We start from the raw sequence: 55,908 nt of genomic DNA on the forward strand, positions 1-55,908 counted from the left end.
TCAGATCCAGGGCGGCGGCGCGGCTGAGGGAGCGCCTTGGCACTTTGTCAGCCTGTACGTCACCGCGGATCAACTGGCGGCTGACCTGGGGCTGTCGCACCTGGAGTTTGATCGCTCGCTCTGCTTTCAACCTGACCTCGCGCAACGCGTGGCCGCGGCCGTGAAAGGCGCCTTGAGCAACGATACGTGGGTCCGCGAATTCAATGAGGAAGCCCTGGTGTTACGGTTGGGAGAAGTGGTCGGCGTCAGCGGTGTACGCTTGCCTGGCAGCACCAATACCGGCAACCGCATGATCGGTCGCGCCCAGGAATTGCTCGCCTCGCACCTGCATCAGTCACTGCCCCTGGACGAGCTGGGCAATGAATTGGGACTGTCCAAATTCCATCTGTTGCGTGTCTTTCAAAAAGAAACCGGTATGAGCCCCAGACAATGGGCCATGCAACTGCGTACCTGCCGCGCCAAAGGACTGTTGCGCAACGGCGTCTCGGCCAGTGAAGTCGCCCATGGCCTGGGCTTTGCCGACCAAAGCCACCTCAATCGACACTTCCGCGCCGCCTATGGCATCACCCCTGGCCGCTATCAAAGCGTGTTGAAACGCTGAACAGCGCAATCTGGTTCAAGACGCCTGCCTCGACAGACACCACACTGCCCGCCTCTTTTGAAGGAAAGCGGGCATGTTGACGATCTTTTTTTACGCGCTGGTATTCGGGTTTGTGTTTTGCCTTTCTCCCGGCGCGGTGCTGGCAGAGACATTGCGCCGTGGCTTGCTCCACGGCTTTACGCCGGCCCTGCTGGTGCAGATCGGCTCACTGGTGGGCGATGCGGTGTGGGCGGTCATCGGCCTCACCGGCATCGCCCTGCTGATTCAACATGATGCAGTACGCGTGCCGCTGACCATCGTGTGCGCGCTGTACCTGGCCTGGCTGGGCGTGCGCAGCCTGATCGATGCCTGGCATTTGCCCGAACCCAGTCACGCACCGGCCAGTTCCGGGCGCAATGCGCTGGCGGTGGGGGCGGCCATTTCCCTGGCTAACCCGAAGAACATTATTTACTGGGGTGCGCTGGGCAGCGCTTTGTCCGGCATCGTCGGCGCCACGCCCAGCCACGGGCAAACCCTGATGTTTTTTGCAGGGTTCATGCTCGCGTCGGTGCTGTCATGCTTTCTGATTGCCGCGCTGGTCAACCTGCTGCGCAAGAACGCATCAGCGTTGTGGCAGCGCATCAGTTATGGCACGTGTGGTGGGGTATTGATCTATCTGGCCGTTCTGGCGGCACATGGCATATGAAGTTATATAGTGCGTAACTTCCGCCTCGGCTAATCTGAATGAACTCTGAACACAGGGTATTTTAATTAATCATGCGTTGACATTTTGTAACCGTCTGAGTAGATTGCCCCTGCCCACAACTGGGGCCTTTTTTAAACCTCACAAAAGAAGCCAATGGACACAGTATCTAGTCGCTGTCCGAGCACCGCTATTGCGGGCATCGGGCGCCAAACCCAGAATATGACAGGACTCGCCTTCCAGGTCCGGTAAGCTGCGCTAGAGCTTGATGCTCCACCGTAACTGCCTCACCGGTCGCTCGTCCGGTCCCGAGGTGTGTTATGACCTTCCAACTCATTGCTTTACCTGATGTTCGTACACTGGCCGCAGCCTTGCGCGCCAAGTTGTGCCGCGAGCCCGTAGGTTTTTCGCCTACTCGCGCAGCCTTTGCTGCACCCTTCCCCCAAGCAAATAAAGACCAAGCGCGCCCGGCTCCCCCGCTGGCGCACTGGCGTGTCTGCCCTGCCAGCGGCCAATTGCTGCAGCAATGGGATCACGCCGACCCTCAAGACCCGCAGAGACCGAAGGTTTCCAGACTGGCACACGCTGGCCTGATGCTCGGACTTTACGTGAGCACTCGCGCCGCTTAACCCGGCTGGAAACAGCAACTTTCTAATTGATGTTCTGGAGTTCTTTATGAACACGTCCAGTAGTAGCCCGCTGCGCGTTAGTTAATTAACGCGCGTTTGGCGGGCACACTAGAAGTTATGTAGATACTTTATTTAAACCGATCGCGAAGTCCGCGGCTCGGCATGCTTTCGCTCGCCTGTATTCAGGTAAGTACCGGGTATGTTTTGTCGAGAATTGGCGACAGGAGTACAGACAATGAGCGCCGTAAAAAACACGCCTCTGCACAAGAAAAATGGCACCGCTACCGACACCAAACTGTCGATGCGTGCCGCCCGTGAAGCCCAGAACGGCCTGTCGGCCACCCTTGCCAATGTGCGAGCCACCCAGGATGGTTTAACCGAACTGGACGCCTCGGCGCGTCTGCAACGTGAAGGCTACAACGAAGTGGCCCATGACAAGCCGCCTCACGCCATCGTCCAGTTCCTGCAGGCACTGAACAACCCGTTCATCTACGTACTGCTGACATTGGCCGGCATCAGCTTTGTCACCGACTACTGGTTGCCGCTGCAGGCCGGTGAAGAAGTCGACCTGACCAAAGTCATCATCATCATGCTCATGGTCTTGCTCAGCAGCCTGCTGCGTTTCTGGCAGGAGCACCGCTCGGCCAAATCCGCCGAGGCCCTGAAAGCCATGGTGCGCACCACGGCCACGGTGCTGCGTCGTGAGCAAGTCGGAGCCCAACCGACCCTGCGTGAAGTACCGATGCGCGACCTGGTGGCCGGCGACATCGTGCAGCTTTCCGCCGGCGACATGATCCCGGCCGACATCCGCTTGATAGAGTCCCGCGACCTGTTTATCAGCCAGGCCGTGCTGACCGGCGAAGCGTTGCCGGTCGAGAAGTACGACACCCTCGGCGACGTCACGCAAAAGTCCGCGATACCGGCAGCGGCCGACCAAGGCAACCTGCTGGACCTGCCGAACATCTGCTTCATGGGCACCAACGTCGTCAGTGGTCGCGCCAAAGCCGTGGTGGTCGCCACCGGCCCACGCACCTACTTTGGCTCCCTGGCCAAAGCGATTGTCGGCTCGCGGGTGCAAACCGCTTTCGATCGTGGGGTGAACAGCGTCAGCTGGCTGCTGATCCGTTTCATGCTGGTGATGGTGCCGATCGTGTTCTTCCTCAATGGCTTCTCCAAAGGTGACTGGGGCGATGCGTTCCTGTTTGCACTGGCGGTCGCCGTTGGCCTGACCCCTGAAATGCTGCCGATGATCGTCAGCGCCAACCTGGCCAAAGGCGCCAACGCCATGGCCAAGCGCAAAGTCGTGGTCAAGCGCCTCAACGCGATTCAGAACTTCGGCTCAATGGACGTGCTGTGCACCGACAAGACCGGCACCCTGACCCAGGACAAGATCATCCTCGAGCATCACGTCAACGCCTTTGGCCAACGTGATGATGCAGTGCTGTCCCTGGCCTGGCTCAACAGCTTTCACCAGAGCGGCATGAAAAACCTGATGGACCAGGCCGTGGTGCAGTTCTCGGAACAGAACCCGAAATTCCAGGTGCCGTTTGCCTACAGCAAAGTCGATGAACTGCCGTTCGACTTTGTACGCCGTCGCCTGTCGATCGTGGTCAAGGATGCCGCCGGCGACCAGTTGCTGGTGTGCAAGGGCGCGGTGGAAGAGATGCTGAGCATTTCCACGCACGTCATGGAAGGTGGCGATGCCGTCCCGCTGGATGAGCGCCGCCGTGAAGAGTTGCTGACGCTGGCGAACGACTACAACGAAGATGGTTTCCGTGTACTGGTCGTCGCCACCCGCAACATCCCGAAAGCACTGGCACGCCAGCAGTACACCACGGCCGATGAACGCAATCTGGTGATCCAGGGCTTCCTGACGTTCCTTGATCCACCGAAGGAAACCGCAGGCCCGGCGATTGCCGCACTGCAACAAATCGGCGTCGCGGTGAAAGTGCTGACCGGCGACAACGCGGTGGTCACCAGCAAGATCTGCCGTCAGGTCGGCCTCGAGCCTGGCCAGCCGCTGCTGGGTGTGGAAATCGAAGCGATGGATGACGCAACCCTGCTGCGCCGCGTGGAAGAGCGCACAGTGTTTGCCAAGCTCACGCCACTGCAGAAATCCCGGGTACTCAAAGCGTTGCAAGCCAACGGCCACACCGTGGGCTTCCTCGGCGACGGCATCAACGATGCACCGGCGCTGCGTGATGCCGATGTGGGCATTTCGGTGGACAGCGGCACTGATATCGCCAAGGAATCCGCCGACATCATCCTGTTGGAAAAGAGCCTGATGGTGCTGGAAGAAGGCGTGCTCAAGGGCCGCGAAACCTTCGGCAACATCATGAAGTACCTGAACATGACGGCCAGCTCGAACTTCGGCAATGTGTTCTCGGTGTTGGTCGCCAGTGCGTTTATCCCGTTCATGCCGATGCTGGCGATCCATCTGCTGCTGCAAAACCTGATGTATGACATCTCCCAGCTGGCCTTGCCATGGGACAAGATGGACAAGGAATACCTGGCAAAACCACGCAAGTGGGATGCGAAAAACATCGGCCGCTTCATGATCTGGATCGGGCCGACCTCGTCGATCTTCGACATCACCACCTTTGCATTGATGTGGTACGTGTTCTCCGCCAACAGCGTGGAAATGCAGACCCTGTTCCAGTCCGGCTGGTTTATCGAGGGGCTGCTCTCGCAAACCCTGGTCGTGCACATGTTGCGTACCCGCAAGATCCCGTTCTTCCAGAGCACGGCCGCCTGGCCGGTGTTGATGATGACCGCCATCGTCATCGGGCTGGGCATCTACGTGCCGTTCTCGCCGCTGGGCACCCTGGTGGGCCTGGAGCCGTTGCCGCTGGCGTACTTCCCATGGTTGGTCGGCACCCTGCTCGCCTACTGCTGCGTCGCCCAACTGATGAAGACGATCTACATCCGCCGCTTCAAGCAGTGGTACTGATCACCCCCGCCGTTTAAACGGTGGCGGTCGCCCGGCCGCCACCGTGCAACACAAGGACACTCCCTATGCGCGTCTTGATCTGTGCAGGTCGTCATTACGCCGACACCAAAAAGTCCCGCCAAGTGCTGGACGCTTACCACCGCCTGCGCCCCGTGCAGGTATTGATTCACGGCGGCAACCAATTCCTGGGCAGCGACATCGAGGAATGGGCGCGAGAAATCGGCATCGACGTGGTGCGCTACCCGCCCAATTGGCAACGCCATGGCAAGCAGGCGGAACGCCAGCGCAACCATTTCATGCTGACCGACAGCCGGCCCGACGTGATCATCGCCCTACCGGGTGGTGACGACACATCGGAGTTGGTCTGCCAAGCCAAAACCAGCGGCATTTCGGTGCTGACCGTAGAAAGCTGAATTCAAGCGAGGTGCATCATGCACAAAAAACACACCCCTCAACACGCGGACGGGTTTGCCAAATATCGCGCGCGTCATTACCGCGGAGCCCGCCAGACCCTGTTGCTGTTGCCACCGGCCAAGCGCCGCGCGCTGCAACGTAACCTGATCTTTATTGGCACAACCCTGGGCCTTATTTTGCTGACCGCCCTGTTCTCGAAAGCCCAGGCGGCCGGCGGCGCCTATGTAGTCGACGACGGTGCGGTTAACGAGCCGGGCGAATGCAATGTTGACGCCTGGTACACAGCCGATCGCCACCAGGGCAACATCCATAGCCAAACCCTGAACCCGGCCTGCACGTTCAGCTCACTGCCCTATGTGCAATGGAGCGCCGCACTGTCGCGCGCCAGCAATGCAGGCGATGCCGAGACCCAGGTCAGCCCGCAAGTAAAGGCGCAGGTGTGGTCACAAGAAGACTTGGGGCTGCAGATAGCAGTGTCTGCCACCAGCCATTTTGCGCTGGACCGCCAACATGCGTTCGACGGTGCGGACTTGAATGTGCCGTTGACCTGGCAACCCATTCAAGCACTGCGCCTGAACCTCAACGGTGGCTGGACACATGCCTATAACGGCGGCGAGCAAAACCATCGCCTGACCTGGGGCACCGGCTTCGAGTATCAGGTGGCGGATGCACTGACGCTGATCGGTGAGCGCTATGGCCAGGAAGGCGGCGACCAGGCCTGGCAGGCCGGGCCGCGGTTCCATGTTGGCAAGCTGGTCGACGTGGACGTGGTCGTCGGGCAAAGCCTGACCGGGGACCGCAACCAGTGGTTGACCACCGGCGCGACCGTGCGCTTCTAAGGTTTGGCCTGCTGCTCCAGGTGCAGTTGCAACTGTGGGTCAAGTTGCAACTGCCCCGCCAGTTCGTCCAGGTAGGTGCGCTCCGCGGCCTGCTGATCATTGACCAGCATTACGCTGGCCAGGTAGATCTCCGACGCCAGCGCGGGGTCATGGGCATACTCGGCAAAATCGGCTGCACTCAGTGGCTTGGCGACTTCGGCGTCGAGCCACTGTTGCAACTGTGGGTCATCGGTATGGCGGCCGATCTCGGCAGAAATCATCTGTTGTTCCTGATCGTCGATCTTGCCATCCGCCTTGGCTGCGGCGATCAGGGCTCGTAATAGCGCATGGCTGTGGGCCTCGGCTTCCGGGCCTTGAAGTTGGTCGACCGTCTGGAAGGCTTGCTGCGGGGCGGTTGCCTGTTGGCGCTGCCAAGCCTGGTATGCCTGAAAAGCCGCCATCCCCAGGGATGCCAGCGCTGCGTAGTTCATCCCACCGGCACGTGCTTGCGTCGTACCGCTGGCGGGCGCACCGCCCAACAAACCGCCAAGCCCTCCGAGCAACCCACCCAGACCACCGCTGGCGGGGGCATTGCCGGTGTTGTTACCTTTCAATAAGCCACCCAACAGCCCACCCAGGCCGCCGCCTGAGGAGGTGCCGCCTGACTGCCCGGCGCGTAGCAGTTGTTCGAGTAGATCGCTGGTGTTCATCGTGTTGCTCTCCCGGAGCGTAGTAGTGGCGTTCATCAACCATAGACCGCTCCGGCGGGAACACCATGACCGCCGGGCGGGCACGCTTTATGATGGGGTCATCCCGCCAAGAGAGCACACCTGTGAACCGCATCGAGCACATTGCGTTGATGGCCAACTACAACCAGTGGATGAACCGCAAGCTGTATGACGCCGCGAGCACGCTGACAGAAACGCAGTTGGCGGCGGACCGACACGCATTTTTCGGCTCGATCCTTGGCACGCTGAATCACCTGACATTAGGCGATACGGTCTGGCTCAAGCGGTTTGCCCAGCACCCGGCAGGCTTTGCGGCCCTGGCGCCGCTAAGTAGCCTGGCCATGCCTGTGGATTTGAAGCAGGTGGCCTTCGGCACGCTTCGCGAACTGTCGGACCGTCGCGCCTGGCTGGATCAACTGATCATTGATTGGGCACACAGCCTTCGCGAGCCCGACCTGGATCATCGCCTGCACTACCACAACATGCGCGGTATGGCGGCGAACAAACCGTTCTTCAGCTTGCTCGTGCATTTTTTCAATCACCAGACCCACCACCGGGGCCAGGCAACGACGCTGCTGACCCAGGCGGGTGTGGATGTCGGCGATACGGACCTGCTGGCACTGATTGACTGATTTCAGCCGGCGCTGAACGCGGCGTAGGCCTGCATCAAGCGTGGAAAGTCTTGCGGCTCGGGCAATCGCGCAAAGCTTTCGACGGCAGGCGTGGTGGCCCAAGGCAGTTTTTCACAGGTCCAGGTTTCCATGAACGGCACGTAGTCGCGGGCGTTATCCAGCAAGGTCGCACGCACGTTGACAAACTCGTCGATGCCATGGGGGCGTGTAAACAGCCAACTCATGCAATGCGGGCAGCAATAGTGACGGTCCACACCGTGCAAGCCGCCGATAACCGGGCAGCCCTGGGTGACGGTGAAGCCGGCCGCGGGAATCAGGGCGCTGAGGGAGAACGCGCTGGAGGTCATTTTCTGGCAACCGCTGCAGTGGCACGCCATGGTGATAACGGTTGGCAGGCTGATGCTGAAACGCACCCGGTTACAGCGGCAACTGCCTTCCAGCGGCAGGTTTTCGACGCTCATCATTCATTCCTTTTTTATGTTTTTTGGTCTGACAGGCTAACGTAAACCCGCGTAAGGGCAAAACCGAACGCTGCGCCGCACATGGGGTCGTAACTATAAGGCGACGGGGTTACTGCCCCGCCCCGCTTGCGCGCAACCGCTGCTTTTGGGATGCGCGCTCCCCCATAAGAAGGAGATGCTTACATGGTCACTCACTTCAAGGTCGCCGGGCATTTGGCCTGCGGCCACCACAGCACCGACCTCCCTTCCAGCACCGAGCTGAACCGAGTCAAATGCCGTACCTGCCGTAATACCGACGCCTACAAAGAAGCGCGTCGTACCCAACGCAATGCCGCCCGCCGCACCGCGCGCAAAGCCAAGCCCCATACCGCCAGTGACTGGCGCAGTGCATGGACACAACGCCTGACCGACCTGCCCGGATTGCAGCGTTTGCCACGCGGGTTCAGCGGGCAGCCATTTGTTTGATTGCTAGACTCACTCAGGTGCTGAAAAGATAATCACCAGGTTCCCATCAGGATCCTGAAGCAACGCGGAAGTATTGCCCCATGGCATTTTCGTCACGGGCATCATCACTCCCGCGTTGCTGACCTGAAGCAGAAGCGCCTCCACATCATCCAACTTGAGACTCCAGGATCGCTGAACGGTTGCTGGCTGCGACGGCCAGCCCGTTGTGATGCCGGCGGATCAAGCGCGCGTCACTTATCGCCAACACGTGAGGTGCGAAACACCTCGCCATAAAGCCGGGCTACCCGTGTAGATCACTGATCTGACAAGCTTTTTCAGCTTTGCATCAGTGCAAGAAACGAGCTTTCAACCTTGCATCCAAACGCTTGGGTCTATATATTCCCAACCCTGCTGCAACGCGCTGCCGCCCGAATGGCGAAACTGGTAGACGCATGGGACTTAAAATCCCCCGCTCGTAAGGGCGTCCCGGTTCGATTCCGGGTTCGGGCACCATAGATATCAAGGGCTTGCATGATGAACTTCATGCAGGCCCTTATCTTTTCCGCTCCGCAATTCCACAGCCCGCTTCGCAGCGGTTTCTCCACGGCGTCCTGCCGAACAAACACCAAATCCTCATGGTGCTGGAATATCTTAAATAACGGGCCACGGTCCAGCTTACTGGTCCAGCTCTGGCCAATCATTTCGCGGCGCATGCCCATTAAGGTTTGGTGGGCATGCTGGCCGGCCGTAAATCCCCCTTTCATAATTTCTTTTCAAAACGCTTACAAAATCTGTAACGCAGCGCTTTTAGCGAACTCTAGGTCTACAACGCTCACTGACCTAAAGGAAATCCCATGCCTTCTTCAATGTATTCCCGTTTTCTCCGCCAGCCGTTTGAAGTCGAGTTCATGCGCTGGGTGCTGGTCTTGATATTCCTTATGTTTGGCTACACGAAATGGTTTGATTACGAAGCCCAGGCATTGATCCCGCTGATCAGTCACAGCCCCCTCCTTTCCTGGATGTACGGTGTATTTGGCACTCAGGGCGCAAGTTATGCGCTAGGCGCAGCTGAATGGACTATCGGCCTGGGCCTGGCCATCGGTGCATGGTCGCCAAGGATCGCGCTGATTGCCGCCGCCGCCTCCTCCGTGACCTACCTGACAACCGCCAGTCTGCTCCTGACTACTCCGGGCGGCTGGGAGGCTTCGGCGGGTGGTTTCCCGGCCATGGGCGGCGCCAGCTCTTTTCTGATCAAGGATCTGGTGTTGATGGCCGGTTCGTTGGTGCTGCTCAAGAACGCGGCGCAACAACTGACGACATGCGCCAAATAGCTTGTTGCCACACTGGCCATCGTGAGTAAGTACCACGCTAAGAAATTGCGGCAGTCGTAAATGAAATGAGGCCCCGTCCGACCACGATTGTCTAAGCTCAAAGCGACTGAGGGCTGGGCCATGTGCGGAAGACTTTCACAGTACCGGGGCATTCACGACTTCGTTGCCGCGCTTGGCATGCCCAATGCTTTGGCGAGCAGCGTGGGTGACCAGCCGATCGAGCACTACAACGTGGCGCCGACAACCCAGGTAGCCCTGCTGCACGTCCAGGGCGAGTTGCTGCTGGCCGATCCGGTGCGATGGGGATGGCGGCCGCATTGGGCCAAGGACCGCGCCACGCCAATCAACGCGCGCGTCGAGAAGGTCGCACTCAGCCCGTTCTTCCGGGCGATCTGGCCACACCGGGCAATTACGCCTATCGACAATTGGTTTGAGTGGGTAGATGAAGGTGGGCCGAAGAAACAGCCTTACCTGATCCGTAGACGGGATGGCTGCCCGGTCCTGTGTGCGTCCATTGGCCAACTGCCGGATGCCGATGAAGGTCCGAGCGAACATGACGGCTTTGTGATTATCACCGCCGACAGTGCTGGCGGTATGGTCGACATTCACGACCGCCGGCCGGTGGTGCTGACACCGGAACTCGCGCGCGAATGGCTGGACCCGGCCACGCCAAAGGCGCGCGCCGAGCAGATGGTGCTGCACCAGGGCGAACCCTCAGAGGCCTTCGAATGGTTCAAGGTGGACAAGGCAGTAGGGAATGTCAGGAACCAGGGGCCGCAGCGGATCAAGCCATTGCTTTAGTGTTCACCCGACTAATGCAGCAATACCGTTAGGACGATGCATCGCCCATGTACTGAGGGGTTGCGGCTAATCACTGTCTAAGACTCAACGTTCACCACCCCATGAAGACGTGCTAGGTTGAGGCGGCTTCAGATCGCTCGCGAATGGAAATTTTCCAACTGACAAGGATTGGTTATGACCCGAATTTTTAAGCAAGACGAAAATATTTTTAACGCAGCAGACTCCGTCAGACGCTTTGGATATGCCGCGATAGAAGGCACCAAGTCGTCCGCTGAACCGTACTGCAATCGTGTTATTGAGGCGTTGTCTGCGTACGACGACATTGACGCGATAAAAAGCTATCTCAATGTAAAAAAGCAGGGCTATCTGTATTTTGTATATGACGCTCGAAAACTCACATTAGACGAAGTGCGTCCCCGGATTGAGCTGGTGGATTTTAGAAGCGCGCCCTAAGGCATTCGGCGCGAAGTGAAAAACCGCCACTGCGTGCTAATTTTTCCGCCCTAAAATGCAGGTCAGCGAGCCACAGCCCTGACATACGCCTGGCATGCCCGCAGCGGGGGGCATAGAAGCAGGTTCGATAAGCCTAGCCCTGAAACTCTTTTTGATTGTAGTCAATACCCCTCATGATCGCCTAAGCATCAATCTACCATCACCCATAGGGAGCACTAAAATTCGACTTTTTCAGTGATGTTCAGGGCATTACAGGCTGTACGACTGCTGGTTGTGACACGTTATTTGTTGAAGCCGGCTTGTGCATATACCGATGCTCGATAAACACGTAAGACGCGGTAGCAATGATTGATGACAGGCTCAGTGTTGCGCCCGCAAGGAGCGCAAAGCTTACGATCGATAGGGAACCAACATCGATAAAATAATGCTGGGTGATACCGAAGACAAGGGACAGGATCATGCAGTGGAGCAAGTAAAAGCTGTAGCTCACGCTCCCCATGGCAACCAACGTACGTGCCGTCAATATCGCTGGGCGTGAAATGGTTAGCCCCACAAATAGCACCGACACGCAGATCCACTGCTCCAGGCCGTAAACCGCCTTTTCTCCTGCGCGATAGAAGATAAAAGCGACGGCAGCCAGTGCTATCAGTCCCGCAGCCACACGCAAATTAATACTAAATTTCTTAGTTGCTATTAACGAGCAAAAAGCGCCAGGAATAAAAAATGACCACGTGCTTGCATTGCTAAAGCATAGATCTGAAACAGCAAACGCTGTAATCAGTGCAAATGTAAGGTTTCTATTTTTCCTGGCGGCAATATAGAGAAGAGGAAGCACAAGATAGAAACGCCACTCTACCGCCAGCGTCCAGGCTACCCCTATCAACTTTACAAGATCAAACCCGTTTACAGTAGGTATCGGCAACAACCCGAAAGCATAGATACCGGGAAGGGATCTAACAATAGCTCCCATGTCCTGAGTAATCGGCCATGAAAACCAAGCAGCAACCATTAACGCAACAGTGACTGCCACAAGATAAGCCGGAACAATCCTGCGAACGCGCTTTGTAAAGAAGTCAGTCCAGTCAATCGGTTTATTGGAAAGAATTTTTCCAGTGAACAGCAATCCTGTTATACAGAAGAAAATCTGTACACCCAAAGCGCCAAAAAGGATTGGGGCCGACGCGCCGTCAGCCGAAATGTAGAAAACCTTTGGCATGATCACCAGGCTGCCCAAGATAAACGGGGCATGGTTCAAAGCCACACAAGCGGCAGCCACACCGCGCAATCCGTCAATCCACTTTGTGTTGGCGTGGCCTTCTGGAACGAGCGATGTCACTCGCCTCGACAGGAAAAACATCGGTAGGAAAACGAAAGGAAAAATAAACAGCATGAGCATCCAGACTTCTGGAGCATGCATTACTAATAATGCGTCCATTGCAATCATCCTTGATTTTGGCGGCACATTAACATGCCCCCAACCAAGCAGATAGTACTTCTTTAAAAGAACACTCGCGCCAGGGGCTTAATTTTGTCAAATTATCCCATTGACAATCATTGAAGCCCCGCATATCCGACATCATCTTTTAAACAGGTGGCTGCCGCACTAATAAACCAAGTTGGTGACGCAAGAACCCTGTCTGTTTTCAAGCATGCCCATTGCGCCGATAGTTGAACGCGCCGATAAGCGGATGAAGCAGGGTGAACGGCTGAAGGCTATGGCGCCGACACACACGCAAAGCGAAGTTCCCTTGGCGCCGGGAAAAACGAGCAAAACGCTCAACTTTGTGGCTGCGCCGTGTTGCTTTACTTTCAAGTGTTTGAATCACGGCGGATACAACGGGATGCAGCGAAAAAAGGAGCTGGAAGTGCGAGACGCGAAATTCGCGGAAGGCATTGAGGCCTTCAAGGAACCGGGTGTCGGCCGCCCAGATGGAACGATTGGATAGCAACGCGAAACGCCAGAAGAGCGCTGGATGAGAATGCGCAAATAGGCTGAACCCCACATCCAGCAGGTGACGCCATGATCTCAGTAGCGCCCTTTTACTCGCAATTAAACAGACCTTTGCCCTGCCATAATGCCGCCGCTTGCACCCTCCTGCAGGCATCTCTATCACGTGCCTGCATATTGTCGATACTTGGATTTCCGGTTTTTTCGGACTCACGCCTGACAGGAGTACCAGGGTGGTTAAGCGCCTCTTGCCCCTCGATGTGTAATTCACGGGGCACCGGCTTCGCCTCTGGGGGCGATGCCGGTTTAGGCAGCTCATTGATGGCCGCACCAAAGCGCTGGAGTAACGGGCCATCTGGCAATTCATCAGCTACAACCATGGTCGATATGACCAACGTCAACAATGCCGTGCTGTATCCCTTAAACGCTTTCAACCTCTGCCCCTTTGAGCGAACTGAACAAGTAGCCCGAGCTCAACATTCGCCGCACTCGACCAAGAAAAAAAGCTGCCCGCCTGGCGGCCTGGCACCGGGTGATCTTTCGTGCGCCCTGCGCGGACGGGCAGCAGATTCTGAGCGAAACGTTTCAGCCCTGCACTTACTGAACTGTTATTGAACTGTAAATCCGCCCTTCCAAGGCCGCCGCTATAGCGGCAAGAGCAGGTATGGCCATACCTCTACATCGCGCTGCTCAAGGCACACGTCGGGTGCTACAAAATTTTCACCCCGACCTCACAACGCCACTCCTACGACGCGCTTATGCAAGCGAGGCTTGTCAGTTGAACATCAGGCCTACCGCAAGCTGAGCCATTGAAGCGCGTCCTCAACCGATTGGCCGGCGCCACCGGGCGACACGTTGTGCCCCAACTCGGGATAGAGCCGATATTCGAATGCCTGGCCCTTGGCGCTCATTGCGTCCAGCCGTTCCATCGCCAGGAACGCCGGGGTTTGCAGGTCCCTGCCCCCCAATAACCAGAGCCCCGGAATCGAAACCCTGGCAAGCGAGTCGCGGGGGTCGGTGTCGGCAAACGGGTAGCGGTCAGGGTCTTGCGCGATATGTTTACGTACGTCGGTTTCGCTGTGGTTATTCCAGAAGTCCGCTTTGCCCTGCGTCAGGAACTGAAACCGCAGTTGCTCACGTGTCGTGAGCAGGGGCCCGCTGAACAACACCATGAAACGCACGCCGGGGTTGTGTTCTGCTGCGATGGGAATGATCCAGCCAGCCTGGCTGAAGCCGACCAGCCCAATCGGTAACCGACTGGCCGCCAGCGTGCTGGATAAGGCCGCAACGGCGGCGTTCGCATCACCCGCCAACACCGTCAGGTTGGACGCATCAAGGTTGTTGGTGCCGACCTCCGGGCCCGCATAAACGCCACCGGATTGCCCGACACCGCGCTTGTCATAGGTCAACACTGCGATCCCCCGCCCGGCCAACAGCGTCGCGAAGTTTGTCATGCGCTTTTCCTGGCCAGAACCGTGCACCAGCACGACGCCAGCCTTAGGATGCTCGGGCAAGAAGGCTGTGCCGGCCAGTGAAATACCCGCACTGGTGAAGGTAATGTCCTGTGTTGCAAAACCTGCAGGCTCAGCCAGCGTCAAACGGGGCAACAGTACACACAGTCCCAACAAAACACCTATGTATCGAAGCATGATTCAATCCTGGAAAGGGTACAGCCGAGTAGCGTTGGCGCCACTTTGCCAGCACCCAATTGCGATCTCGTGACGGAAGCTGTTCGTAAACGCCCCTCCTCCAGGATTAAAAGCCTATAACTGTTGTGCCATCGCACAGCCGTGCAAACACCCACCTATCGGAGAATCACGATGAACCCGACCAAGACCGCGCTGGTTTTAATTGAGTTCCAGAACGATTTCACCACCCCAGGCGGAGTCTTTCACGACGCCGTCAAAGACGTCATGCACCAAACCGACATGCTGGCGAACACCGCGGCCACCCTCCAACAGGCACGCAAGCTGGGCGTGAAGATCATTCACATGCCGATCCAATTTGCCGAGGGCTACCCCGAGCTGACGAACCGCTCCTACGGGATTCTCAGAGGCGTGGCAGACGGCAGCGCCTTTCGCGCGGGCAGCTGGGGCGCCGAGATCAGCGACGCGCTGAAGTGTGAACCTGCCGATATCGTGGTAGAGGGCAAACGCGGGCTGGACGCTTTTGCCACCACCGGCCTGGACCTGGTATTGCGTAACAATGGCATCCAGAACCTGGTTGTCGCGGGCTTTCTGACTAACTGCTGTGTCGAAGGCACGGTTCGATCAGGTTATGAAAAGGGTTACGACGTCGTCACCTTGACCGACTGCACCGCGACCTTCAGTCAGGAGCACCAACACGCCGCCGAGAACTTCACCCTACCGATGTTTTCGCAGACGCTGAAACACACCCAGTTTCTGCAAGCGTTGAACGCTGTGCAGTCCTGAAATAGGTTTACACCTGTTGCGCCCCAACGCCCGATGCAGCGCATCGGGCGTTGGGGCGTTCATCGACGAGTCAATAAGCGCCTTCGGGGCCCCTAAAGCATCGGTGAATGGCTGACCACCCGCAGCGCCAGGCCTTCGTAGGCATCCAGCGTGATGGTGAAATCACCCTCGGCGGTGAGATCGCCTTCAACCCGCTCATTGATGATGTCCACCACGGGCCCCGGCGCGATGTCCGGCAAATGCAGGGTTTCAGTGATCGGTGTGGCGCCGAAGTTAAGCGCAGTGATTTGCGTGCCCTTCCCTGCCGGCAGCTCGTGAACCATGATCAGCAACCCCGGATGCTCGACATCCGGCACCAGAATCTGGCGGCTGGCGGCGATACCGTAGGCATTGCGCACCGCGAGGATCTTCTGCAGCTGTGAGGCAAATGACTCCGGGTCCTGCAATTGGCTGTTGAGGCTGCCATACAAGGTTTTAGAGCGCGGCATTTGCCCTGCGGACAGCTCGGCATCCGGGTTCAAGTCCACCAGGTCATAGGCACCTCGATGGATCCAGCGGGTGTCCCCATCGCCCATCAAGTGCGCAACCTCATCGGCCGCCAACGGCAACGCCCCCACCAAATCCCAGCCGGACAAGGCAAACACCCCGGGCTGCATGGCGTTGTACATCACCAACAGCAAATGGATCTGCCGGATCTGCTGGACATCGGCCGGTGTAATCGCCTCCAGGTCACGAATGCCAAGGGCGGCGGTGATAATGCTCGCGGTGGTGCAAGACACACCATTGGTGACGAACTTGAGGTTATAGGGCGCATGGTCGCCGGCGAGGCGCTCATACATCTGCTCGCGAATATGCTCGCGCAGGATATTGCCGGGGAAGGTCTGGCCTTGATAGAGGTAGCTGTCGTGGGCGTGCAAGGTCCAGAAGTGCACCAGTTCCAGGGTCAACTCATCATGATTCTGCAAGGCATGGATGAGCGAACCGGGGTCGATCCCCTGGCTGTGCATCTCACGCAACATCAGGCGCAGAAACTCGGTGTCGCCCATCAGCAACGCATGCTGATAAGCCGGCCGGGTGATGAAGTCATAGGAAAGATCGGCGCCGCCATGGGACATGGCCGCAATATCGTCCACGGTGAGGTTCAGCTCTTGAAAGCTGAACCCACCCGCCTTCCGGATCGCCCCGCCCAATAGCTGGTTGCCGGTGATGGACAGCGGATGGCTCTCCGACCAGGCGGTGCCATCCAACTTGCGCTCCACGCCGAGGAAACCGTTGGCGTCGAGGCGCAGGATCTTGGCGCCCATCACATCAATCGCATGCAGGGCGTCGCCGATGATCATCTGCTGCGCCGCAAACGACGGGTCCAGCCAGTTCAGCGACGGTTGGCCTTCCTTGAAGTAATGCAGGTAAACCCAGCGACGCGGCTTGCCATCCACGCCCATAACCACTGGTGTTGCGCTCCAGTCGGTTTCCTTTACGCCGGGCTCGAAGAAGATCACCCGCTGCAACTGGCCGACGATGTAATGCTTGTCGCGCAGCGCATCCACTTGCAGCGGGCTGAGGTTCTGCGCATCACGGCCCTCGGCTACTTCGGGTAGCAGCGGCCAGTCCTCTTCGCGGATTTCCACCATGTGGTACAGGCCGGGATAGTCCTCATACGCCATCTCGGCCAGGCGAAAATCGGCGCCCTTGCCGGTATGGGAAGGAATCACGTCGTCAATGATCACCGCATTGTGCGCGGCGGCCATGCGCGTCAACGCCTGCAACTGTGCCTCGGTGCCCAGTTGCGGGTCGATGTCAAAACTGATGCGGTCGAAATTACCGTCGATGGTCGGGGTATGCCGTGTGCCGGAAAGCCCGCCGGATTTTTTCAGCGGGCCATTGTGAATGCCCTGGATGCCGATCTTCGACAACGCATGCCACAGGCTTTCATCCCCAAGCGCCTCAAGCACCGTGCCATGCTCACGGGTCACAATCGACGCCGGGTACGCGGTAAACCACACCGACGACAAGGCGGTGGCATCACGGGGCCGAGTATGCGCATACGGCTGCTGCCACAACCGCCCCTGGCCCGAATAGAGCTTGGCCCGTTGGCGCGCCGCGTTGAGCATCGATTGTTGCACCAGCCAGTTCACATGATCGTTGTCAGCCGCCGTCATAAGCCCAATACCTGTGTTCGTGAAAAGGTTACTCGTAAGCATAGGAGGGGCGACGGGGGCGATTCGTTGCATCGCAATGCGCGCAACTACTCCAGCTGGCGATATTGCCGTGGCGTAAACCCGGTCAACGCCTTGAACTGGCGGGTGAATGCACTGTGGTCGGTGTACCCGCAGTGCAACGCCACGTCGGTGATGGGCATGTCGGTGTGCAGTAACCGATGCGCATGCTCCAGACGCACTTTTTGGATCATCTGCCGTGGCGTCAGGTGGAACACGCGTTTGCAATAGCGTTCCAGCTGCGCCACGGAAATCCCGGCGATTCGCGTCAGTTCGCCAAGGGTGACGCGCCGGTTGAAATGCTGGCGGATGTGCTCATCCACAGCGGCCAGACGCTGGTACGCCGGGTGCGTTTCACTGGCGGACTGGAGGTCAACCGAAATACCGGCCAGGCCGATGATCTGCCCGACATGGTTATACAGCGGCCATTTATGGGTCAGGCACCAGCCCGGTTCACGGCTGCCGTAGAGATGCAGTTCAAGCTGATCTTCAAGCACGAACCCCTGCTCCAGCACGCGCCGGTCCTGCTCGGTGTAACCCGGCCCCAGCTGTGCGGGGAACACCTCGGCGCTGGTCTTGCCGAGCAACGGTTGCAGCTGTTTGAGGCCACAGCGTTGCACCAGGGTACGGTTGGCGAGCAGGTAGCGGGCGTCGATGTCCTTGATGAAAATCGCGGCATTGGGGATCACGTCCAGCAGGGGCAATAGCTGCGCCGCTCCGGCCAATAGCTGTTCGATGCTGTGGGGGCGAGCCCCCTGGAAAAGGGCCGCAAATGCGCTCTGCACCATGGCTTTGATTGCTCATTTATTCGTCGACGCCAGGCAGATTGCGCCATCTGCGAGGCACTGTCGAGCACGGTAAATTGTGCTGAATTCGTCATCCATCACCGTGCAAAACATCAATCGCCGCCACGTTCATGGGTTCACGATAGCGCCACTGCATGCCTATCCAATAACTCACAAGAAGGCGCCGCCATGTCTGCTCAAGGCAAGTTCAAGAAACAACTTTCACTGATGGACCTCACCTTTATCGGGCTGGGCGCCATCTTTGGTTCGGGCTGGTTGTTCGCGGCCAGCCACGTGTCCGCGATCGCCGGGCCTGCCGGGATTATTTCCTGGTTGATCGGCGGTTTCGCCGTGCTGCTGCTAGGCATCGTGTATTGCGAACTCGGCGCCGCCCTGCCCCGTGCCGGTGGCGTAGTGCGTTACCCGGTGTACTCCCATGGCCCGCTGCTGGGCTACTTGATGGGTTTTATCACGCTGATCGCGTTCTCAAGCCTGGTGGCGATTGAAGTGGTCGCCTCGCGCCAATACGCCGCGGCCTGGTTTCCCGAGCTGACCAAGGTCGGCTCCAGCGACCCGACCACCCTGGGCTGGCTGGTGCAGTTCGCCCTGCTGTGCCTGTTCTTTATCCTCAACTACCGCAGCGTGAAGACCTTCGCCATCGCCAATAACCTGGTGAGCGTGTTCAAGTTCATCGTGCCGCTGCTGGTGATCGGCGTGCTGTTCACCTTCTTCAAACCGGCGAACTTTCAGGTACAGGGTTTTGCGCCGTTCGGCTTGTCGGGCATTGAAATGGCGGTGTCGGCCGGCGGGGTGATTTTTGCCTACCTGGGCCTGACGCCGATCATCTCGGTGGCCAGTGAAGTGAAGAACCCGCAACGCACCATTCCGATCGCGCTGATTCTGTCGGTGCTGCTGTCGACGGCCATTTATGTGCTGCTGCAAACCGCGTTCCTTGGGGGCGTGCCCACCGAGATGCTCGCCGACGGCTGGGCCGGCATCAGCAAGGAACTGGCGCTGCCGTATCGCGATATCGCCCTGGCCTTGGGCGTGGGTTGGCTGGCCTATCTGGTGGTGGCCGATGCAGTGATCTCCCCCAGCGGCTGCGGCAATATCTACATGAACGCCACCCCGCGCGTGGTGTATGGCTGGGCGCAGACCGGTACGTTCTTCAAGCTCTTCACGCGTATCGATGAAAAATCCGGCATCCCGCGCCCGGCGTTGTGGCTGACCTTTGGCCTGTCGGTGTTCTGGACCCTGCCGTTCCCGTCCTGGGAAGCACTGATTAATGTGGTGTCCGCAGCGCTGATCCTCAGTTACGCCGTCGCCCCCGTCACCGTGGCTGCGTTGCGCCGCAATGCACCGGGCATGGCGCGGCCGTTCCGGGTCAAGGGCATGGCGGTGCTGGGTCCGCTGTCGTTCATCATTGCGGCACTGATCGTCTACTGGTCGGGCTGGAGCACCGTGTCATGGCTGCTTGGCCTGCAAATCCTCATGTTTGGGGTGTACCTGCTGTGCGCGCGCTGGGTGCCGACTGCGCACCTGAACCTCAAGCAACAAGTGCGCTCGTCGGCATGGCTGATCGGCTTCTACGCGGTGACCATCCTGCTGTCCAAGCTCGGCAGTTTCGGCGGTATCGGGGTGATCAGCCACCCGTTTGACACGCTGGTGGTCGCGGTCTGCGCCTTGGGTATTTATTACTGGGGCGCCGCCACCGGCGTGCCTGCGCACCTCGTGCGCCTGGAACATGAAGACGACGAAAGCGAGGCCGTCAGCGAGCCTCACCACAACGCCTCCCTGTCCCCGGCCACAAACTGAATGGAGCGTCTTATGAAACGGCTGCACGTTATCGACTCCCACACCGGCGGCGAACCCACGCGCCTGGTCATGACCGGTTTTCCTGAGCTTACGGGCAGCACCATCGCCGCCAAGCTCGACAACCTGCGCACCGAGCACGATCAATGGCGGCGCGCCTGCCTGCTGGAACCGCGCGGCAATGACGTACTGGTCGGCGCGCTGTACTGCGAGCCGGTCACGCCGGGGGCTACGTGCGGGGTGATCTTTTTCAATAACGCCGGCTACCTCGGCATGTGCGGCCACGGCACCCTCGGCCTGGTCGCCTCCTTGCACCACCTGGGGCGCATCGAGCCTGGCGTGCACACCATCGACACGCCGGTCGGCCCCGTTGCAGCCACCTTGCACGAAGACGGCGCCGTGACCCTGCGCAATGTGCCCGCCTACCGCTATCGCCAGCAGGTGCCGGTAGACGTGCCTGGCCATGGGACGGTCTATGGCGATATCGCCTGGGGCGGCAACTGGTTTTTCCTGGTGTCGGAGCATGGCCAAACGCTGCAAATGGACAATGTCGACGCCCTCACCGACTACACCTGGGCGATGCTCAAGGCCCTGGAGACTCAAGGCATTCACGGGGCAGAGGGCGCGCTGATCGACCATATCGAGCTGTTCGCCGACGACGCCCATGCCGACAGCCGCAACTTTGTGATGTGCCCCGGCAAGGCCTACGACCGCTCGCCATGCGGCACCGGCACCAGCGCCAAACTCGCGTGCCTGGCCGCCGATGGAAAACTCGCCCCCGGCGCGCCGTGGGTACAAGCCAGCTTCACCGGCAGCCAATTCGAAGCCCGTTATGAATGGGATGGCGAGCGCATTCGCCCCTTCATCACCGGCCGCGCGTACATGACCGCCGACAGCACCCTGCTGATCGACGAGCAAGACCCTTTCGCCTGGGGCATCTGAGCCCCCGATCTATAGTCCAAGGAGTTAGAACAATGAGCGACAACATCTTCACCGGTTGCATCCCCGCGCTGATGACCCCGTGCACCGCCGAGCGCAAGCCGGACTTCGACGCTCTGGTTGCCAAGGGCCGCGAGCTGGTTGATATCGGCATGAGCGCCGTGGTGTATTGCGGTTCCATGGGTGATTGGCCGCTATTGACCGAAGCCGAGCGCCAGGAAGGTGTGGCCCGCCTGGTTGCCGCCGGTGTGCCGACCATCGTCGGCACCGGCGCGGTGAACAGCCGTGAGGCGGTGGCACACGCAGCCCATGCGGCCAACGTCGGTGCCCATGGCTTGATGGTGATCCCGCGTGTGCTGTCCCGTGGTGCGTCTGCAACGGCGCAAAAAGCGCACTTCTCGGCCATCCTCAAGGCCGCGCCCAACCTGCCGGCGGTGATCTACAACAGCCCGTACTACGGCTTCGCCACCCGCGCCGAGCTGTTTTTCGAACTGCGCCGCGAACACCCGAACCTGATCGGCTTCAAGGAATTCGGCGGCGCTGCCGACCTGCGCTACGCGGCGGAAAACATCACCTCCCAGGACGATAACGTGACCCTGATGGTCGGCGTCGACACCCAAGTGGTGCACGGTTTCGTCAACTGCAACGCCACCGGCGCTATCACTGGCATCGGCAACGCCTTGCCACGGGAAGTGCTGCAACTGGTTGCCCTGAGCAAGCAGGCAGCCAAAGGCGACGCCAAGGCCCGACGCCTGGCCCGTGAACTGGAAGCCGCGCTGGCCGTGCTGTCGTCCTTCGATGAAGGCTGCGATCTGGTGCTGTATTACAAGCACTTGATGGTGCTCAACGGTGACCAGGGCTACGCCCTGCACTTCAACCAAACCGACACGCTCAGCGATGCCCAGCGGCACTACGCCGAGAACCAGTACGCGCTGTTCCGCCAGTGGTACAGCAACTGGTCGGCTGAACAGAACATCGACTGATCGCTTCGCGCCGCTGTGGCGCCCACAGCGGCCAACCCCTTTTTACCAGGACGACCCCATGACTTTGACGGGCAAGATGCTGATCGGTCAGCGCGCAATTTCCGGCAATCGCGAAGCGATCCGGGCCATCAACCCCGCGACCGGCACGCCATTGGAACCTGCCTACGCCGGCGGCCATGGCGAGCACGTTGAGCAGGCGTGCGCGCTGGCGTGGGCGGCTTTCGACACTTACCGGGAAACCTCACTGGCGGATCGCGCCGCGTTTCTTGAAGCCATTGCGGACAATATTGAAGCCCTCGGCGATACGTTGATCGAACGCGCCGTGGCCGAAACCGGCCTGCCACGCCCACGCATTCAGGGCGAACGCGGCCGTACGTGCGGGCAGTTGCGAACCTTTTCCCGTACCGTGCGCGCCGGCGAATGGCTGGATGTGCGCGTGGACACCGCGCAGCCTGAACGGCAGCCACTGCCGCGTGCGGACCTTCGTCAACGGCATATACCGCTGGGGCCAGTGGCCGTGTTTGGCGCGAGTAATTTCCCGCTGGCGTTCTCGGTAGCGGGCGGAGATACCGCCTCCGCATTCGCGGCCGGTTGCCCGGTGATCGTCAAGGCCCACGGGGCTCATCCCGGCACCAGTGAGCTGGTCGGGCGCGCAGTGGCCAAGGCGGTCAAAGACTGTGGTCTGCCGGAAGGTGTGTTTTCGCTGCTGTACGGTTCAGGCCGCGAAGTGGGCATTGCGTTGGTCACCGACCCGCGTATCAAGGCCGTCGGCTTTACCGGCTCGCGCAGCGGCGGTATCGCGCTGACCCAGGCCGCACAGGCCCGGCCGGAGCCGATTCCGGTGTATGCGGAAATGAGCTCGATCAACCCGGTGTACCTGTTTCCTGCCGCCCTGGAGGCGCGCGCACAAAGCTTGGCTGAGGGCTTTGTGGCGTCGTTGACCCAAGGCGCCGGGCAGTTCTGTACGAATCCTGGTCTGGTGATAGCGATCGCCGGCGCGGCACTGGACCGCTTCGTGACCACCGTGAGCGAACGGCTCCCAGGCTGTGCGGCGCAGACCATGCTGACGCCCGGCATTTTCAGTGCCTACTCCGCCGGCGTGAGCGCACTGGCAGAACACGCCCAGATCGCCGCAAAAGGCTTGGCGGCCGAAGGTCCCAACCAAGGCCAGGCACAGGTGTTCATCACCCGGGCCGACGCGTTTTTAACCCAGGAACAGCTGCAAGCGGAAGTGTTCGGCGCGACCTCCCTGGTGGTGGTGTGCGCCAACGATGAGGAAGTACACCAGGTTTCCGAGCACCTGGAAGGCCAACTGACCGCCACGTTGCATCTGGATGAAGATGACCTTGCACGGGCCAAAGCTTTGCTCCCTGTTCTGGAGCGCAAGGCCGGTCGCCTGCTGGTCAACGGCTGGCCGACGGGCGTGGAAGTCTGCGACGCCATGGTTCATGGCGGCCCCTTCCCCGCGACGTCCGATTCACGCAGCACTTCGGTTGGCACGGCGGCGATCCTGCGATTCCTGCGCCCGGTGTGCTACCAGGATGTCCCGGACAGTTTGCTGCCGAGCGCCCTGCAACACGGCAACCCGCTGCTGTTGCGGCGGTTGCTCAATGGCCAGAGAGAGGCTTAGGCCATGCCTGACTCCAACTCAGCAGATATCGCGGTCATCGGCGCCGGCATCATTGGCGTCGCTTGCGCCCTGCAATTGGCGCGTCAAGGTCGGCGGGTAGTGGTCATCGACCCACAGGACCCCGGCATGGGCGCCTCCTACGGCAACGCCGGGCACCTGGCGACCGAGCAGGTTTTTCCGATTGCCGACGTGTCAATCCTCAAACGTCTGCCCGCCATGCTGATGGACCCTATGGGCCCATTGCGCCTGGACTGGAAATACCTGCCCCGCGCCCTGCCCTGGTTTGTGCGCCTGTTGCTGAACCTGCGTCCGGCGAACTATCGGCGCACGGTCGCGGGCATTCGCGCGCTGAATGAGGCCAGCCTGGGCGCGTGGCAACGCTTGCTGCACAGCATTGGCCGGGCACACCTGTTGCGCGAAGACGGCTCGTTATTGGTGTTTGAGCGCGCAGCGTCACGTGCCGCGATCGATGCGCTGCGCCAGCGCATGCAGCAACAAAATGTGCCGGTGGATGACTGGTCGGGTACAGCGGTGCGCAACGCGGCGCCGCAGTTGAGCGATGACATACAAGGCGGATTGTTCTTCCCCGGTACCGGACACTTTGTTGACCCGTACACGGTGGTGTGCGAACTGGTGAACGCCGCCCGGGCCAACGGTGTGCAATTTATCAAGCAGCACGTCCTGGATGGGCGGATGGAGTCAGAGGGTGTGTCGCTGCTGACCGAACAAGGCACGCTCACTGCGCGCCAGGTACTGATCGCCTGCGGCGCACACTCGGCTAAACTCACCGCGGCACTGACCGGCAAAAAAGTCCCGCTGGACACCGAGCGCGGCTATCACCTGATGCTGCCATTTGAACAACACCGCCTGCCCTTTGCCGTCACCTCGTTCGAACGCAAGTTCATCATGACGCCCATGGCCACAGGCTTACGCCTGGCAGGCACCGTCGAATTCGCCGGGCTCGATCGCCCGGCAAATATGCAACGCGCGTGGCAGTTGCACCGGCTGAGCAAGGGCTTGTTTCGCCACGACCTCAACGTGCAAGGCGCCACACCGTGGATGGGCTTTCGACCGTCGCTGCCTGACTCGCTGCCGATCATTGATCGAGTGTGCAATGGCAAGGTGTTGCTTGCGTTCGGACACCAGCATTTGGGCTTGACGCAGGCCGCGCTGACCGCGGAAATCGTGGTGCAGCTGGCAGCCTCAACGCCGTCGCTATCGGGCCTGCCAGGGCTTGAGTGCTTTCGCTTGGATCGCTTCCAGACAAACCTGCTGCGTGAAGTTTTTTAGTGACCGGCTGGGGATGCGGCCAATAAAGCATCGGCCGTGGCTTGAATTTCATCGCGCATCCACAGCGTTTCCAGCCAGCCTGCCGGGATACCTTGAACGCCATAGTAAGCGCCCGCCAACTGGCCGACGATGGCCGCCGTGGTATCCGCATCATCCCCCAGATTCGCGGCGGCGAGCACGGCAAGCGATCTGAAAGCGTTATAGACATCAGCACTCCTTGATAAACATACGTCCAAATAAAAAGCCAAGCGTGCTCATGCTACTTGACCAACCGCTTCTCCTTGGAAGGGCGATACCCGAAATACGCGCTATAGCACTTGCTGAAATGACTCGGTGAGACAAACCCGCACGCCACCAGCACGTCCACTTGCGATAGCTCTGTGTGCTGCAACAAGCGCCGCGCTTCGGTTACACGCAGTTCCATGTAATAGCGTTGCGGTGTGGTGCCCAGTTGCTCTTTGAACAGTCGCTCAAGCTGGCGGCGCGAGCGGCCGGCGTAAACGGCCAGTTGATCCAGCTCCAAGGGTTCTTCGAGGTTGGCGTCCATCAGTTTGACCACTTCACGCAGCGGCGCGCTGACGCACACATTTTCCGTCGGTTTGATGCGTCGGTAGCGCGATTCTTCGAAGGCGAGGATGTCTTCGATGCCTTCGACCAACGCCTTGCCGTGCAAACCTTTGATCCAATCCAGGGCCATGTGGAAAGCGCCCGAGGGGCTGGACGCGGTCAGTCGGTCGCGGTCGATCACGTAGGGTTCGCTGGTGACCTGGGCGGCCTTGGACACTTCCGCCAGCGCCGGACGATGCTCCGGGTGGATGGCGCAACGGTAGCCCTGCAGCAGCCCGGCGCGGCCCAGGAACCAGGAGCCGTTCCACAAACCGGCGAGGCTGACACCTTGTTCGGCGGCGCTGCGCAATAGATGGATAAAATCGTCGCCCGCTTTGAGTTCGGTGCGAAAGCCGCCGCAGACGACCAATAAGTCCAGGTCCGGCAGCACCGACAGCGCCAGGCGTGCATCGGGGCGGATCACCAGGCCCAGGTCGCTGATGACTTCGCCATCGCCGCAACCAAACGTACGGGTGGCAAACAGCTCGGGGCGAAGCAGGTTGGCGGTGATGAGCGTATCGAGGGTCTGGGTGAATGCGGGCAGGGAGAAGTGTTCGAGCAGCAAAAACCCGACGCGCGTGACCTGCGACGGCGGCTGGGCGTTTTCATTCAGGTAGCGCAGGTTCTTGCCTTGCATGCCACCGCTGAACTGGCGTCTTTCCATCGAGGGTTGGCCCACTCTTATTGTTGATGCAGTGGGCGCTATCTTAGGGGCAAATGCGGGAGCTGTCCCAGTGCATTGCCGCGAAGGGTAATGCCTGATCTTTAGAAAACCGCCGGCCTTTCGGCCCCGCAACCTCGCAGTTGTCGGACCATCTGATACGGTTTTTTCTTTGCTATCTGCGCCTGTATCGAAATGACGCCGAAGCGGACAATGGGCGCCATCCCGACATTCCCGTCGCTCCCCTTCCCTTCGGAGGCCTTATGACCAAGATGGCAATTTTTCTGTTCGGCTTTTTGGTGTTGACCATCGGCATTGGCTTGCTGGCGACCATCTCGCCGGTGTGACCCCGAAACCGGCCGGGCCGCTTGCGGGGTCATCGACGCACCCGATCAACTGACAAAGAGCATCGGGTACAACGACAACACCAACAACCCGGCCATCGACCAATTGAACACTCTTATCCAGCGTGGCTCGCGCAAGACATTACGCAGGCCGGTGCCGAAGCCTGCCCATACGCACACGCTGGGCAAGTTGACCACTGCAAACACCAGGGCAATCACCAGCACGTCGGTCACGTAACCCTCAGCCGGCGTATAGGTGGTGATCGCGCCCAGCGCCATGATCCATGCCTTGGGGTTGACCCATTGAAATGCGGCTGCGCCTAAAAAGGTCATGGGCTTGCCGTGCTCACCACTGTTGTCGGACATGCCCCCGGACGTCGCAATCTTCCACGCCAGGTACAGCAAGTACGTCGCGCCCACATAGCGCAACACGGTGTAGGCCCAAGGGAAGAGCTTGAACACTTCACCCAGGCCCAGGCCTACCGATATCACCAACAGCATGAAACCAATACTGATCCCCAACGCATGGGGAATCGACCGGCGGAACCCGAAATTCACCCCTGACGCGAGCAACATCGTGTTGTTGGGCCCTGGGGTAATTGAAGACACGAAGGCAAACAGCACAAAGGCTGAGAGCAGGCTGGTAGACATGAACATGGCGCGGCATCCAAGCGGTGATGGTATGCCTGCGACAGTAGTCGGTTGCGGTCACAACCGCCCCGTACAGCTAGGGGTGGATCGAGGAATACACTTTGGCCCTAGTCAAAAATAGTCCATCAGGTTTACCACGGATAACGAGGCTTCACCTCGACTGGAAACGGTTCCCGACGACTGCACCGGGAGCCGTTTATCTTGGCTGACAACACACGTGGCTCAGTTTTGTGGCCGTTGCTTGGTGGAGTCCAGTTCGGCTTTTTTACCCGTGGAAATCTCGGTAATTTGCGCGGACTTGGCGATAGCGAAATCGAACGTGTCCTGCATTTTGGCAATGGCGTCGGTCGATGTGCCGTTCAACCCGCCATTGGCGGCCCAATCGAAGTTCCACACCCCCGAAAGGTTATCAGCACCGGCCACATCGTGGGTTTCGATGGCGGTGAACACATCCGGATGGCGCTCCATGTACTTGGCAGCGTCGGATACCTCCGTGGGCACCTTGCCGGAGGCATTGTTGGCCAACTGCGTCAGCTCTTGCTTGGTAATCGCTGACTTGCCCGTCTGGCGCATATAGTCGGCAATGACCTTGCTGGACTTGGCAATGTTCAACTTGTCATCGAACGTAGACGGTGAGGACTTTGGAGTGTTCGGCCCGCCGGCCGTGGGCGTTACGGTAGTAGACATCGGCGCTGCTCCCTCAATGGAACGAATGAAATCGTCGTGCTGACGATACCCCAACGCGGACGTTAGCATGGGCAAAGGGCCATTCTTCACGCTTCACAACATTTCACAACGGCTGGCCGGTTTTCGCCGCGTATTCGGCGGTTTAACCACGACAATTCTTGCGTCATCCAGGCCTTGCGCAAGGACGCAAACCTGGGCGGCACAGGGTCCGCCTTGCCCGGCAGAGTGCGTAAGCGTTGCCGGTCGTCTGACGATACCGCCGAGGGCTTGCAGTGCTTGATCAATCAGCGGCTTCGCCTCGTACATCGCGCTGCCTGACCAGCCCTTCGAGGGTAAACCGCGCCTGTGTCAGCACCACGTCGCGCACCAGTTCCATTTCCTTCTGATTGACCTCGGCCCAGTTCAGGGCTTCCAGCAACTTGGGTTTCTGCACCCGAAACGCCAGCCCTTGGGTGAACAGCGCCATGGAATGAATCACTGTGCGTTCGTCCTCCACTGCAAAGCCGGCCAGGCGCGCGATCAGTTGGCGGATGACCCGACCAATGCGCGCCTTGAAACGGTCTTCAAAAGCGGTGGTCGCACTTTGTGGGCACAAGCCTGCCTGATGGCGATCCAGAAACGCGCGCCAGGCGGTGGTCTGTGGGCTGTCCTGAATGGTCGAAACCACAGTGCCCAAAATGCCTAACGATACGTCGATCAAGGTTTTATCGTCCGCCTCTGCATCGGCCAGCGCGCATTCGGCGGCCCCCACGCTTGGCGCCATCTTGCGCCACAACAGCGTGATCAAGTGCTCGACACACTCCAGGTAAACGCCTTCCTTGCCGTCAAAGTAATACTGGATCGCCGGTGCATTGACCCCAGCCGCCGTGGCGATGTCGCGGGTGGACGCGCGGTCGTAACCGCGCTCACCAAACACCGCAACCGCCGCTTCGACAATACGCGCACGGGTTTCTTCGCCACGCTGGTAGCCACCTTCGGCGGCTGGTTTATGTCGTGCCATGTGCAGCTCCTTTCGAATACCGGACCAAAATATACCAGTTGACAAAAATTCGCGAAAAATAGAATTTATTCCATCCGTTATAAAACTGGAGTGACCCGATGTCCGCTGCACCTCCCTCCCCTCAGGTCATTCCTGAAGACACCGTCAATGGCCAGCGCAGCAAGGCGCGACGCATACTCCTGGGCATTGCCACCGTCGCGCTGTTGATCGGCCTGGGCTGGGCCGCCTGGTGGTGGCTCACCGGGCGCTTCATCGAGACCACCGATGACGCCTACCTGCAAGCCGACAGCATCAGCGTGGCACCCAAGATCAACGGCTATGTGGCCGACGTGCTGGTCAGCGACAACCAGAACGTGAAGCGCGGCGACGTGCTGGTGCGCCTGGATGCGCGCAAGTACCAGGCGGTCAGCGATGAAGCGTCGGCCACGATTGCCGCACGCAATGCCGACTACGCCAAAGCCCAGGCCGACCTGGTGCAACAGGACTCGACCATCGCCGAGGCCCGCGCCCAATTGCAAGGCGCACAAGCCGATGCGCAACATTCTCAAACCGAAGTTGCGCGCTACGCGCCGTTGGCCCGCTCGGGCGCCGAGCCGCAAGAGCGCCTGGCGCAACTCAACAACCAATTAGCTCAAGCGCGCAGCACCGTGGCGGCCAAACAAGCAGCTTTGCGTTCCAGCCAGACCCGCTACGGCACGCTTGAGGCCCAACTCAAACAGGCACAGGCGCAACTCGGCGTGGCCAAGGCCAGTGAGGCGCAGAGCCAACTGGATGTCGATGATGCGGTGATTCGCAGCCCGCTGGATGGGCGTGTGGCCGATCGGGGCGTGCGTGTCGGCCAGTACGTGCAACCGGGCACCCGCCTGTTGACGGTGGTGCCGATCAGCGCGATTTACCTCACGGCCAATTACAAGGAAACCCAGATCGGCGAAATGCGCCCCGGGCAGTCCGTCACGGTGCATGTGGATGCATTGCCGGGGCGCAATCTGCAGGGGCATATCGACAGCCTGTCTCCCGGCACCGGCGCGCAGTTCGCTTTGCTGCCGCCGTCGAATGCCACCGGTAACTTCACCAAGATCGTGCAGCGTGTACCGGTGCGCATTGCGCTGGATGTGCCGGATGACCTGCGTGCGGCATTGATGCCAGGCCTGTCGGCGACCGTTGAAGTCGACACCCGCACCCACGCCGCAGATGCCAATCATGGCTGAGGCGCTGATGGCCGATGCGGTCGCAGAAAAGCCGCGCAACGCCTCGCTGACCGACTGGATCGCCGTCGCCGCCGGGGCGCTGGGCGCCTTGCTGGCGACGCTGGACGTATCGATCACCAACTCGGCACTGCCGCAGATCCAGGGCCAGATCGGCGCGACCGGCACCGAAGGCACGTGGATCGCCACCGGCTACCTGATGTCGGAAATCGTCATGATTCCCCTCGCCGCCTGGCTGACCCGCGTATTCGGCTTGCGCCGATTCCTGATTGGCACTGCCTTGATGTTCACGGCGTTTTCGATGTTCTGCGGCCTGTCCTCAAGTCTTGGCGCGATGATCGCCGGGCGCATCGGCCAGGGGTTTGCCGGCGGCGCAATGATCCCGACCGCCCAGACCATCGTGCGTACCCGCCTGCCCCCGCACCAACTGGCGATCGGCACGACGATGTTCGGCATGACCGTGATTCTCGGCCCCTTGCTGGGCCCGGTGATTGGCGGCTGGCTCACGGAAAACATCAACTGGCGCTGGTGTTTCTTTCTCAACCTGCCCATCAGCGTCGCCCTGATTACCTTGCTGATCACCGGCCTGCCAACCGAACGGATGAACCTGCAACGCTTTATCAGCGCCGACTGGCTGGGCATTCTCGGCCTGGCCATGGGCCTGAGTTCGCTTACTGTGGTGCTGGAAGAAGGCCAGCGTGAGCACTGGTTTGATTCGCTGCTGATTATCTGGCTGAGCATCGCCACCGTGACCGGGTTCTTCCTGATTGCCGTCGGCCAGTTCAGGTCGAGTACGCCGATCCTGCGCCTGCAACTGGTGCTCAACAAAAGCTTTGGCAGCGTGCTGCTGATCGGTACCGCCGTGGGTGCCGGGATCTATGGCACGGCGTACCTGGTGCCGCAGTTCCTCGGCATTGTGTCCGGCTACAACGCTCAACAGGCGGGCGCCATCATGTTGTTGTCGGGGATTCCGGCGTTTCTGCTGATGCCGGTCTTGCCCAGGATGCTCGGCCGCTACGACCTGCGCTGGATGGTCGGTGCCGGCCTGTTGCTGTATTGGGCCAGTTGCTTCGTCGACACCACACTCACGACGGACAGCGTCGGCCATGACTTCGTCTGGTCCCAACTGCTGCGTGGCTTCGGGCAGATTCTGGTGATGATGCCTCTCAGCCAGCTATCGATGCGCTCAGTGGAGACCCGCGATGCCGGTGATGCCGCCGGGCTCTACAACATGTCGCGCAACCTCGGCGGCACCATCGGGCTGGCATTGCTGGGCGTGCTGATGGACCGGCGCAGCCATTTTCACGACGACATGTTGCGCGAAGGCATCCAGGCCAACAGCCAATTGGCCCAGGACCATATGGCGAGCAGCGCCGCCAGCTACCTGGCACAAACCGGCGATGCGTCCACCTCACAGTTACAAGCCTTTGCGCAACTGGCCAATGACATTGCGCGACAGGCCTCGGTGATGGCCTACAACGACTCGTTTTATCTACTGGGACTCGCGATGCTGGCGTGCCTGCCCCTGATCTTCATCCTGAAAAAGCGCACGGTACCACGATGATTCCTCGCACCCTTCCCGTCCTACTGAGCGTTGCGCTGCTGTCCGCCTGCACCGTAGGCCCGGACTACCATGGCGCGCCCAGTGTTGCGCCGAAAACCCTGGCGGCCGGGCATTTGCCCCATGCCGATAACACTGCCTCGGCCACGCCCGCAGTAGCGCAATGGTGGCGGACACTCGGCGATACGCAACTCAATGAACTGGTCGCCAAGGCCCTGCAAAACAGCCCGGACATGGCTACCGCCCAGGCACGTTTAAAACAGTCCCGCGCCAGCCTCAGCGGCGCGCACGCCAACGCGATGCCCAAGGTCACGGGCGACGCGGCAATGCTCAAACTTCGCTCGCCCGACACCTCGGCACTGGGTGGCAGCAGTGGCGGCGGCCGAGGCCCATTGAGCCTGTACCTCGCCGGTTTCGACGCCAGCTGGGAAGCCGACCTGTTCGGCGGCACCCGGCGTGCCGTCGAAGCAGCCCAGGCAGAAGCCGACGCAAGCGAGGCGCAACTGGCCGATGCTCAAGTGCAACTCGCCGCCGAAATCGTCCAGGCCTACACCGACCTGCGCGACCAGCAAGCCCGTCTTGCGCTGGTCGAAGCCAGCATCGACATCGAAAACCAGGCCCTCGACCTCACCCAGCAACGCCGCGACCGGGGCGTAGCCTCGCAACTGCAACTGGAGCAAGTACTGACCCAAGCCGAAAACACCCAGGCTCAGCGTTTGCCACTGCAAGCCGCCATCGTCGAGTCCCTCGACCAACTCAGCCTGCTCTGTGGCCTGGAACCCGGCGACGTGGACAGCCAGCTCGCCACGGCCCGCGCCCTGCCCGCCATCCCCAGCGCCGTGCCCGTTGCCGACCCGGCGGCCCTCTTGAAGGCCCGCCCGGACATCCGCATGGCCGAGCGCAAACTGGCGTCGAGCACGGCGCAGATCGGTGAAAAAACCGCCGATTGGTTTCCCAAACTCAGCCTGATGGGCGACCTGTCCTTTTCGGCCAGCGACCCTGGGCACCTTGCGCGCAAGGACAACGGCACTTGGTTGATCCTGCCGCGGATTTCCTGGAACGCCCTGGACTTCGGCCGCGTTGCTGCCAGTGTCAACGGCGCAGAGGCCGGACGTGATGAGGCGCTTGCGCAGTACAAGCGCGTGGTGCTGAGTGCGCTGCGCGATGCGGATGTGGCGTTGGCGCGCTATGGTCATCAACGCCAGAATGTCGTGCTGTTGCGCAATGTAGAATCGTCGGCAGTGCGTGCAGCCGACCTGACACGCCAGCGTTATCGTGCCGGCACGGCGAGCACACTCGATTGGCTGGATGCGGAACGTACACGCTATCAAGCGCAAGAGAGTCGGATTTCAGGGGATGCGGAGTTGCTCAAGGATTTCGCCTCCCTGCATAAAGCGCTTGGGTTAGGCTGGACGCTGTAAAAGGGCTGCAAACTCATCAACCAGGGAAGCACATGATCCACATTCGTGAAGCGACTAACGCCGATATTGATACGCTGCGTGAAGTCGGTTGCGAGACCTACCGCGAACATTTTTCGGCGTTATGGTCTCCTGTCGGCATGCAGGGTTTCCTCGATCAAGACTTCTCAGCCAGTGCACTGCGCCGGTCACTCGAATTGCCCGAAAGGCAGGTCTGGCTGATTGCTTCAGACGAACGTGGCAAGGCCGTTGGATTTGCTAAGGTCAACTGGTCAACGCCTGCGCCTTTAACCGGTGAAGTGGGTGCAGAGCTGCAGAAAATCTACTTCCTGAAATCCGCCGCGGGGATGGGTTACGGAAAACGACTGTTGCAGTTCATTCGTGATAAAGCCGCCCAGCGCGGGGAACGCTTGCTTTGGCTGGACGTGCTCAAAACCAATGCAAATGCGCAGCGCTTTTATGAGACGGTCGGGTTTCAACGCATCGGCGAAATCCCGTTCAGTACGGACCTGGCTGAAATCGGAATGGTGGTGATGGCGCTTGAATTGAAGCCGTAAATGGGGAAACAAATGGAAGAATTGATCCATGGGCTCGATGGGCCCAGAACGGCTCAGCAGGAACTGTTTTACGACCTTGAAGACGCGACCGCTGTTATCGGCTGGTCGGTGGTTGAGCTGACGGCCATGGCGCAAAGTGGCAGAACGCCGGATGAAACCGTGGCGCTGATGAAAGTGTGCGCGCTGTTGGTGGCTCAACAGGAAAAGCTTGGTGTGTACGCAGAAGAGGTCAAGGTGCACCGTATCGTCCGGGCAGAAGCCCCGTGAACAATGCCCGGTTGCTTAGGCCCGCGCGGCGATTACCGGCGAGATAGCGCTTGCGAGGGCTCGGACAGAAGAGGTTTGAGCGCCGTTTCAAGACTTATCGTGAGCGACGGACGGCCACGCGCTGAAGAAAAATATGATCCCAGGCGTCATCACGCTGACCCAATAACCGCTTGGGTATAAAAAGGGACCGACCAACGAGGCAATAAGCAAAGCGCCTCCTGTACGCCGTCGACGCTTGGGGGTGAACCACGCCCGGAACGCGTCAAGTTTTTTACTGACCACTCCCACACTCCTTGTTGATCAGCAGAACACCCTGCCACTCACTTTAACGACGACTATTCTCTTTGAAAATTTAGTCTGACTCCATTTTTTCAGTCGATGATGACGTCGCCGCCTTCCGCCTTCAAACGGGCGAGGTTGTCCTTCATCTGCTGCAAACGGTCGGGCGAATGCCCTTGCCACTTCGTCACCTCGGCAACAACCCGCAGTGGTTCGGCGGAACGATAGGACAGCGTGGGATTTCCGGGAAATTTCTTATCCGTCAAATTGGGATCATCCATCATTGACCCCGTTGGCTCTACGACATAAATCCGCTCTGCCCCGTTGCCAAGCGCCAGTTCAGCGCCCCAGATTGCAGCGTCCAGGGTGCCCGCGAAATATACCCAGGACAGCGGCTCACCTTCCGTGAAGTTGGACGGGTAGCCGACGCGAATCAAGTCGCCTAGCTCCAGGTCTGCCCGTGTGCCATGAAAGAACTGGCGGGTGAACATGCTGGCCGTGTTTGACATGGGCTTGGTGCTCCGTGGATGAATGGCGAGGTCAAGCATAGGGTCTGGCCCGTTTTTACGCCAAAGCCAGGACCTGTTCGTGGCTTCGCATCAGCGCTGATCAATCTCAATCTTCTGCGTTGGATCGGGGCTGTATTTTTGGCGTTTCAACTGGGGGTCACCTTTGGCCAGGCAAAAGAAAAATATCTCCGCCTCTCCACAGCCACCATGCAATGCACACTCGCTCGCCTGCATATGGTCAAGCATGATTTCTCGTCCCTGAGACTCACAGAATACGTTCGCCTCTTTCAGCGCCTGGCCTTTCGCAGAGGCGGGACCACCGAAAGGAACTCTCGTCGAGATGGTGTAAGTGTCAGGCCCAACCTTTATAGGTCCGCTGTCTGTACACCCTGAAAGCGTCGCTATCACTAAGAGCACTGGCCAAGTTTTCATTTTTATCCCTCAGGAAAGCAACGAATGTACATGGCACCTCACCACCTCGCCCCATAATTTTATTTTTTGAACTACACACAGCAGCAAACGGGGTCACCCCACTATTCTCTTTGAAAAAGTAGCCTGACCTCGCTTTTCAGTTGAGGCTCAATCCAACTTATCGATCTCTTGTCTCGCCATCGTGATTCCAATACTCAGCGCATCCTCATAGGCTTTGTGCAAGATGTCGGATTCTCTAAACGTCGGAATGACCTCGTGCCCGTTTTTGCTGATACTGATAGTGACGGTGAAACCTTCGTCAGTGTTCTTGTCGGATGGACCGGTAATGCGTACAGCGATGTCAAATTCCTTATAGTCGGAAATGTCTGTGTGCTGCTCGGATCTGCTGCGCATATCTATACCCTCGCCTAATGAGCAACAACCATAGCCGAGGTTTTTCACACCGTTGTATACCTACCCTGCTCGCTGCTACCGGTAACGGTGAACAGTGAACAGTGAACAGTGAAAAGTGAAAAGTGAAAAGTGAAAAATGGTGGCAGCCCACTGCGCTCTAACTTTCCTGCGCCCAATAAAAAACCCCGTAGACGTTAATCTACGGGGTTTTCAAGAGTGGAGGCCGAGGTCGGAATCGAACCGGCGTAGGCGGATTTGCAATCCGTGCGTGAAACTCAAGCGGGCTGCGGCTTGTAGCCATATTCATTTCCGAAACCGCGCCATTTTCTGTGCCCTGGAGGCCGCGCAGAATGCGGGTTGTACTTTTTGTTTAGGAACTCTTTTCACCCCTCCCCGGCGTCCTGTCGACTGAACACAACTACCCAAAAGACACGCTCACTACTACGCTGTCCCCTCCTTGGAGGAACACCGATGCCTAACTCAGACCTGATCCCTTCCCTGCTCTCGAAGCTCTACGAAAACCAACTCGCCCTCGAGGCCTCCATCATGGAGCTATCAAACTGGGTGGAGCAGCGGGGCTCATCCGAAGTAGCAGAGAACGTGCGCGGCGCCCTGCACACCATCGAAGATAACGAAGAGTTCATCAAGTTGACCCTCGCCGTCCTCATGACACCGGACTGACCGCCTCTCGTCGCCCCAAATCGCGCAACGGCAAAACCTCGATTACTGTATGCACATACAGCATTCGGATTTACCCACCATGCACATCGACGAAGACACCTCAGCGTGGCTTGGCTGCCCTACGCCCCTGGAAATGTACAAGCACCAGTGCTCTTTACTCGAGGACGAACTCAGCGGGACTCAGGCACTGCTGCGAAAGGCCCGGAAGAGCATAGCCGGGCTGGTACAGATGAATGATGTACTGGCCACCGGCAAGGCCGAGGCGCAGGCAGTCCTCAAGAAGGCGCTGGCCGAGATCGGAGAGCTCAAGGAGCGATGTTCCGAGCCCGCCATCCTGAGCATGAAGCTCGTCGCCGAACAGCGCGACTACCTGCTCAGGGAGAATCAGCGGCTTCACGATGAACTCAGTAAAGTTACCGAGCAATAGCCCTGAAGTATGCCGGGCACGCCCTAAACCCAGCCAGTTCTCGGCGGCAGCCTTGGATGATGCATCAGCATGGGCTGGAGGAGTGCATAAGCCACGTACTACGTGGCTTTCAGCGGCCCACTGTCTAAAACCCAAGCGTTATTTGGGAGGTTTTAAGGTCAATAAAACCGGCTTAGCGGCAGACAGTATTAGACAGCCCCCCTCCCCGGCGTCCTGCCGACGAACACAGCCCACCAAAAATATCAAGGATCCAGTGTTTCAAACCGGAACCTCAGCGCTGTTGAGCAGTGTTTTTCGACGCCAGCGTTCAAACCACAGATAGACCACCGGCGTAGTGTACAGCGTCAGAATTTGCGACACCGCCAAGCCACCGACAATCGCAATGCCCAATGGCTGGCGCAACTCGGAGCCGGCGCCGTGCCCGAACGCCAGAGGCAACGCGCCGAGCAAAGCCGCCAGGGATGTCATCAGTATCGGCCGCAAGCGCATTAGGCAACCTTCGCGCACCGCTTGCCGGGGCGACAGACCCCGCTGCTGGGCCTGCAACGTGAAATCGACGATCATAATTGCGTTCTTCTTGACGATACCGATCAGCAAAATGATGCCGATCATCCCCAGCACCGACAGATCCTGACCGCAGAGCATCAATGCCAGCAGTGCGCCGAAACCGGCGGAAGGCAAAGTCGAAAGGATGGTCAGGGGGTGAATCGCATTCTCGTACAGCACACCCAGTACGATGTAGACCGTGAGGATCGCCGCTAGAATCAGCCAGGGTTGTGACTTCAATGAGTCCTGGAAGGCCTGGGCGGTGCCCTGGAAACTGCCCAGCACGGTGTCGGGCATTGCTACGGCCAGGGACGCCTGATTGATCGCGGTGACCGCTTCACTCAGGGCATGGCCGGGCGCGAGGTCGAACGACAGGGTAATGGCTGGGAACACACCCTGGTGGTTGATGATGATCGGCACTTGTTCGGTCTTGACGCTGGCCAGCAGGTTCAGCGGCACCAGGGCGCCGGAACTTGCGCGGACAAATAAATGCTCAAGGGTGGCGGTGGACGTTTGCCAGCTCGGGTCGAGTTCAAGAATCACGTGGTTCTGATCGAGCTGCGTGAACATCGTCGCAATCTGTCGCTGACCGAAGGCGTCGTACAGCACGTCATCGATGGCCTGCACCGTTACGCCCAGCCGTGCAGCGGTGGAACGGTCGATCACCAGGGTCGATTGGGCGATGGCCTGTTGCTGGTCCGACGTTACGTGCTGCAACTGCGGCAAACTCTTGAGCTTCTCCAGCAGCACACCGCTCCAGTGATCCAGTTCGACACTGTCCGGATCTTGCAGGGTGTACTGGTATTGGGTCTTGCTGGCACGACCACCAATCTGGATGTCCTGGTTGGCCTGCATGAACACTTTGACTCCGGATAACCGGTCGAGCGCCGGTTGCAGGCGACGGATAACTTCGGCGGCGCTGGCGGTGCGCTCGCTGAACGGCTTCAGGTTGATCATCACCTTGCCCTGGCTCACAGTCGGATTCGGGCCGATCCAGAAATACACCCGGGCCACCGCCGGGTCCTGGCCGATGATGGCGGCAGCGCGGTTGACCTGTGCACGCATCGCGATGGGTGAAATATCAGCCGCTGCTTCGGCCACACCTTGGATCAAGCCGTTGTCCTGTTGCGGGAAGAAGCCCTTGGGGATGCCGACATACAGCACCGCCGTCGCCACCATTGTTGCGATGGCCACCGCCATGGTGATGCGCTGATGGTCCAGCACCCAATCCAGGCTACGGCGATAACCGTTGTGCAGGTCTTCGAACACCCGCTCGCACGCCTGGGCAAAGCGCCCCTCTTCATGATAGGCATGGGGTTTGAGCAGCCACGCACAGAGCATGGGTGTGATGGTCAGGGAAACGATGCCGGACATGATAATCGCGACGCTGACGGTCACCGCAAACTCACGCATCAAGCGCCCGACAATGCCGGACATCAACAGGATCGGAAGGAACACCGCGATCAGCGACACCGTCATCGAGACAATGGTAAACGCCACCTCGCGCAAACCATCGACCGCCGATTGCAGGCGCGACTTGCCCATTTCCAGATGCCGGACAATGTTTTCCATGACCACGATGGCATCGTCCACCACAAACCCTACGGCAATCGCCAGGCCCATGATCGACAGGTTGTCGAGGCTATAGCCTAACAAGTACATCACCCCGAACGTGGCCACCAGAGACAGCGGGATGGTCAGGCTGGGAATCAGCGTTGCCGTGGCTTTGCGCAGAAACACAAAGATCACCACGACCACCAGCGCAATCGACAGCAGCAAGGTGAACTGCATGTCGTTGACCGAGGCTTCGATGGTCTGGGTGCGGTCACCAACCACCTGTACCTGTACGTCTCGCGGCAACGAGGCGGTCAGTTCGGGCAGCTTGGCCTTGATGGTGGCGATGGTCGACAACAGGTTGAAACCAGGCTGTTTGTGGATGTCGACGATAACCGTTGGCTCGGCACCCAATTGCGCAGCTTGTTGCGTGTCCTCGGCGCCGGCAATCACCCGCCCCAGGTCACCGAGCTTGATCGGCATGCCGCTCTTATAGGCGATAACCTGATCACGATAGTGCTGTGGGTCCAGCAATTGATCGGTCGCACCAAGGGTGATCGAACGGCTTTGGCCATCGAGGGTGCCCTTGGGCTGATCAAGGGTGCTGACGCCGATCACACTGCGCACATCCTCCAGGGTCAGGCCGCGAGCGGCCAGCGCATCGGGATCGATCTGTACCCGCACCGCCGGTTTCTGTTCTCCGTGAAAATCCACCAGGCCGACACCGGGCATTTGCGACAAGCGCTGGGCAATGTAGTTGTCGGCGTAGCGGTCCAGCTCTGGCAACGTGCGCACGGGTGACGTCACGGCCAGCGACATCACTGTACCTTCGGCCGGATTGACCTTGTTAAAGGTCGGTGCGCTGGACATGGTCTTGGGCAGATTCGGCGTGGCTGTGTTGATCGCTGTTTGCACATCCTGCGCTGCCCCATCGATGTCTCGCGACAGATCGAATTGCAGTACCACCTGGGTTTTACCCGCCGCACTCGACGAGGTCATCGACGTCACTTGCGGCACGGCCGCAAAAGCGCGTTCCAAGGGCGTCGCCACCGAAGACGCCATGGTTTCGGCGCTTGCCCCGGAGAGTTTGGCGGTGACCTGAATGGTCGGAAAATCCACCGTCGGCAGCGGCGCCACAGGCAGATGAAAGTAAGCAAAGGTACCGAGCAGCAAGACCCCGATGGCCAGCAGACTCAGCCCCACGCGCCTTTGAATCAATCCGGCCAGCGCATTCATCGGGCGGCCTCCGCCAAATCGGCGGTGGTGTTGGCCTTGACCCGCGTGACCTTCAGCCCCGGCGCGACGCGGGACTGGCCCTGCACCACCACGGTTTCACCGGCCGTCAGACCCTGGCGAATCCACTGCTTGCCATCGACGACCGTGGCGGCATCGACCAGACGCGGTTGCACCCGTTGATCAGCATCCACCACATAGACGAAGTTACCCTGACGTCCCAACTGCACCGCTTCAGCCGGGACCACGGCCACGTCCTTATGCGTCTGCACCAGCAACCGCGCGCTCACCAACTCGCCCGGCCAGAGTTTCGCAGCGCCATTGTCGAATTGCGCCTTGAGCTGAATCTGGCCACTGGCGGCGGTGACCTGACTGTCGATAAAACTCAAATGGCCGCGGGCGATTTCCTGTTTTCCATCGCGGGTCATCGCCACCACCTGCAATGCGCCTTTGGCGTTTTCTTCGAGAATTTCCGCCAGTTCGTCCTGAGATACGGCGAAGGCCACGGAAATCGGGTTCATCTGGGTAATGGTCACCAACCCGGTGGCTTCGGCGCCGTGGGCAATCGCTCCGACGTCCAGCAGGCGCTGGCCGGTACGACCGGTCAACGGTGCCTTAACCTGGGTGAACTCCAGTTGCAGGCGCGCCACATCCAATCCCGCTTGATCGGCCTGTAAGGTGGCCTGCTGGGCGGCCAGTTGGGCGCGGTAGGTGTCGACGTCCTGGGTCGGCCCGGCCTTGGCGGCGGCCAGTTTGCCGGCCCGGTCCAGGTTAACCTTCAGGTTAGCCAGTTGCGCTTGATCCTTGGCCACCAAGGCCTGTGCCTGGGCTACCTGTGCCTGAAAAACCCGCGGGTCGATGACCGCCAGCAAGCTGCCAGCGGTGACAGTCTGCCCTTCGTTGAACAGGACTTTTTGCAGCTCACCGTCCACCCTCACCCGCACATTCACGCTGTTGAGCGGCTGTACGTTACCGATGGCGCTGATCCAGACGGGCAGGTCCTGGCGGCTGACCTGGCTCATCTGCACCGGCACGGCGCCGGCATCGACCTGCACCGGTGCGGCATGGGCTTGACGGTTCCATTGAAAGCCGCCGATGAGAGCGGCCAGCGAGAGCACCACTCCCCCTGCGAACATAACGCGACGACGTGGGTTCAAGGCATTCATGGGTGAGCAACCTGAGCAGAAGAACTGGAAGTAAGGGTGTTCGGCGAGAAATCCCCGCCCAAGGCGCGGAACAGGCCGACAGCGGCCTGCAAATGCTGGAGGCGTACCTGTAACAGCGTGTCTTCGGCCTGGTATTGGGTGCGTTCGACGATCAGCAGTGTCTGGAAATCGGTCGAGCCGAGTCGGTAGCGAACCTGCGCCAGACGTGCAGCTTCGCGGGCAGAGTCCACGGCGGACTGGTTCAGGACGTAGCTTTTATCGAGTTCGCGGGCCGCACTAAGCTGGGTTTCAACATCCTGCAGCGCTTCGATGATCGACTCGCGATAACTCGATGCCAGCTCCTGGACATGGGCCTGATCGAAATGCAGTTGACCCTTGAGCTGACCGCCGGCAAACACCGGTTGGCTGAGCGTGCCGATGACGCTCCAGATCTGGCCGCCGGCGAGCGTATCGATGCCACCCAGCAGGTCCAGGGACAGGTTCGGTAAAAACGCGGCGCGGGCAACGCCCACGTCGAAATTGGCGGATTTCAGCCGTGCTTCGGCGGCCTGGATGTCTGGGCGCTGACGCAACAAACCAATCGGCAGGCCAGTCGAAGGCTGCGGCACTTGCAGGGTTTTCAGCCCGTTTCCCTGCAGATGAAAGCCCTCGGGCTGCGCCCCCACCAAAACGGCCAGTTGGTAGAGCGCCAGGTCCCGTTGTTGCCGCAGGGGCGGCATCGCCGCTTCAAAGGTCTGCATGGCATTGCGCTGCTGGGCGACTTCCAGATTCGACACGGCGCCCTGACTGGCCTGGACTTCCACCAAATCCAGCACCTGTCGCGCATCGTCGGCAATGGATTGGGCCAGACGCAGCCGGTCCTCCAGAGACAGCACCTCAAAGTAGCGGTCGGCAATGCTCGCACTCAGGCTCATGCGCAGGGTTTGCGCATCAAATACTGTGGCATTGGCCAACGCATCGGCGGAGTCAGCGGCAGCGCGCTGTTTGCCCCAGAAATCCACTTCATAGGTGGCTTCGGCAAATACGCTACGTTTTTCCGTGGAGCCGTAATTGTTCTGTCGCTGGTAATTGCCTCCCAGATTCAGCGCCGGATATTGCGCCGCCCCGGCCACGTGCGCCGAAGCACGGGCTTCATCGATGCGGCTGACCGCCGCCTTGAGGGTGTAGTTGGAGGCCTGCCCCCGGGCGATCAATGAGTCGAGTTCGGCGCAGCGAAACTCGCGCCACCACTGGCCGCCCTCAGCCGCCGAGCTGTCTGTCGGACCATTGAACTGTTGCGCCAGGGGCAACTCGGGTTGCTGGTACTGCGGGACCATCGAGCAGCCGTCAAGCATGAGCATGCCGAACAACGTCAACGCCACGGATGAAAGACACGTAACCCGCCTGCGGCGTGCCACCAAAGTTGTTACCGACATGGGCAAGCCATCCCCCGCTAAATCCTGTGTGGAGCAAGCCACGAATGGGCAGAAGATAGCGAGGAGTGCCTGCCAGAGCGTTCGTCGGCAGATAAATTTTTGTTTAGCCTTGCTCCGGCATCTCCTGAAAGCTGTAGCCGGCACCGGGAATGGTCTTGATCAGCGAATAGTCGAAACCTTCATCGAGTTTGCGCCGCAAGCGATGGATATGTTTATCGATGACGTTGTCGTTGGGGTCGAAAGAGTAGTCCCAGGCGCTGTCGAGCAGCATGTCGCGGGTCACCACCTGACCGCTGTGGCGCATGAGCTTCTCCAGCAAAAGCGCCTCGCGATGCTGCAAGGCAATGACTCGGCCCTGACGTACCGCGGTGCGTGTGGCGCAGTCGAGTTGCAGCTCACCGACTTGCAACTGACGCGCGGGCCTCGTCGTCTGTTCGCGCCCGCGCAGCAAAGCATCGAGCCGCGCCAGTACTTCGGCGAACGCGTAAGGCTTGGCCAGATAATCATCGCAACCGGCCTGCAGGCCTTCAACCTTGTCGGTGGTGGACGCCTGCGCACTGAGCATCAGGATCGGCACCCGCAAATGTTGCGCTCGCAGAGCCTTGACCAGGCCAACACCGTCGAGGCCGGGCAAGCGGCGGTCGACGATCAGCGCATCATGGATTTGCTCCAGGGCCATGCCCAGCCCACTATTGCCATCGCTGGCGATATCGACGATGTGACCACTTTCGCTCAACCCACGTAACAGGTAAGCCGCGGTCTGGGCGTCATCTTCAACCACAAGAATGCGCAAGGTACCGCCTCCAGAAATCCAACCTAAACTTTTATTTACCTGGCGGGAACGTGGCATAGCCGCAGGCTTTGTCACACTATGCCATCTCTGCCCGATTATGTGAGCGGTTCATCTGCCATGACCCATGTTCTAGTCGTCGAAGACGACTTGCTTACCTGCCGCGAAATCGAAGCGGCGCTGTGTGACCACGGCTTCACCGTGAGCTGCGTCCACAATGGTCGCGAAGGTCTGCTCAAGGCCCTGAGTGAACCGTTCGATCTGATCGTCCTGGATCGCATGCTACCCGGCGGCCTCGATGGACTTGGCGTACTGACCGCATTACGGGCGGCAAGCGTGAGCACCCCGGTGCTGATCCTCAGCGCCTTGAGTGCGCTGGACGAAAGGGTTCGCGGCCTGCGCGCAGGCGGTGATGATTACCTGACCAAACCCTTCGAATTCATCGAGCTCACCGCACGGCTGGATGCGTTGAACCGTCGCCGCGCCGAACCGGTCTCCGAAGCTCGGGAAACACGCTTGCGGGTCGGCAATCTGGAGGTCGACCTGTTGAGCCGGGTGGTCCGGCGTGGTGACAGTGTCATTGATCTGGTGCCCCGTGAGTACGCGTTGCTGGAACACTTGATGCGCCATGCAGGGCAAGTGGTCACCCGCACCATGCTGTTCGAAGCGGTCTGGAACTACGCCTACGATGAGCGCACCAACGTCATCGAAGTCCACATGGGCCGTTTGCGACGCAAGATCGACGACGAAAACGAACCGTCGATGATCCATACCATTCGTGGAGCCGGTTATGTCCTCCGTTCGCCTGAGTGAGATTCCGCGGACCATCAGTTTTCGCACCGGCCTGCTGTTTCTCGGACTGTTCGGCTGTTCGTTTCTCGCACTGTTCGGCTATGTCTATTGGCAAACAGCGTTCTACCTGAAAGCCGAAGCGGATACCGCGCTGTATCGCCAGGTAGAAACCCGCAGTGCACAGAATACAGAGTTACAACTCAGGGAAATACGCAATCACGCCGAGCAGGATACCGAAGCGCGCGTTCCCCAGAGCCTGTTCGACGCACAAGGCCAGTTCATCGCCGGGGCCATCCAGCAATTGCCGCCCTTCTCCGCCTACGACAAACCTCAGGAGTTCGATTGGCGCAAGCCCAGCGGTCATCAGCGCCCGATACGCTTCATTGTCCATCACTTGGCCGACGGCAAGACCTTGCTGGTAGCCCAGGACATCCACGACATACGCGAATTTGACGAACTGCTGATCAAGGCATTGGTTTCCGGTGGCGTGCTGCTGCTGGTGGTCGGCCTGTTTGGCGCGGTTGTACTGGGTTACTCGGCCCACCGACGCCTGGACAAGGTCAGTAGCTCGATTAAGGGGATCATCGAAGGCGAATTGACCGGCCGCTTGCCCATCCAGGGCAACAACGACGACATCGACCGCCTCGCCTCCGTGGTCAACGGCATGCTCGATGAGCTGGAACGCTTGATGAACGAGGTCAAAGGCGTGTGCGACGACATCGCTCACGACCTGCGCACCCCTCTGACTCGGTTGATCGCCGGGCTGGAGCGCACCCAACGCCGCGGTCTCGATGAAGCACAATATGCCGCCAGCATCGACGCGGCACTGGTCGAAGCCAAGGCACTGCTTCTGACCTTCAAGGCGTTGCTGCGTATCTCGGAAATCGAAAACAGCGCCCGCCGCAGTCACTTCGCGCCGCTGGATCTGAACCTGATCAGTGCCGACGCCACCGAACTCTATGAGCCGTTGGCAGAAGAACGTGGCATCAGCCTCACGCTCAATAAAAGTCAGGGTCCTGCCGTCATCGCCGGAGACGCACAGTTATTATTTGATGCGCTCTGCAATCTGCTGGATAACGCCATCAAGTTCTGTCCCGACGATAGCCAAGTTAACCTGACCGTAATCGCCAATCTTGGGTCGGTCGGAATTTGTGTCACAGACAACGGACCGGGCATTGCCGAAGGTGAGCGCGAAGCCGTGTTTCGTCGGTTGTACCGTGCCGAAGCGAGCCGAAACACACCGGGTAATGGCCTGGGGTTGAGCATGGTCACCGCCGTTGCGCGCCTACACGAACTCAAGCTGACAGTCAGTGATGCGGCGCCTGGCTGTCGCATCGAACTGCTTGGCAAGACGGGGTCGACGGGGCCATCCGCGTCACTTGGCATTGTCTGATCAGGTTTTTGGGGTTGGCTGAGCGTGAGCCGAAACACGCTACGCGACAAAACCTCCCGGCGTATTTATCTCCCCCTCGTCCTCAAAAAATCCAGCTTCGCCGCCAACCTGTCGAAAAATTCATTTTGCGGAGAACAGGGCGAAAGGCCGTGAGCGTCAAGATGAGTTCAAGCCAACAAACATTGTGTTGGCTCAACTCACTACTGGAAAACACTCATGAACAGCCTTAAAGCCCTTTTGATCGTGACCTTGATGACCGCTTCCGTCGCCGCAATGGCAGAAGGCGGTGGCGATACCGTGATGGACAAAATGGAAGCGGCAAGGGCAACCGCCATGGCCTCGTTTCAACAGTCAGAGTCTGCCACGGCTGCAGCCACTGCCAGCAACCAGAACGCCTCCACCAGTGACGCCTCGCGTTCGAACTGACCGTGTGAACGTCCGTCACCATTAAGAACGGTGTTGCGCGATATCGGTGAAATCATCGAGGTACCACAAACTATGACTCGTCCAATTCCAGCGACCGCCAACTACAGCATTGTGTTGGTTAACTACAAAACACTTGATCTGACCAAAACCTGTCTGATGCTTCTGCAGGAGGCTCTGCGAGGGACAAATGTTCCGGTGATTGTGGTGGATAACCACTCCGACGATGCAAGCAGCGAGTACTTGCGCTCGCTGGACTGGATTGAGCTGATCGAACGCAAGCACACAGGCCCCGAAGCCGGAAACATTGCCCATGGACGTGCTCTGGATCTCGCTTTGGCACAGGTTGAAACCGACTATCTGTTTCTGTTGCACACCGATACCTTCATTTACGATCCGGAAGTGTTCGCCATAATGCTCGACCAATGCACGGAACAACGCGACGTGGCTGCCGTCGGATGCCTGGAGCAGCTAGATCGGGGGATCGTTCGCTCGGCCTGGCGCCTGGCCTCACGTTTTTGCAAGCACTACGCCCGACGGAGTTTGCTGGCACTCGGCGTTCAGGCGAGAGAGCCCAAGCCGTATCGAGAAGTACACCTGAAGAGCTTTTGCACACTGTGGAATGTGGCGTTCATCAAGCAACACGGCTTTCACTTTCAAATGGATGAACGTAATCCGGGTTATGAACTGCAGGATCGAATGACTGCCTTGGGCTATCAGGTGCGTTCTATTTCACCGCGAAAGATGTTCCGTTACCTGGATCACATTCAAAGCGGCACCGTTTCGGCTATGGGCGGTTACGCGCGCAATCACCGCAGGGTCCGGATGTACGAGCAGATTACCCAAGGCAAAAAATCTGAGGGTCTGGTGAATGGATAAAACCGCATGTAGACATTTTGACCTTTGGCGGCGTCTTGCGCCGTTGCCTACTAGGCGCAGTCCGGTCTACTGGCTTGCCCGATCCGCCAAATCCATATCCGACAGATAGCGATTCAAACAGCCACAACCGTGACTACCCAGCAGAGGGTTAGCAGAAACGAAAGACCTGCGAGCCGCTTATCCATGGTGCCCTATCAAAAACGAATGATCGCAATACGAACGCCCACGAGAAGAGTAGTTCAGTGCGATCAGTTCGCAATTGCTCGCACATATGCCTGGCACGCCCTCAAGGAGATCAGTCCTCGTTTGCTGCGATATGGGATGCGTGGATGTCCATCACCCACCATTAGAAGTAATACGGACAAACAAAGTTTTCACCTAGACATCACATAGCCATTACAGAGACGCGCCTAATCTGAAATCTCACTCAGATACACATCAACGAGGACAAACTGAAAATCCTGAAGCACAGAAATGAAAAAAATAGCGCTGAACCAAAATAAATAATTACGCTTGCGCAACTCATTCAGTAGGGAGTCACCTATGTCTATCGGAGCAGTATCCGCGCCAAACCCAGTAATCCTTAATGGGCAAAAACCCGCCCAAACTCCTCCTCCCGCCACGAGCAATCAACCCACCAACGTATCCACCGCCACGGCAGCTCCCGCCGCCAGCAACGTGACAGCAGTGCTAAAAGAGGCAACCGAAACCGCCGCGCAGACTGCTCAAGAAGCAGTACACGGTGATCATCAGGCTCAGCGGTTGATCCAACAGCATCAACATCATAAAACTGATGCAGCAGCGCCTGCTTCTGGAGTCGTTAACGGTAACGGGCAGATAACCGGTGAACGCATAAACACCAAAGCTTAGAGCTCTAGCGCAACACTCAAAGCTTGCAAGCCCTGCTTATGCAGGACTTGTAAGCTGCATTAGAGGCGCACCAGCCCTGACTGGCGATTCTAGAATGCTGGCATTATCTGATTCTAGTTGTTCAGTTCACGCACATACGCCTTGCAAGCCCTTAGCGCGACCAATCCTCGGCCCCCACCGCCGGTAATGGCGATAATTCGTTGCCCACAACGGACCGAATGAAGCACGCCAACAGCGCCGTTGGCATCGTGGATATTGACGACTGCTGGGCCTTTGCGTCGACACCGGAACTGGCTCCGGAATTGTAAGATCACGCTAATGCTCAAGGAAAGTGCCGAGCATATCTGCCGATCGTGTACCCGAACAAGGCTGTCGTTTTTGGGGTAACGAATTTTTGTTTAGACACTCACGTGCAGCATGAAGTAACTCAAGACAACTGCGCGCACATGCTAGGAATGCACCTGCACCACTAACCTGAAGCTTGTACAAAAAGTCAATGATTTACTAGCCTCAGCCCGGAATTTGGCTATACATAGATAGCTATCATTAAGGTGATCATCATGCTGTGGCTTAAGCTCTTCCCCCCTCACCCGCATAAATTTCGGAGCTTCGCCAAAATCGATCAAAACGGCGTCTGCTCACTACTCATCCGATGCCAGCTATCGCCTGGCGAATCATGGGTGGAAGTAGATGAGTTTTGCTTGAGTTGGCTCGGCAAACCATTACCACACTATGCCTGCCAAACGAGGGTTGCTGGGACGGGACCATCACAAAAACGGCATTCCCATTTCTAGGCCATAGGAAGAAGGTCGGCAGATAAAATCACCCGCCAATCCACCTGACAGACACATACCCCACGTGCTGGAAATATCAGGTTCTTATGAAGGGTTTTACTATTAGAAGCGCCAAAAATAGCGCCCAACAAAGGAATAGAAGCACCGTAATCGCTGTCCATCGCAACCCCATGATCAAATCCCCCTTTTTTGAATAAGTTTGTACCACGCAAAACAAATCGAAAATGTAGGAGATTTGCTATTTTATTGCCTGAGATTTAACCGTCCTGATGTACGCCTGGCATGCCCGTAACGCGATCAGTCCTTTGTCGCCGTCGTCGGTGATGCCGATAATTCTTTGAGCATGCGCTGGGTCAAGTTGGGCTCTACGGGCTGCATGAACCACGCTGGGGGCGCCGGAAGTGGGAGGCACGTTGCAGCCACTGGCTGAATCGGTCGCGTCGAGAAGGACTGACAACTGCACATCAGCAGTGGCAAGGCGATCGCGCAGAGCGGCCTGATTATGTTGGGCATCGGAGAGCTCTCGAGTGTGTTGTTGGTCCTGGGCTGCGAGCAGATGCTCGGTGGCCAGGCGCTTGTCCTGCTCGGCTATCTGCTGACGCCAAGCCTCACCAGTGATTGTGTCCAGGACTTTCTGGTGCGCGGCGCCCTGCTCGGCGAGCCGCTCGCCCATCCGCCAGTCCTGAACCTGCCAGGTGCCAGCGGCGCTGATGGCCATGGCCAGCAGGATCGCGGCCAGGATTTGCCCGGACGTCATGTTGCCAGCACCCCGCCCGCCGAGACGTACTGAGCCGCCAGATCTTCGATACGGTGCTCGCGCTGGTTGTAGCCGGCACCCGGAAGGCTCGCCCAGATGTTTCGGCACTTCGATACCGCTTGAACGATGCGTCCGGCCTTGACGTCATCCAGCGCGCGGCATTCACGGATATGCTGAATCGCGATCTGGTCCTGGCTGATCGGGCCAAAGTCCTGCAGCTTGAGTTGGTCGCGGTAATGCGGCCAGTCCTTCAGCATTTGCTGGTAGCGGCCCGAGGCATTCGACGTGAGCCCTTTGCTGTTGATTGCCTTAGACTTGCGGCCGCCGGCAAACGGGTGATTGCCGTAGTCGGTGAACAGCTCGAGCTTGCCATCGGTGCCCGTCACAATGACGTTGTAACCATCGTCGGAACGCTTCAGGTAATCGGCGCCAAGCTCAGACCAAGCCAGCATGTCGAGGAAGGCGGCGACGTTGCGACTATCCGCAGATGATTCGGAAATGCGCGGCATACTTTTCTCCAGGCGAAAAAAAACCGCTCTAGGCGGCTGTGTTTGAGTGGCGCAGTGATCAGGCGTCGACATCGTCCACGGGGGGCTGAGGCTCTTCCGCAGGCACGGGCACCTCAATAGGCGGCATCGGTACAACGGGAGAATCGGGCACCAGGATGTGCAGAGTGATCATGTGCTTCAGGTCATACGGCTTGTCGTCCTTGGTCACCGTCACCATCAGCACGCCTTCCTCGAATTGAATGTCCACATCTGCCCGACTGTCGATCTGGTTCATCGTATAACCCCAGCCGTCATCAGCCGGTGGAAACGGAACCATGCCCAGGCATCCAGTCACCTGGTACACACCCACTGTTTTTCGTGAGGACTCGACCTGACCTGCGCCGGCGGTAACGAAGTCATAGGTAGCGCCCGTGGCGCCGAGGATGTTTATCGCTGCTCTTGCCATGATCAAATCGCCGTCAGGGTGCCGTCAGCGGCACGGGTGGTATTGCCAGTGTTGTAGGTCATCCGCCAGGCCTGCCACACACCGGCAAGTTTGGCCCTGGTATGCACAGAGCCATCTGTTTGCGACCTGAATTCCTGAATGACGTAACTGTCACTGACTGGTAGCGAGAAAAGCCAACCAAAACGGTGACCTGTAGGCGCGCTGTAACCGTTGTTGATGTAGCAGTACCCAAAAGATGTAAGTACGTCCAACCCGTAATCATTAAAAACTTGCATAACGCCAAATCCATAGTCTCCAACCTTGAGTACTCTGCCTGATGTTATGTCAGAGGTACCCACCGTCAAAGTTGCGTTAGACGCCGTCCCAAGCAGAGCCTGGCGCGCATACAGCTCCGTAGACATAGCGTTGATTTTGGAGCTTGCGGTGCGCGGAGGATCACCACCAAAGCCATTTGGTGCTGCGCCTAGGATGATCTCTTGTCTTGCCATTTAATAACGCCCCCTAATTAATATCACACAACCATTTTGCCAACCATTAAGGGAATACCTAAATACGTTGTATTCCCAACCCCTACCGTAATTGCAGTAATTTGATTATTTGGATAATCCCAAACAAAATATAGCTGCCTTGGTCGAAATTCTGAGCCACAAAGAGGCATCTCGAGATTATTTATTAATACATATTCGCCACCACCCAAAACAAAGGGCGCCTTAAAATAACACCGAGTAATTCCTTGAGAATCATAGTTCCAGCCAGTATAAGTCCAAGTATTAGTACTCCTTACAAAAAGAGAACTTGGTGTACCACTATCAAACAATGTCACCCCAGAAGATGAAGAGAGCCTTAAGCCATATTCGCTTATAGGCTTTGCACCAAATCCAGCAACATACCACTTCCCAGCAGGATTTATATTATACAAACTGTACTTGCCAATACCAAAACCAGTCCAATTCCCGGGTGAGCCAAACAGGCCTGGAAGCATGCTAATCGGACCATTAGCCGGATCTGGCCTAATGAAAACAAACGGCTGCTCTTGTGTAGTTATTGGACTAGGAAAATAGACTTGAGCTGTACCATTCGCACCGTCAGGTGCATAGCTTCCAGAGTACAGAATAGATAACCGTACAAATTCAGAGTCTAGAATCACCCGATTATCATCAGCATTTTGAAACATCAACCCATACGAATCTGTCATTTTATTTAAATCTCACCACGACCAATCGCATTCCAGCATTAGAGTATGAAGATGTGCCATATGGATCACCCCGTATAGTACGCCACACTCTGACGCCGCCACTTATAACTTCTGGCTCAAGTTGCTTATCAGAGCTTCTATCTATTGATTTATTCGGAATGCAAAAAGCAGCGGAGTTACTTGAGTTAACCCCCTCAATAGAAATATCAAAGTATTTTCCAGCTGGGTATGCGCTTGGGTTTATGTCAGCAGTGTATGCCACCCTCATAGTAAATGCGGTCGGGGAGAGTTGCGGCTCTCCGGCCGCCCCCCATGTCCAAAGCCCGTATTGGTCCATTATGAAAGCCTCCCGACCATAGTCCTCTTAACGCCGCCAGCGTCGAATACAGATAGACCGTCGTTATTGAGAAGTGATGACCCGCCAGCTCCTGAACTACGCAGCGTGAATGTCCCCGCCTTCACATCAATCTCCATTAGCGGCCTACCTTTGGAGTCGACGGCCTCAGATCGAATTGTCATACCCAGGATGATCTGCTGGACAAATACCGTGCTGATGATCGCGGTATTGAAAAACACTTGATTACCTTCGACGACGAACATCGGGATCACCTTGCCGTCGATTTCATTGACAACTGAGAAGCGCTGAGCGAAGGCGATAATTTCCGATGTATCGCCATCAGATCCAAGTGCCAGACCTGCCATGACCTTCTTGCCGTTACTGAGGGTCTCGACTTTGAGGGTCTTCATTGCCGACACCGTACCATCGGTGGCGGCGACGACCTTATTTGTCTCCTGAATTGCAGCCGTGTTTTCGCCCGAAGTAGCTTGGACAGCTCTAATCTGCTCGCCCAGTGCTTTGTCCGCACCAGCCATGACCCGGTTCGTGTCCTGAATTGCAGAGGCATTGGCGCCCGCTGTCGCACGTACCGCCTCTATTCTTTCAGCCAGTGCTTTATCAGCATTGGCCAGGACGGTTGTTTCATACTTGAAAGCCGCAGCATTGCTTTCGACCTTGGCGTCCATCGCCGTAACTCTGGATGCAACAGCCTCAGTGGCGTTCGCTGATGCCCTGGCCACGTCGATGATGCTCGCCGCGTTCTGGCCTACCTTTGCATCAAGGCCGTCTGTCCGTTGCGATTGAGCAAAGTCCCGATCTGCAATCACAGACATCAGCGACCAGGCACCGACGGATGTAATGGTGTCCCCTGCACTGCCCGCCTCGTTCCCTGCCGACTCTGCCTTGATCGTCGCGTAAACGCCGTCCAACTTCTCAGCGGTGGCTGTGACCTTCCCGTTCACGTTATCGATGGCCGACTTGTTCTTGCTGATCTCCAGGGCCATAGCTTCGTTGGTTTCGGCGATGGTGCCCATGTCATACCAGTAGGTGGCATCCGGCGGCGTGGTATTGACCGGTACCGCTTTAGTTGCCTGGAACAGGTGTTGGCCAACGCGGACCATGTCGCCCTTGGCGTAGGTCTTGGCCGGGTCATACTCCAGCGCGTCGACGATCTCATTGATGAGGTCGTTGAACTCCTTCTTGGCCTCCTCCAGGCGCTCATTCACTGAGCCGGGGCCATCGCCCGTAATCAGCTCAATCTCCTCCCGCAGGCTCTGATACAGGGCCCCCTTGCCGATCTTGTCCGCGAAGTACTTGTCGTACTCGGATTGGTCTGAACTGGCCCGGCCACTCACTGGACCGGTAACGGGGAAGAAAGGCCCGATGTTGCCGGACCGATCCACTAGGCGCGCCCAGAAAAACAGGCTCGCCCCAGCAAGTAGGCTGTGCATCTCATGCTTGGCCTGCGGATAGCTGAAATCACTCAGCTTGACCGCCGTAGTCAGGTCAGCCGACTGGCTGTACCAAAGTTCTGTCCGCTGCGTGTCCTCTGCACCAGGTGGAAAACCCCACTGGATGCCAATGCCGTAGACCAGACTGGTAGTGCGCAGGAACGACACCGCCGGCGGCAGGCCGACCTTGCCTTGCAGATTGGTCAGGTTGGAGCTCTTCCAGATCGACGATATCTCGAAAGCGCTTACCGAGCGCACCCGCGCAAGGTATGCGCCCGAGTAGATGCCAGTGACGTCTACGCTGGTAGAGCCCGTACGCTGCACCTTGATCCAGTTGCCGCTGTCCTTGCGCCATTCCACGTCATAGGCGACCGCGCCAGCGACAGCGGGCCAAGAGATGTTCATAGTGCTGATCGCGATACCCTGGTTCACGGCGTAACTCGAAGTCAGCGTGACGCTCGCCGGAGGCGGAACCACGGTGATCGGGATAACGCTGATTGGGCGTTCTTCCAGCCGCGCGCCAGTGTCGATGTGCGCAAACTTGCTCGGGTCGTACTGCACCGCCGAGATCTCGAACACTCCAGGCTCTGGCCGGGCCACGCTCACCACGCGGTAAAGCGGGATAGCCAAGTCGTCAGCATCAAGAGCCCAGACGAGTTCTGGCTCCGGCACCACGGAGTAAGCCACCGTCACTGTGATTTGTCGGCCGCTGACCAGCTGCACTGTGCGCCCCTCGCACTTGCCGTCGGGCAGGTTGAGGATCAGCCGGTCGCCGGGCGTGGCCTGGGTGTCGCGGTCCAAGGTGATGACCCTGCCGTTCACCGCCGAGATACGCCCCCCAACGGCGCGGCCGGCCAGCAGCTCGTCAGCAATCGGGATCACGTACCCCGGCAACGGAATACGGCCGTCCAAGCCCACCTTAAAGGTAACGGCCCGGTCCTTGGAGTTTGTGAGCAGCGCCCACTTACCGCGGCGCTGGGCTTCTGATTCGCGAGTGCAGCCAATCGCGCTTATCTCCAACGGATTGTCGCCATAGCGCCGCTGCAGCTTCTGATCAGTCACGGCGGTGACGTCGGTGTCGTAGTTGTTGAGCGGGTTGTCGTAGCTGACCAGCGCGCGGGTATAGCGGGTGCGCTCCGACGCGCTGGAATAGGTGAATTTGCCATCGAGCACGTTTGCCCGGGTATAGGCGAAGTCGAAGTCCATGGCGCGCGGCATATCCGAAAGGGTGAACACTTGGCCCTGAGCCCAGTAGGTCATGCCCCGGTAGATCGCCGAGATGTCACGCAGCAGAGACCAAGCGTCAGCCTTGCTCTGCAGGTTCAAGTTGCAGATAAAGCGCGGCTCTTGGCCACCCTTCCCGTCCGGCACCAGTTGGTCGCAGTATTGCGAGATTCGGTACAGCTCCCACTTGTCCACCATCCACGGTTTAATGCGACGACCAAGGCCGAAGCGGTCAGCGGTAGTGATGTCGTAGGTCATCCAGACAGGGTTGTCGGTCCAGGCCTGCTTGAAGGTGCCGTCCCAAACGCCATTGTAGGAGCGAGACACAGGATCGTAGTTGCTCGGCACCTGCATCTTCTTCAGCTTGGTCTCGACCGTGACGGCCGGAATGCTGCGGAACTGCTCGGCCGAAAACTCGATGTAGAGTAGCGCGGTATTCGGGTAACGAATCTTCGCGTCGATCACCTCAGTGAAACCAGCGATCTGCATGGTGTCCGAGATTTTGTTGTTGTTCTGGTTGGGTGTCAGCCGCGTGATGCGCATTAACCAACCGGAGGTGGCCTTGGGCAAATCAATACGGCGGGTACGCTCGTAAAGGCTGGTGGTCTTCCCCGACACAGCCTCATTCAAGACTTCCTGATAAGCGCCACCATCAGTAGCCAGCTCGACCTTGTAGCCGATCGCATAACCGTTGATGTTGCCACCCGCATCTACGGATTGCAGCGCCGGCCAGGCGAAACGAACGCGCACGGCAGAAAGCTGGGTGTTGCTGATTGCTCGCACCCACGGCGTGCCACTGCGTAGCTCGGTGCTGATCGTTGTCTCGTTCTCGACCGAAGGAATGCCCTGGATGTAAGACTGGTCTACCGCCCCGGTGCGCCACTCCCACTTCACGTTCGGGAAGTTCATGTTGCCCTGAGGGTCTTGCAGCGGCGTGTTGTCGAGGTAGATGTCCTTGGCCGTTGGCGTGCCTTCGAATTCGCCCTCTCCCACTGCGATCAACATTTTGGCGACGGCAACGGAACGCAGACTATCCGGGGCTTCCGTTGGCGTTTTTGGCTTCTCTTCGCCGCCCTTGGCGCCGTGGATGTCAATCTTGTGTGCTGCGCCCATGCTTTCCTCCAGGCAATAAAAAACCGCCTCATGGGCGGCTGCGTTGCTACGGGTGAGGCTACATCTGGTCTTCGGCGTAGATGGCGGCACTGATGATTGCGCCGCCCACTCGCCGCTTGCCGTAGCACAGCGGTACCGGGTTACCGGATGCCGTGGTGTTCTTGGCGCTACCGAAGGCGTAGCCGGGGGTGTTCCCTGGCGCCGCGCTGGTCTTGAGTCCGCCGGCCTGGGGGCTGAGCATTTGGATTACGCCGCCTAGCACCATCGACCCACCCATCATGATCAAGGCTGAGCCAAAAGGTGCGGCCGTGCCGAAGCTGCCGCCTGTGATGACAAGGCCGACAACGATCAGAACCGCGCCGATG

Annotated in this window: 57 protein-coding genes, 1 tRNA gene and 1 pseudogene (2 of these 59 cut by a window edge); 32 read left to right on the plus strand and 27 right to left on the minus strand. The window is 58.7% G+C overall.

Translation table 11 applies throughout. The annotated features are described in order from the left end of the window. From ACLBW8_RS06005 to ACLBW8_RS06030, 6 genes are all read left to right on the plus strand, one after another. A protein-coding gene (locus tag ACLBW8_RS06005; protein ID WP_447804871.1) for a helix-turn-helix domain-containing protein crosses the window boundary here: on the plus strand, positions 1-601 show its 3' portion. The gene continues 191 nt to the left of window position 1, outside the view; the window shows 601 of its 792 coding nt (coding positions 192-792); its start codon lies off the left edge, out of view; the stop codon is at positions 599-601. 73 nt (positions 602-674) lie between these two features. Then, positions 675-1,286: a LysE family transporter gene (locus ACLBW8_RS06010; RefSeq protein WP_064452549.1), complete on the plus strand. Its 612-nt coding sequence runs from the start codon at positions 675-677 to the stop codon at positions 1,284-1,286. Positions 1,287-1,603: 317 nt separating this feature from the next. Beyond that, positions 1,604-1,912, plus strand: a complete 309-nt coding sequence (locus ACLBW8_RS06015) for a hypothetical protein (protein WP_447804872.1) — start codon at positions 1,604-1,606, stop codon at positions 1,910-1,912. A gap of 235 nt (positions 1,913-2,147) precedes the next feature. Next, positions 2,148-4,862: a magnesium-translocating P-type ATPase gene (gene mgtA / locus ACLBW8_RS06020; RefSeq protein WP_432751795.1), complete on the plus strand. Its 2,715-nt coding sequence runs from the start codon at positions 2,148-2,150 to the stop codon at positions 4,860-4,862. 65 nt (positions 4,863-4,927) lie between these two features. After that, complete coding sequence (locus ACLBW8_RS06025; protein ID WP_064452551.1) at positions 4,928-5,275, plus strand: DUF2493 domain-containing protein; 348 nt, start codon at positions 4,928-4,930, stop codon at positions 5,273-5,275. Between the two features lie 18 nt (positions 5,276-5,293). Beyond that, the gene (locus ACLBW8_RS06030; protein ID WP_262664796.1) at positions 5,294-6,115 is read left to right on the plus strand and encodes a hypothetical protein; all 822 of its coding nucleotides are present in this window, start codon (positions 5,294-5,296) and stop codon (positions 6,113-6,115) included. Here ACLBW8_RS06030 and ACLBW8_RS06035 read toward each other — a convergent pair. Then, positions 6,112-6,804 (minus strand): DUF533 domain-containing protein, encoded by a 693-nt coding sequence (locus ACLBW8_RS06035; RefSeq protein ID WP_447804873.1) that lies wholly within the window; start codon positions 6,802-6,804, stop codon positions 6,112-6,114. The genes ACLBW8_RS06030 and ACLBW8_RS06035 overlap by 4 nt on opposite strands. 122 nt (positions 6,805-6,926) lie before the next feature. Between ACLBW8_RS06035 and ACLBW8_RS06040 the strand changes: the two genes are divergently transcribed. Continuing rightward, positions 6,927-7,454 (plus strand): DinB family protein, encoded by a 528-nt coding sequence (locus tag ACLBW8_RS06040; protein WP_447804874.1) that lies wholly within the window; start codon positions 6,927-6,929, stop codon positions 7,452-7,454. A gap of 2 nt (positions 7,455-7,456) precedes the next feature. On the opposite strand, the gene ACLBW8_RS06045 is transcribed toward ACLBW8_RS06040, so the two are convergent. After that, entirely contained in the window at positions 7,457-7,915 is a 459-nt protein-coding gene (locus ACLBW8_RS06045) for a GFA family protein (protein WP_447804875.1), read from the minus strand. A gap of 183 nt (positions 7,916-8,098) precedes the next feature. Here ACLBW8_RS06045 and ACLBW8_RS06050 point away from each other — a divergent pair, with 183 nt between their 5' ends. Further along, positions 8,099-8,380 (plus strand): hypothetical protein, encoded by a 282-nt coding sequence (locus ACLBW8_RS06050; protein ID WP_447804876.1) that lies wholly within the window; start codon positions 8,099-8,101, stop codon positions 8,378-8,380. A 9-nt stretch (positions 8,381-8,389) separates the two neighbouring features. Here ACLBW8_RS06050 and ACLBW8_RS06055 read toward each other — a convergent pair whose 3' ends face one another. After that, positions 8,390-8,524, minus strand: coding sequence for a hypothetical protein (locus ACLBW8_RS06055; protein WP_447805025.1), 135 nt, complete (start codon positions 8,522-8,524; stop codon positions 8,390-8,392). 261 nt (positions 8,525-8,785) lie between these two features. On the opposite strand from ACLBW8_RS06055, the gene ACLBW8_RS06060 reads away from it, so the two are divergent. The 4 genes from ACLBW8_RS06060 (at position 8,786) to ACLBW8_RS06075 (ending at position 10,944) form a co-directional block, all read left to right on the plus strand. Continuing rightward, positions 8,786-8,872, plus strand: a tRNA-Leu gene (locus ACLBW8_RS06060). Between the two features lie 341 nt (positions 8,873-9,213). Next, the gene (locus ACLBW8_RS06065) at positions 9,214-9,690 is read left to right on the plus strand and encodes a YkgB family protein (RefSeq protein WP_128589300.1); all 477 of its coding nucleotides are present in this window, start codon (positions 9,214-9,216) and stop codon (positions 9,688-9,690) included. A gap of 120 nt (positions 9,691-9,810) precedes the next feature. Further along, a complete protein-coding gene (locus ACLBW8_RS06070; protein ID WP_447804877.1) occupies positions 9,811-10,491 on the plus strand; it encodes an SOS response-associated peptidase family protein in 681 nt (226 codons plus the stop codon). 174 nt (positions 10,492-10,665) lie between these two features. Further along, a complete protein-coding gene (locus ACLBW8_RS06075; protein WP_447804878.1) occupies positions 10,666-10,944 on the plus strand; it encodes a hypothetical protein in 279 nt (92 codons plus the stop codon). A gap of 241 nt (positions 10,945-11,185) precedes the next feature. Here the strand turns inward: ACLBW8_RS06075 and ACLBW8_RS06080 are convergent, their stop codons facing one another. Continuing rightward, positions 11,186-12,379 (minus strand): acyltransferase family protein, encoded by a 1,194-nt coding sequence (locus tag ACLBW8_RS06080; protein WP_447804879.1) that lies wholly within the window; start codon positions 12,377-12,379, stop codon positions 11,186-11,188. A gap of 253 nt (positions 12,380-12,632) precedes the next feature. Here ACLBW8_RS06080 and ACLBW8_RS06085 point away from each other — a divergent pair, with 253 nt between their 5' ends. Continuing rightward, a complete protein-coding gene (locus tag ACLBW8_RS06085; RefSeq protein ID WP_447804880.1) occupies positions 12,633-12,890 on the plus strand; it encodes a hypothetical protein in 258 nt (85 codons plus the stop codon). A 94-nt stretch (positions 12,891-12,984) separates the two neighbouring features. On the opposite strand, the gene ACLBW8_RS06090 is transcribed toward ACLBW8_RS06085, so the two are convergent. After that, positions 12,985-13,326, minus strand: coding sequence for a hypothetical protein (locus tag ACLBW8_RS06090; RefSeq protein WP_447804881.1), 342 nt, complete (start codon positions 13,324-13,326; stop codon positions 12,985-12,987). A 357-nt stretch (positions 13,327-13,683) separates the two neighbouring features. Next, complete coding sequence (locus ACLBW8_RS06095; RefSeq protein WP_447804882.1) at positions 13,684-14,541, minus strand: alpha/beta hydrolase family protein; 858 nt, start codon at positions 14,539-14,541, stop codon at positions 13,684-13,686. Between the two features lie 171 nt (positions 14,542-14,712). On the opposite strand from ACLBW8_RS06095, the gene ACLBW8_RS06100 reads away from it, so the two are divergent. Then, on the plus strand, positions 14,713-15,324 hold the full coding sequence (locus ACLBW8_RS06100) for a cysteine hydrolase family protein (protein WP_447804883.1): 612 nt from the start codon (positions 14,713-14,715) through the stop codon (positions 15,322-15,324). Positions 15,325-15,416: 92 nt separating this feature from the next. Here the strand turns inward: ACLBW8_RS06100 and treS are convergent, their stop codons facing one another. Together treS and ACLBW8_RS06110 are read right to left on the minus strand one after the other, a co-directional pair. Continuing rightward, the gene (gene treS / locus ACLBW8_RS06105) at positions 15,417-17,483 is read right to left on the minus strand and encodes a maltose alpha-D-glucosyltransferase (protein WP_447804884.1); all 2,067 of its coding nucleotides are present in this window, start codon (positions 17,481-17,483) and stop codon (positions 15,417-15,419) included. A gap of 86 nt (positions 17,484-17,569) precedes the next feature. Continuing rightward, positions 17,570-18,328: a helix-turn-helix domain-containing protein gene (locus ACLBW8_RS06110; protein ID WP_447804885.1), complete on the minus strand. Its 759-nt coding sequence runs from the start codon at positions 18,326-18,328 to the stop codon at positions 17,570-17,572. Between the two features lie 186 nt (positions 18,329-18,514). Between ACLBW8_RS06110 and ACLBW8_RS06115 the strand changes: the two genes are divergently transcribed. The 5 genes from ACLBW8_RS06115 to ACLBW8_RS06135 are packed head-to-tail and all read left to right on the plus strand — an operon-like array spanning position 18,515 to position 24,979. Then, the gene (locus ACLBW8_RS06115) at positions 18,515-20,140 is read left to right on the plus strand and encodes an APC family permease (protein ID WP_447804886.1); all 1,626 of its coding nucleotides are present in this window, start codon (positions 18,515-18,517) and stop codon (positions 20,138-20,140) included. Between the two features lie 12 nt (positions 20,141-20,152). Further along, complete coding sequence (locus ACLBW8_RS06120; protein ID WP_447804887.1) at positions 20,153-21,079, plus strand: 4-hydroxyproline epimerase; 927 nt, start codon at positions 20,153-20,155, stop codon at positions 21,077-21,079. A 32-nt stretch (positions 21,080-21,111) separates the two neighbouring features. Beyond that, on the plus strand, positions 21,112-22,059 hold the full coding sequence (locus ACLBW8_RS06125) for a dihydrodipicolinate synthase family protein (protein ID WP_447804888.1): 948 nt from the start codon (positions 21,112-21,114) through the stop codon (positions 22,057-22,059). 58 nt (positions 22,060-22,117) lie between these two features. Next, entirely contained in the window at positions 22,118-23,689 is a 1,572-nt protein-coding gene (locus ACLBW8_RS06130) for an aldehyde dehydrogenase (NADP(+)) (protein ID WP_447804889.1), read from the plus strand. Between the two features lie 3 nt (positions 23,690-23,692). Further along, complete coding sequence (locus ACLBW8_RS06135) at positions 23,693-24,979, plus strand: NAD(P)/FAD-dependent oxidoreductase (protein ID WP_447804890.1); 1,287 nt, start codon at positions 23,693-23,695, stop codon at positions 24,977-24,979. Here the strand turns inward: ACLBW8_RS06135 and ACLBW8_RS06140 are convergent. Both ACLBW8_RS06140 and ACLBW8_RS06145 read right to left on the minus strand, forming a co-directional pair. Then, positions 24,976-25,161: pseudogene (locus tag ACLBW8_RS06140) on the minus strand (ADP-ribosylglycohydrolase family protein); the annotation flags it as partial. The gene ACLBW8_RS06135 and the pseudogene ACLBW8_RS06140 sit on opposite strands and share 4 nt — an antisense overlap. A gap of 77 nt (positions 25,162-25,238) precedes the next feature. Then, on the minus strand, positions 25,239-26,222 hold the full coding sequence (locus ACLBW8_RS06145) for a GlxA family transcriptional regulator (RefSeq protein ID WP_262668022.1): 984 nt from the start codon (positions 26,220-26,222) through the stop codon (positions 25,239-25,241). A gap of 167 nt (positions 26,223-26,389) precedes the next feature. On the opposite strand from ACLBW8_RS06145, the gene ACLBW8_RS06150 reads away from it, so the two are divergent. Beyond that, a complete protein-coding gene (locus ACLBW8_RS06150) occupies positions 26,390-26,593 on the plus strand; it encodes a hypothetical protein (RefSeq protein ID WP_167353671.1) in 204 nt (67 codons plus the stop codon). Positions 26,594-26,638: 45 nt separating this feature from the next. Here the strand turns inward: ACLBW8_RS06150 and ACLBW8_RS06155 are convergent, their stop codons facing one another. The 3 genes from ACLBW8_RS06155 to ACLBW8_RS06165 form a co-directional block, all read right to left on the minus strand. Then, positions 26,639-27,247 carry a LysE family translocator gene (locus ACLBW8_RS06155; RefSeq protein WP_447804891.1) on the minus strand — a complete coding sequence of 203 codons (609 nt, stop codon included), beginning with the start codon at positions 27,245-27,247 and terminating at the stop codon, positions 26,639-26,641. A gap of 216 nt (positions 27,248-27,463) precedes the next feature. Continuing rightward, positions 27,464-27,928 carry a hypothetical protein gene (locus ACLBW8_RS06160; protein ID WP_262668068.1) on the minus strand — a complete coding sequence of 155 codons (465 nt, stop codon included), beginning with the start codon at positions 27,926-27,928 and terminating at the stop codon, positions 27,464-27,466. 280 nt (positions 27,929-28,208) lie between these two features. Continuing rightward, positions 28,209-28,928: a CerR family C-terminal domain-containing protein gene (locus ACLBW8_RS06165; RefSeq protein WP_447804892.1), complete on the minus strand. Its 720-nt coding sequence runs from the start codon at positions 28,926-28,928 to the stop codon at positions 28,209-28,211. 98 nt (positions 28,929-29,026) lie between these two features. Between ACLBW8_RS06165 and ACLBW8_RS06170 the strand changes: the two genes are divergently transcribed. The 5 genes from ACLBW8_RS06170 to ACLBW8_RS06190 are packed head-to-tail and all read left to right on the plus strand — an operon-like array spanning position 29,027 to position 33,936. Further along, positions 29,027-30,136: an HlyD family secretion protein gene (locus tag ACLBW8_RS06170; protein WP_447804893.1), complete on the plus strand. Its 1,110-nt coding sequence runs from the start codon at positions 29,027-29,029 to the stop codon at positions 30,134-30,136. Beyond that, a complete protein-coding gene (locus ACLBW8_RS06175) occupies positions 30,129-31,697 on the plus strand; it encodes a DHA2 family efflux MFS transporter permease subunit (RefSeq protein ID WP_221294871.1) in 1,569 nt (522 codons plus the stop codon). Before ACLBW8_RS06170 ends, ACLBW8_RS06175 begins: the two co-directional genes overlap by 8 nt. Further along, entirely contained in the window at positions 31,694-33,115 is a 1,422-nt protein-coding gene (locus tag ACLBW8_RS06180; protein WP_447804894.1) for an efflux transporter outer membrane subunit, read from the plus strand. Before ACLBW8_RS06175 ends, ACLBW8_RS06180 begins: the two co-directional genes overlap by 4 nt. A 32-nt stretch (positions 33,116-33,147) precedes the next feature. Then, positions 33,148-33,669 carry an N-acetyltransferase family protein gene (locus ACLBW8_RS06185; RefSeq protein WP_447804895.1) on the plus strand — a complete coding sequence of 174 codons (522 nt, stop codon included), beginning with the start codon at positions 33,148-33,150 and terminating at the stop codon, positions 33,667-33,669. Between the two features lie 12 nt (positions 33,670-33,681). Beyond that, entirely contained in the window at positions 33,682-33,936 is a 255-nt protein-coding gene (locus tag ACLBW8_RS06190) for a hypothetical protein (protein WP_447804896.1), read from the plus strand. A 371-nt stretch (positions 33,937-34,307) separates the two neighbouring features. On the opposite strand, the gene arr is transcribed toward ACLBW8_RS06190, so the two are convergent. The 3 genes from arr to ACLBW8_RS06205 all read right to left on the minus strand — a co-directional run bounded on the left by arr (position 34,308) and on the right by ACLBW8_RS06205 (position 35,597). Then, on the minus strand, positions 34,308-34,724 hold the full coding sequence (gene arr / locus ACLBW8_RS06195; protein ID WP_447805026.1) for an NAD(+)--rifampin ADP-ribosyltransferase: 417 nt from the start codon (positions 34,722-34,724) through the stop codon (positions 34,308-34,310). 90 nt (positions 34,725-34,814) lie between these two features. Further along, positions 34,815-34,970 carry a hypothetical protein gene (locus ACLBW8_RS06200; protein WP_447804897.1) on the minus strand — a complete coding sequence of 52 codons (156 nt, stop codon included), beginning with the start codon at positions 34,968-34,970 and terminating at the stop codon, positions 34,815-34,817. A 333-nt stretch (positions 34,971-35,303) separates the two neighbouring features. Beyond that, entirely contained in the window at positions 35,304-35,597 is a 294-nt protein-coding gene (locus ACLBW8_RS06205; RefSeq protein ID WP_156526285.1) for a hypothetical protein, read from the minus strand. Positions 35,598-36,020: 423 nt separating this feature from the next. On the opposite strand from ACLBW8_RS06205, the gene ACLBW8_RS06210 reads away from it, so the two are divergent. Then, positions 36,021-36,230 carry a hypothetical protein gene (locus tag ACLBW8_RS06210; RefSeq protein WP_447804898.1) on the plus strand — a complete coding sequence of 70 codons (210 nt, stop codon included), beginning with the start codon at positions 36,021-36,023 and terminating at the stop codon, positions 36,228-36,230. A gap of 79 nt (positions 36,231-36,309) precedes the next feature. After that, positions 36,310-36,657, plus strand: a complete 348-nt coding sequence (locus tag ACLBW8_RS06215) for a hypothetical protein (protein ID WP_447804899.1) — start codon at positions 36,310-36,312, stop codon at positions 36,655-36,657. A gap of 258 nt (positions 36,658-36,915) precedes the next feature. Here ACLBW8_RS06215 and ACLBW8_RS06220 read toward each other — a convergent pair whose 3' ends face one another. From ACLBW8_RS06220 to ACLBW8_RS06235, 4 genes are all read right to left on the minus strand, one after another. Continuing rightward, positions 36,916-39,993, minus strand: coding sequence for an efflux RND transporter permease subunit (locus tag ACLBW8_RS06220; RefSeq protein ID WP_447804900.1), 3,078 nt, complete (start codon positions 39,991-39,993; stop codon positions 36,916-36,918). Further along, on the minus strand, positions 39,990-41,156 hold the full coding sequence (locus tag ACLBW8_RS06225; protein WP_447804901.1) for an efflux RND transporter periplasmic adaptor subunit: 1,167 nt from the start codon (positions 41,154-41,156) through the stop codon (positions 39,990-39,992). Before ACLBW8_RS06225 ends, ACLBW8_RS06220 begins: the two co-directional genes overlap by 4 nt. Next, on the minus strand, positions 41,153-42,571 hold the full coding sequence (locus ACLBW8_RS06230; protein ID WP_447804902.1) for an efflux transporter outer membrane subunit: 1,419 nt from the start codon (positions 42,569-42,571) through the stop codon (positions 41,153-41,155). The genes ACLBW8_RS06225 and ACLBW8_RS06230 overlap by 4 nt, the downstream gene beginning before the upstream one ends. Positions 42,572-42,674: 103 nt before the next feature. Next, positions 42,675-43,364 carry a response regulator transcription factor gene (locus ACLBW8_RS06235; protein ID WP_447804903.1) on the minus strand — a complete coding sequence of 230 codons (690 nt, stop codon included), beginning with the start codon at positions 43,362-43,364 and terminating at the stop codon, positions 42,675-42,677. Between the two features lie 117 nt (positions 43,365-43,481). On the opposite strand from ACLBW8_RS06235, the gene ACLBW8_RS06240 reads away from it, so the two are divergent. The 5 genes from ACLBW8_RS06240 to ACLBW8_RS06260 all read left to right on the plus strand — a co-directional run bounded on the left by ACLBW8_RS06240 (position 43,482) and on the right by ACLBW8_RS06260 (position 47,718). Continuing rightward, positions 43,482-44,174 (plus strand): response regulator transcription factor, encoded by a 693-nt coding sequence (locus ACLBW8_RS06240; protein ID WP_193040024.1) that lies wholly within the window; start codon positions 43,482-43,484, stop codon positions 44,172-44,174. Beyond that, a complete protein-coding gene (locus tag ACLBW8_RS06245) occupies positions 44,152-45,546 on the plus strand; it encodes an ATP-binding protein (RefSeq protein WP_447804904.1) in 1,395 nt (464 codons plus the stop codon). The genes ACLBW8_RS06240 and ACLBW8_RS06245 overlap by 23 nt, the downstream gene beginning before the upstream one ends. A gap of 216 nt (positions 45,547-45,762) precedes the next feature. Beyond that, positions 45,763-45,972: a co-regulatory protein PtrA N-terminal domain-containing protein gene (locus tag ACLBW8_RS06250; RefSeq protein WP_193040022.1), complete on the plus strand. Its 210-nt coding sequence runs from the start codon at positions 45,763-45,765 to the stop codon at positions 45,970-45,972. 72 nt (positions 45,973-46,044) lie between these two features. Further along, positions 46,045-46,848, plus strand: coding sequence for a glycosyltransferase (locus ACLBW8_RS06255; protein WP_447805027.1), 804 nt, complete (start codon positions 46,045-46,047; stop codon positions 46,846-46,848). Between the two features lie 543 nt (positions 46,849-47,391). After that, complete coding sequence (locus ACLBW8_RS06260) at positions 47,392-47,718, plus strand: hypothetical protein (RefSeq protein WP_447804905.1); 327 nt, start codon at positions 47,392-47,394, stop codon at positions 47,716-47,718. Between the two features lie 1,032 nt (positions 47,719-48,750). Here the strand turns inward: ACLBW8_RS06260 and ACLBW8_RS06265 are convergent. The 7 genes from ACLBW8_RS06265 to ACLBW8_RS06295 form a co-directional block, all read right to left on the minus strand. Then, entirely contained in the window at positions 48,751-49,269 is a 519-nt protein-coding gene (locus tag ACLBW8_RS06265) for a lysis system i-spanin subunit Rz (protein ID WP_447804906.1), read from the minus strand. After that, on the minus strand, positions 49,266-49,778 hold the full coding sequence (locus ACLBW8_RS06270) for a glycoside hydrolase family 24 protein (RefSeq protein WP_447804907.1): 513 nt from the start codon (positions 49,776-49,778) through the stop codon (positions 49,266-49,268). The genes ACLBW8_RS06265 and ACLBW8_RS06270 overlap by 4 nt, the downstream gene beginning before the upstream one ends. Before the next feature lie 58 nt (positions 49,779-49,836). Beyond that, entirely contained in the window at positions 49,837-50,223 is a 387-nt protein-coding gene (locus ACLBW8_RS06275; protein ID WP_447804908.1) for a phage tail protein, read from the minus strand. Between the two features lie 2 nt (positions 50,224-50,225). Next, complete coding sequence (locus ACLBW8_RS06280) at positions 50,226-50,711, minus strand: pyocin knob domain-containing protein (protein ID WP_447804909.1); 486 nt, start codon at positions 50,709-50,711, stop codon at positions 50,226-50,228. Between the two features lie 23 nt (positions 50,712-50,734). Next, entirely contained in the window at positions 50,735-51,418 is a 684-nt protein-coding gene (locus tag ACLBW8_RS06285) for a hypothetical protein (RefSeq protein WP_447804910.1), read from the minus strand. Between the two features lie 336 nt (positions 51,419-51,754). After that, a complete protein-coding gene (gene gpJ, locus ACLBW8_RS06290) occupies positions 51,755-55,543 on the minus strand; it encodes a TipJ family phage tail tip protein (RefSeq protein WP_447804911.1) in 3,789 nt (1,262 codons plus the stop codon). 58 nt (positions 55,544-55,601) lie between these two features. After that, on the minus strand, positions 55,602-55,908 hold the 3' portion of the coding sequence (locus tag ACLBW8_RS06295; protein WP_447804912.1) for a tail assembly protein. Its footprint extends 305 nt past the window's final position; only the last 307 of its 612 coding nucleotides appear in the window; its start codon lies off the right edge, out of view — the gene reads right to left on this strand; its stop codon occupies positions 55,602-55,604.

This window comes from Pseudomonas sp. M5A4_2d (genome assembly GCF_053345295.1).

Coding starts and splice junctions, on each gene's coding strand:
- ACLBW8_RS06045 (WP_447804875.1), bottom strand. CDS start 7,915: ATGAGCGTCGAAAACCTGCCGCTGGAAGGCAGTTGCCGCTGTAACCGG.
- ACLBW8_RS06130 (WP_447804889.1), top strand. CDS start 22,118: ATGACTTTGACGGGCAAGATGCTGATCGGTCAGCGCGCAATTTCCGGC.
- ACLBW8_RS06210 (WP_447804898.1), top strand. CDS start 36,021: ATGCCTAACTCAGACCTGATCCCTTCCCTGCTCTCGAAGCTCTACGAA.
- ACLBW8_RS06025 (WP_064452551.1), top strand. CDS start 4,928: ATGCGCGTCTTGATCTGTGCAGGTCGTCATTACGCCGACACCAAAAAG.
- ACLBW8_RS06050 (WP_447804876.1), top strand. CDS start 8,099: ATGGTCACTCACTTCAAGGTCGCCGGGCATTTGGCCTGCGGCCACCAC.
- ACLBW8_RS06185 (WP_447804895.1), top strand. CDS start 33,148: ATGATCCACATTCGTGAAGCGACTAACGCCGATATTGATACGCTGCGT.
- ACLBW8_RS06115 (WP_447804886.1), top strand. CDS start 18,515: ATGTCTGCTCAAGGCAAGTTCAAGAAACAACTTTCACTGATGGACCTC.
- ACLBW8_RS06135 (WP_447804890.1), top strand. CDS start 23,693: ATGCCTGACTCCAACTCAGCAGATATCGCGGTCATCGGCGCCGGCATC.
- ACLBW8_RS06225 (WP_447804901.1), bottom strand. CDS start 41,156: ATGAATGCCTTGAACCCACGTCGTCGCGTTATGTTCGCAGGGGGAGTG.
- ACLBW8_RS06250 (WP_193040022.1), top strand. CDS start 45,763: ATGAACAGCCTTAAAGCCCTTTTGATCGTGACCTTGATGACCGCTTCC.
- ACLBW8_RS06265 (WP_447804906.1), bottom strand. CDS start 49,269: ATGACGTCCGGGCAAATCCTGGCCGCGATCCTGCTGGCCATGGCCATC.
- gpJ (WP_447804911.1), bottom strand. CDS start 55,543: ATGGGCGCAGCACACAAGATTGACATCCACGGCGCCAAGGGCGGCGAA.
- ACLBW8_RS06095 (WP_447804882.1), bottom strand. CDS start 14,541: ATGCTTCGATACATAGGTGTTTTGTTGGGACTGTGTGTACTGTTGCCC.
- ACLBW8_RS06070 (WP_447804877.1), top strand. CDS start 9,811: ATGTGCGGAAGACTTTCACAGTACCGGGGCATTCACGACTTCGTTGCC.
- ACLBW8_RS06080 (WP_447804879.1), bottom strand. CDS start 12,379: ATGGACGCATTATTAGTAATGCATGCTCCAGAAGTCTGGATGCTCATG.
- ACLBW8_RS06170 (WP_447804893.1), top strand. CDS start 29,027: ATGTCCGCTGCACCTCCCTCCCCTCAGGTCATTCCTGAAGACACCGTC.
- ACLBW8_RS06200 (WP_447804897.1), bottom strand. CDS start 34,970: ATGCTTGACCATATGCAGGCGAGCGAGTGTGCATTGCATGGTGGCTGT.
- ACLBW8_RS06245 (WP_447804904.1), top strand. CDS start 44,152: ATGTCCTCCGTTCGCCTGAGTGAGATTCCGCGGACCATCAGTTTTCGC.
- ACLBW8_RS06180 (WP_447804894.1), top strand. CDS start 31,694: ATGATTCCTCGCACCCTTCCCGTCCTACTGAGCGTTGCGCTGCTGTCC.
- treS (WP_447804884.1), bottom strand. CDS start 17,483: ATGACGGCGGCTGACAACGATCATGTGAACTGGCTGGTGCAACAATCG.
- ACLBW8_RS06145 (WP_262668022.1), bottom strand. CDS start 26,222: ATGCAAGGCAAGAACCTGCGCTACCTGAATGAAAACGCCCAGCCGCCG.
- ACLBW8_RS06240 (WP_193040024.1), top strand. CDS start 43,482: ATGACCCATGTTCTAGTCGTCGAAGACGACTTGCTTACCTGCCGCGAA.
- ACLBW8_RS06125 (WP_447804888.1), top strand. CDS start 21,112: ATGAGCGACAACATCTTCACCGGTTGCATCCCCGCGCTGATGACCCCG.
- ACLBW8_RS06255 (WP_447805027.1), top strand. CDS start 46,045: ATGACTCGTCCAATTCCAGCGACCGCCAACTACAGCATTGTGTTGGTT.
- ACLBW8_RS06035 (WP_447804873.1), bottom strand. CDS start 6,804: ATGAACACCAGCGATCTACTCGAACAACTGCTACGCGCCGGGCAGTCA.
- ACLBW8_RS06215 (WP_447804899.1), top strand. CDS start 36,310: ATGCACATCGACGAAGACACCTCAGCGTGGCTTGGCTGCCCTACGCCC.
- ACLBW8_RS06190 (WP_447804896.1), top strand. CDS start 33,682: ATGGAAGAATTGATCCATGGGCTCGATGGGCCCAGAACGGCTCAGCAG.
- arr (WP_447805026.1), bottom strand. CDS start 34,724: ATGTCAAACACGGCCAGCATGTTCACCCGCCAGTTCTTTCATGGCACA.
- ACLBW8_RS06280 (WP_447804909.1), bottom strand. CDS start 50,711: ATGGCAAGACAAGAGATCATCCTAGGCGCAGCACCAAATGGCTTTGGT.
- ACLBW8_RS06285 (WP_447804910.1), bottom strand. CDS start 51,418: ATGACAGATTCGTATGGGTTGATGTTTCAAAATGCTGATGATAATCGG.
- ACLBW8_RS06230 (WP_447804902.1), bottom strand. CDS start 42,571: ATGTCGGTAACAACTTTGGTGGCACGCCGCAGGCGGGTTACGTGTCTT.
- ACLBW8_RS06100 (WP_447804883.1), top strand. CDS start 14,713: ATGAACCCGACCAAGACCGCGCTGGTTTTAATTGAGTTCCAGAACGAT.
- ACLBW8_RS06260 (WP_447804905.1), top strand. CDS start 47,392: ATGTCTATCGGAGCAGTATCCGCGCCAAACCCAGTAATCCTTAATGGG.
- ACLBW8_RS06085 (WP_447804880.1), top strand. CDS start 12,633: ATGAAGCAGGGTGAACGGCTGAAGGCTATGGCGCCGACACACACGCAA.
- ACLBW8_RS06075 (WP_447804878.1), top strand. CDS start 10,666: ATGACCCGAATTTTTAAGCAAGACGAAAATATTTTTAACGCAGCAGAC.
- ACLBW8_RS06030 (WP_262664796.1), top strand. CDS start 5,294: ATGCACAAAAAACACACCCCTCAACACGCGGACGGGTTTGCCAAATAT.
- ACLBW8_RS06155 (WP_447804891.1), bottom strand. CDS start 27,247: ATGTTCATGTCTACCAGCCTGCTCTCAGCCTTTGTGCTGTTTGCCTTC.
- ACLBW8_RS06175 (WP_221294871.1), top strand. CDS start 30,129: ATGGCTGAGGCGCTGATGGCCGATGCGGTCGCAGAAAAGCCGCGCAAC.
- ACLBW8_RS06010 (WP_064452549.1), top strand. CDS start 675: ATGTTGACGATCTTTTTTTACGCGCTGGTATTCGGGTTTGTGTTTTGC.
- ACLBW8_RS06165 (WP_447804892.1), bottom strand. CDS start 28,928: ATGGCACGACATAAACCAGCCGCCGAAGGTGGCTACCAGCGTGGCGAA.
- ACLBW8_RS06220 (WP_447804900.1), bottom strand. CDS start 39,993: ATGAATGCGCTGGCCGGATTGATTCAAAGGCGCGTGGGGCTGAGTCTG.
- ACLBW8_RS06275 (WP_447804908.1), bottom strand. CDS start 50,223: ATGGCAAGAGCAGCGATAAACATCCTCGGCGCCACGGGCGCTACCTAT.
- ACLBW8_RS06120 (WP_447804887.1), top strand. CDS start 20,153: ATGAAACGGCTGCACGTTATCGACTCCCACACCGGCGGCGAACCCACG.
- ACLBW8_RS06160 (WP_262668068.1), bottom strand. CDS start 27,928: ATGTCTACTACCGTAACGCCCACGGCCGGCGGGCCGAACACTCCAAAG.
- ACLBW8_RS06065 (WP_128589300.1), top strand. CDS start 9,214: ATGCCTTCTTCAATGTATTCCCGTTTTCTCCGCCAGCCGTTTGAAGTC.
- mgtA (WP_432751795.1), top strand. CDS start 2,148: ATGAGCGCCGTAAAAAACACGCCTCTGCACAAGAAAAATGGCACCGCT.
- ACLBW8_RS06110 (WP_447804885.1), bottom strand. CDS start 18,328: ATGGTGCAGAGCGCATTTGCGGCCCTTTTCCAGGGGGCTCGCCCCCAC.
- ACLBW8_RS06270 (WP_447804907.1), bottom strand. CDS start 49,778: ATGCCGCGCATTTCCGAATCATCTGCGGATAGTCGCAACGTCGCCGCC.
- ACLBW8_RS06015 (WP_447804872.1), top strand. CDS start 1,604: ATGACCTTCCAACTCATTGCTTTACCTGATGTTCGTACACTGGCCGCA.